The following is a 56,813-nucleotide window of genomic DNA, read 5'->3' as shown; positions in this document are numbered from 1 at the left end:
ATCCGCCGCCAGCGGGAAAGCGAGGCGCAGCGCGAGTTCCTGCAATTCAAGCTGGACGAACTGGAAAAAGCGGCGCTCAAGGAAAATGAAGAAGCGGTGCTTGAAACCGAACTCAAGCGCCTTGCCGGGGCGGAAAAGCTGCGCGAAAGCGGCGCGAAAGTTTTTAATGACCTTTACGACGGCGAATCGAATGCAAGCGGCACACTGGGCGAAGCGGCCAAAGAGATGGACAAGCTCAAGGCCATCGATCCCTTTTTTGAAAAATACGCCGCGCTGTTCAAAGACATCGCCGCGCAGGTTCAGGAAGCGGCGCTGGAGGTCAACTCTTTCTGCACCGGCATCGAGGACGATCCGGCCCGGATGGAAGAAGTGGAATCGCGCCTCGCGCTCATCGAAAAGCTCAAACGCAAGTACCGCACCGATCTGGCCGGCCTCGTGAAGATGGCCGCCGAAGCGCGGAAAGAACTCGACGGTATCGAGTTTGCCGAGGAAGACCGGAAAAAACTGGAAGCGGAACTCGCCGCCGCGCGGAAAAAGCTGCAAGAAAAAGCCGCCACGCTGCACAAAAAGCGCGTCAAGGGAATCGCCGCTTTCAAAAAAGAGGTGGCGAAGGAACTGGCCGACCTCAATATGGCCGGCGCGCGATTTGAGGTGGAAATCACGCTGGCCGAAGATGCCGATGGCCTTGATCTGGACGGCAAAAAGACAAAAGTTTTCGCGCACGGATTCGGCGAGTTCCAGTTTCTCATCAGCGCCAACGAAGGGCAGGAGCCGCGCCCGCTGATCAAAATCGCGTCGGGCGGCGAAGTATCGCGCGTGATGCTGGCCCTGAAAACCGCCATCGGCAAGGTGCAGCCGGTGCCGGTGCTGGTGTTCGACGAAATCGACACCGGCATCGGCGGCAAGACCGCCGACATGGTCGGCGAAAAGCTGAAGAAGCTGGCGAAGAGCTGTCAGATCATCTGCATCACCCACCTGCCCCAAATCGCGCGGCAGGCCGACCACCATTATGTGGTGGAAAAAAAGAGCGTGAAAGGCCAGACCACCGTGAACATCCGCAAGCTGGACGACGACGGCCGCGTGGAAGAGTTGGCGCGCATGGGCGCCGGCAAAACCATCACCGACGCCGCCCGCGAACACGCCAAAGAACTGATAAAAAAATAACCAAGCGACGTCCCAATATGGGATGGATGTTAATCTCTTATCAAAAGGAATCAATAATGGCTGAAGAAATCGCGATACTAGGGACGAGCAAGGGAACCATCAAACTGAAGTTTTACGAAGACGACGCGCCGGGTCATGTGGCGAACTTTAAGGAGCTGGCGCAAAAGGGATTCTATGACGGCACCACTTTTCACCGTGTCATCCCCGGCTTCATGATTCAGGGAGGCTGCCCGAATACGAAGGAAGATTACGAAACGCGCCACGCCCACGGCACCGGCGGACCCGGCTACCAAATCCCCGCCGAGTTCAACGACCGCCCCCACAACCGCGGCACCCTCTCGATGGCCCGCGCGCAGGACCCGGATAGCGCCGGATCGCAATTCTTCATCTGCGTTGCCCCGGCCCGCTTCCTCGACAAGCAGTATTCCGCCTTCGGCGAAGTGATCGAGGGGATGGAAGTGGTGGACGCCATCGTGAGCGCCCCGCGCGACGCGCGCGACAACCCGAAAGAAAAGATCGAGATGATCAAAGTCTCAATCGTCGAAGCCTGAAATTACCTGGATAGGGAACGGGAGATATTATCTGAATTTCTGTCATGCCGGACACCGATCCGGCACCTAGAAATATTATCGAAGCTTCCCTCATCGGCCCGAGGGGCCGAAATCTCTTGGCCCTTACGGGCCAATGGAAGGCACGATTGCCTCCCCTACCGGGGAAAATAGGGAGAGCTTTGATAATATGCTGGATCCCCGCCTGCGCGGGGATGACAGGGAAATGGCTAGAGCTTGCGTTCGTGGATGGTCTGGAGCTTGGTGATCATGTACTCCTTCGGCCCGGACGGGAGCACAACCTTGAATTCGTCATCCACCCTCTTCCCCATGATCGCCTTCCCGATGGGAGCGGCAATGGAGATCTTGCCGTTCGGCACATCGACGAGATCCGCCACCACCAGTTCATAGGTGACGGTCTGGCCGCTGTTGAGGTCTTCCAGCGTGACCACGCTGAACAGGCCGGCGACATCCCGCGAAATCTTTGTGAGATCAATGGAGCGCATCGCTTTTATCCGTTCGACGATCTGCGCGCCGCGCGACTCGAAGTTGCGTTTCTTCTCGCGGGCGGCGTGGTACTCGGCGTTTTCCTTGAAGTCGCCCAGTTGCGCGGCCTTGTTGATTTCGTTCGGAATATCCCGCGCAAGCGCCTTCTTGATTTCGGTCAGTTCCGCTTCGAGTTTCTTTATCGCTTCATCAAACATCGTTTGTGCCTCGTTCAGGTTGAAATCAGTGACTGCCCAAAAATTGTACCAAAAAACAGCGCCTATTCCAGTTTTTCTTTGAGGTGGTGCAGATAGTTGAGCGCGTCGAGCGGGGTCATGTTGTCGATGTCGGTTTCCCGCAGGCCTTCCACCACCGGGTGAATGGGAGCGGTGAAAAGCGGCACCTGAAGCCCCTCCCCCATGTCGGCCCCCTTCAGCGCGGGCCTGCCATCGGCATCGAGCTCCATTTTTTCCAATTGTTTCAAAACCGCCTTTGCCCTCTTGAGCACCTCTTTCGGCAAACCGGCCAACCGCGCCACCTGTATGCCGTAACTTTTGTCGGCCGGCCCCGGCTCCACCTTGCGCAAAAAGACCAAACGCTCCCGCTGCTCCTTTACCGTAACGTTGTAGTTCGCCACGCCCGGCTCGGTGAACGCCAGATCGGTCAGCTCGTGGTAATGCGTGGCAAAAATGGTGCGGGCCTTCAGCCGCGCCAAAAATTCCGCCACCGCCCAGGCGATGGAGATGCCGTCGAACGTGCTGGTGCCCCGTCCTATTTCGTCCAGAATGACCACCGAGCGGCCGGTCGCGTTGTTCAAGATGTTCGCGGTCTCCACCATCTCCACCATGAACGTGGAAAGCCCTTTTTGCAGGCGGTCCTGCGCGCCGACGCGGGTGAAGATGCGGTCGGCGATGCCGATACGCGCGCTCTTGGCCGCGACGTATCCCCCCATCTGCGCCATGAGGACGGCAAGCGCCACCTGCCGCAGATACGTGGACTTGCCTGCCATGTTGGGGCCGGTAATCACCATCAGGCGTTCGCGCTCCCCTTCCATCGCGATGTTGTTCGGCACGAAGTTCTCTTCCGTCATCAACCGCTCGATGACCGGGTGGCGGCTCTCCTCCAGCGCCAGTTCATCGGTATCCAGCATCTCCGGGGCGCAATAGCCGTAGAGCCGCGCCCCTTCGGCCAACGCCGATGCCACATCAAGCCGCGCGATGACGCCGGCGGCGCCCCGCACCCGCTTGATGTAACCGGCGGCGGCGGCGCGGAGTTCTTCCACCAGCTTCGCTTCAAGCTGCTTGGCGCGTTCGTCGGAGCTCAGCAGCTTTTCCTCTATCTCTTTCAGCTCCGGGCTGACAAACCGTTCGCAATTTACCAGCGACTGCTTGCGGATGTAGTTCGCGGGCGCTTTGTCGATATTCCGGTGGGTGATCTCGATGTAGTAGCCGTAGATCTTGTTGTAGCCGACCTTGAGGGTGCTGATACCGGTCGCCGCGCGTTCTTTTTCTTCCAGCTTGCGGATGGATTCTGTCGCGTTATCGCGGAAGCCGCGCAATTCGTCCAGTTCCTTGCTAAACCCCTCGCGCATGAATCCGACATCCTTGAACGTGGCGGGATGCGAGGGGGAAACCGCGCGGTCCAGAAGGTCGGCCAGTTCCGCCACATCATCCCACTCCGCTAAAATCGCGGCTATCGCATAACCCGGCAGTTTCGCCGCCTCTTCCCGCAATGCGGGGAGCGCCGCCAAAGACCGCTGGAGCGATGAAAAATCGCGCGGGTTAAAGCTCTTTCCCGCAATGCGGGTGATGGCGCGTTCGAAGTCGTCCACATTGGCAAGCCGCGCGCGGAAATTTTCGGCGGTGGACGGATCACTGAAAAAAGCGGTAACCGCCGCCTGACGTTGCAATATTGTTTCGCGGTCTTTGAGCGGCTTCACCATCCACTCGCGCAACAGCCGCCCCCCCATCGCCGTCCGGGTTTTATCCAGCACCGCCACCAGCGTGCCGTCCACGCTCCCCTCGCCGATGTTTTGCAATATCTCCAGGTTGCGCAGCGTGGCGGCGTCCAGCTCCATCTCGCCGCCGCTCTTCACCCAGCGGATGGTGTGAAGCGACGCCAGTACCTCGGCGGCATTCTTCTTTACATAGTGGACAATGCCGCCCGCCGCGCTCACGGCGAGGCCGCGCCCGTGCAGGCCGAACCCTTCAAGGGTGCTTACATCAAACTGTTCTTGCAGGCGGCGCGTGGATTCATCGGTGTCGAACGCGAGGAAATCGAGTTTCTCGACGCGATAGTCGCCGAGCATTTCAAGCAGGCCGCCCCCCGCGTCGTGCGGCACCAGCACCTCTTTCGGCATCAGGCGGGCCAACTCGTCCATCAACGCGTCGACGGCGCGGGGACCTTCAAACTCCCGCGCGGTAAAGTTGCCGGTGGAAAGGTCGGCGGCGGCAAATCCGATCCCCTTCTCCCCCGGCGCGACGGCGGCGAGGAAGTTTGAACTCTTTTCGTCCAGCAGCCAGTCCTCGGTGAGCGTGCCGGGCGTTACCACGCGGACAACCTCGCGTTTGACGATCCCTTTCGCCAACGCCGGGTCTTCCATCTGTTCGCAGATGGCGACTTTCTGGCCGTGCTTCACCATTTTGCCGAGGTACGCTTCCAGCGCGTGATACGGCACGCCGCACATCGGGGTTTTTTCTTTTCCGTCGGCCCCCTTATCGCGGCTGGTGAGCGCGATGTTCAGGATGCGGCTGGCCGCCACCGCGTCTTCAAAAAACATCTCATAAAAATCCCCCATGCGGAAAAAGAGCACGCAGTCCGGGTAGTTTTTCTTTATCGCCATATACTGGCGCATGAGGGGGGTGAGTTGACTCATTTTTTATAATTTACAACAAAACTGCGGGGATATCTGGGATAACTCATTTAAGTCCGAGATGTATGCCGCCGCATCCGGCGCACAGTTCGATGGCTGTAAATTCTTCGGAATTATCCACACTATTCCCCCTCCCCTTCCATCTCCGCCGGTTCCACCGTTCCATGTTTTTCAAATAGATTAGCCGGCATCGACCAGACGTTCAACGTCTTATGTCCATCCCATATCCGCTGCTTGTTGTCCCCGCCCAGCTTCCTCAACATCGGCGTCAAATCCCTCGACGACAAGCTCTTAAATCCATGCGAAGCGAGATAAGCCGCAAAATCCTTTAACTGGAATTGATACCCCACATCACGGGACAGGAACGCCCGGCCCAATGTGATTTCATTAACTTTGCGGGCCGGATTCTTGGTGAAAAACTGTTCCAGCAAATAACGAAATTTGTAGTTGTCGGTGATGTCATTCAAGTCGTCAACAAACTGTTCAGGCGGAACATCCTTTACCTGATTTAATTTGTCCACGATAAGATTTCTCCATGCATCCTTATTCATTTGGGCTGGCAGAAACCTTAACTGCTCCATGCAGATTGCGCTGAACTTTTTAAAATTCATGAGATCGTCAGCAGTCAGCCTAATTGCCTTTCCCTCATGTTTCACTAGCCATGGATACTGCACATCCGTTGTTGGCTTTAAAGTAGCGAGCATGCTTGAAAGAGTCTCATCAATATCAAGATTCTTAGACACCTCCACGCTATCAGGCTTTTTCTTTGGAACTGCTGTATGTCTGCAAATACCCAATTCGTAAAGAAATTTGGCTGTTAAAAGAAAGTCGCCGGAAACATGTTTTTCTTTGCCCAAAAGCAGTGAAAAAGAGGCCGCCACGGCATCATCGTCGGTGCGGGAGATATCCAGTGTAAGAAACCGGCGTTTTGCCCAATTCCCAGACATTAGCGGCAAATAAAACCACCATAATAAGCCGTTTGTTAGAATGGCAAGTTCAATACCCTCCTGGAAGGAATACTGCAAAATCTGTTCTTCATGTTCTGACAAATCAATTCCCGACTTTTTTACCTCGATAAAAACCTTTTTGCTCCCGTTTACAATTAGAGCGAAATCAACCCGCTTACTGCCAATTGTATGTTCAGGATGCACTTCATTAGGTTCATGAGTATTCCAGCCCAATTTGCTGAAAAAGGGAAGAATCACCGTCTGCTTGATCGCGGCCTCATTAAGACCTGTCAAATCTCGAGCTTTCAATCCAGAGATAAAACCTGAAAACTCCTGAATATTGCTTGCAGCATGTTCCATGTCGTAGGATTCCTTATCGAGCAGGTTGCCGCATAAGCAACGGGAGACAGTTCTTAAAATAGCCCGAACGATCTATCTCCTTATCATTAAAAAATTCCAGATACGGCTTAATACCCGGTACGGCAACAAAGGCAGTTTTATTTTGAAGAATATACCACCCCCTAAATAAGTGTATTAATGGAACATTTTCACCAGACAATTTTTCATATAATTCTCCCGCCTCCCAAACAATAAATTCGGTTTGTTTCGGACTAAAACCTAACACCGTGTTTGGGTCTCTATCCGCATGTTTGAAATAATTCTCGGCTTCTTTGAGCTTATCAAGAAACTCTTTTTGCATTTCAGGCACAATCAGTTTAGTTAATTCTTCCCTCCAAGAAAATTCATTACCCGGTTGCTTATTTATGTCTCTCATAACATTGCATGCCGCCGCCGCAAGTGTGTGGATTGAAACTTCATCGCCACGATGGAAATAAAGTTCTATCGCGGTTTCAAGCTGTCTTTTTGCAGCATCAATCTTGGATATTTCAAGTTTTGACATACGCCTAGTATTCCACAATGCCCACTAAGTGGCAAAGCCATCCACCAGCGCGGCATAGGTGGTGTCGAGGTGCTGCGGCATCACTTTTGTTTCGCCGATGACCGGCATGAAATTGCAGTCGCCGCTCCAGCGGGGAACGATGTGCATGTGCAGATGGTCGTCGATGCCCGCGCCCGCCACTTGGCCGAGGTTCATGCCAATGTTAAAACCGTTCGGCTTGAACGCAGCGCCCAGCACCGCCACGCATTTTTGGGTGAGCGTCATCATTTCGGCATTCTCTTCAGGCGTCTGCTCGTCCAGCAGGGATATGTGGCGGTACGGCACCACCATCATGTGACCGTTGTTGTAAGGATAAAGGTTGAGAATGACGAAACAGAGTTTGCCGCGATGCAGGATGAGGCGTTCCTTGTCGCCATCCGTTTTTGCATCAACGCAGAAAACGCAGCCCCCGGCTTTTTTATCGGGATCGAGGATATACTTCATCCGCCACGGCGCCCATAATGTGTCCATTGTGTTCTCCCCAAATCAAGTGCGAAGCGGTTGGCCCTCATGGGCCAATGTACATGCTAAGAGCATGTACCCACCAGAGAAAATAATAAGAGCTTGGATAATATTTCTGGGTGCCGGGTCAAGCCCGGCATGACAGGGATGGAGCAATCCGATCATTATCATTTCTTTCCCCGTTTGTAACCGATGTCCATAAGTTTGCGCTGCAAGGCGGCCATCGCGTGGGCCTCTTTCGCGCTCCGTTCGTGGTCGTGCCCCAACAGGTGCAGAATGCCGTGCAGCAACAGGAAAAAACATTCCTTCTCATACGACCATCCCGCCAGCCGCGCCTGCCGCCGCGCCACGGGAACCGACACCGCCACATCCCCCAGCATGGCCGGGCCGGGCGCATCGCCCGCCGGGAATGAAAGCACGTCGGTGGTTTTGTTTTTGCCGCGGTAGCGCCGGTTGAGCCGCTTCATTTCGGCGTCGCCGGTGAAGAGAACGGAAAGCTCCCCTTGCGGCTCAGCCAATGCGGCGAAGATTGGGGCCAGTCTTTTCCGGAGGCGGCTTAGGTTCGGACCCTTCACCCCCGGTCTTGCGGTCATCGTCAGCGTCGTCTTCATCCTTATCCCCCGGATATTCGATCCTGTAGTGGAATATACCGTGGAGGATGCGCACAAAGCTATCGCCAATTTTATTGAGATCGTGCAGCGTGAGGTGCGATTCGTCAAGCTGGCCGCTGACGAACTTGTCGTTGATGATTTTGGAAACAAGCGCCCGCAGGCGTGACGACGTGGGGTTTTTCAGCGTGCGCGACGAGGCCTCCACTGCGTCGGCCAGGGCCACGATGGCGCTCTCGCGGCTTTGCGGCTTGCGGCCGGGATAGCGGAAGTTCTGCTCGCTGATGGCCGCGCCCTCCTGCTCCTTCGCGCGGTGATAGAAATACTGAATCACCTGTGTACCGTGATGTTCGGCGATTATGTCCTGTATCTGCGGGATGAGCCGGTATTCGCGCGCCCACTCCAGCCCTTTGGTGACGTGGGAAGTGATGATGAGTACGCTCATGTAGGGGGTCAGGCTGTCGTGCCGGTTTACCCCTTCGCGCTGGTTTTCGATGAAATATTCCGGCTTGTGCATTTTGCCGATGTCGTGGAAATAGGAACCGACGCGGGCCAACAGCGGGTTCGCCCCTATGACCTCGGCGGCGTCTTCGGCCAGATTGCCCACCACGATGCTGTGGTGATACGTGCCGGGCGCCACCATGGCCATCCGCGCCAGCAAAGGGTGGTTGAGGTCCTGCAACTCCAGCAATCTGATGTCCGAGACCACCGGGAACCAGCTTTCGATGAGCGGCGGCAACGCCAGCGTGAGCGCCACCACGAACATCCCGCCCAGAATGGCGAAGAGCATGTTGTTGAGGCATTCGGCGGTGAAAAACGCGCCGTCGGCCATTTCCAGCACCGCGATGGCGGCGATGGCGGCGGCGATGAGCCGCACCCCGGCCTTCCAGACATCCGAACGGCGCTTGATGTGCCCCACATGGAACACCGCCACCAGCCCGGTGAAAAACGAAAAGAAGATGAAATCCGGCGCCGGATTGAAAATAATCCCCGCGGAAAGCGAGACGAGTATCACCAGTATCATCGCCACCTCGCGCGTGAAAAAGATGGCCCCCATCAGCGGCACGAAAGCGAACGGCGCGGCGTAGAGGTACGAATCGAGCGCGATATCGGGGTTGTGCGCGGAGAAGACCCCGGCCAGCGTGTGAAATATCCGGAGCAGCAACGCCTGCGTGATGAAAAAAAGCCCCAGCAACGCCACGTTGGAGCGCCGTGCGGCGAATTCCCCCATGTAATTTTTCATGTAAAACGCCGTGGCCGCGATAATCAGCATCAGGAAGGCGGCCGACGCGGCCCCCGCCTGCGCGCTCCCCCCCGCCGCGAGGCCGCGCTTGAGGCCCGCGACCTTGATGAGGTGATCGGGCGTGACGCGCTCCCCTTCGCGCAGGAGCAGTTCCCCCTTCTGAATGCGGTATTGCACCGGCGCCACCGCATCGACGGCGCTCTTGCGCATATCCATCGTCATCATCCGGTTATAGGCCATATTCGGCCCCAGAAAGCCCGCCGTCATCTCCTCCACGGCGCGTTGCAGCGAAAGCGGCTGCGCCATCATCATCTCGCCCAACCGCCGCCGCGCGAAAGCCTGCGCCCCTTTGAGATCCATCACGTCGCGGTAATCCACCTTGCCCAGCCGCGCACCGGTTTCGGCGTCCACCGTATCGATTCCCCCCTTGGCGGTGACGGGCATGATATCCTTCTGCGGCACGATCCCCCCCTGCATCGCCTCGGTCAGCACGGCGGCGAGCCACTCGGCTATCAGCGGACGGTAGTGGTTGGCGCGCAACATGGCGAGCGTTTCAGGGGAGAGCATCTCAAGCCCCAGCGTGTCGCGGAACTGCCGCTCCAGCGCCGCGAAACGGGGAGCCGCCTCGAACTGCCGCAGCGCCTCGTGGTTCGCCGCGCGGCGGGCGGCGGCTTCGCCGCCCAAGGGAGTGACATCCATCGCCTCCCGCTCGTCGATCTCTTTCATCACGGCCTTATAGGGCTGGGGAAGGTTTTTCAGGTAGCCCTGCTTCATCGCCCCGAATGCGTTCCGGATGCGGCCCGTGGCGGCCTTGAGCGGCGCGGTGTCGAGCATGTAAACGTCACGAACCTCTTCCTGGGCGCGTGTGCGCCGGGCTTCGGTGCCGGCGGCGTCGTCGATTACCTGGTCGCGCGGGGCATAGATGTTGCGCCGCGCGATTTCCCCTTCGCGGTACTCTTCGGTGGCCACCCGGTTCGGCTTTATGAATATTGCCAGTCCCGTGCAAAACACCGCCAGCAGCACCGCGGTGTGGAAGCGTTTATTGCCGGCGAAAAAATCGGCCAAGCCGTCCCGCAGGTTTTCCACCAGCCTGCCGCGCCCCTGAAAAACCTTCTTCAGTTCTTCGATCCCTTTACTGGGGGGAGGCGGGGTTTGGGGGGGATTTGACGCGCCGCTATTCTCCGGCATGATCCCCCTTCTCCCGCGCGTTTTGTTCCTCGTGTATCTCGTAAGCGCCGATGATTTTCTCCACCAGCGAATGGCGCACCACGTCCCTCTTGCTGAAATAAACGATATCGATCCCTTCGATGCCGGCAAGCACCTTTTCCGCCTGCACCAGGCCGCTGCCCCGGCCGCGCGGCAGGTCTATCTGCGTGACGTCGCCGGTGATGGCCGCCTTGCTGTTGGCGCCCAGCCGCGTGAGGAACATCTTCATCTGCTCCGTGGTGCAGTTTTGCGCCTCATCGAGGATGATAAAGGAATCGTTGAGCGTGCGTCCCCGCATATAGGCCAGCGGAGCCACTTCTATCTGGCCGTGCTCCATCATGGCGGCCAGCTTGTCCGGCCCCAGCAGCTCGTACATGGCGTCATAGAGCGGCCGCAGGTACGGGGTGATCTTTTCGTTAAGATCGCCGGGAAGGAAGCCGAGGCTCTCCCCCGCCTCCACCGCCGGGCGGGTGAGAACGATGCGGCTGACCTTCTTCTTCAACAGGTCGGAAACCGCCACGGCCATTGCCAGATAGGTCTTGCCGGTGCCGGCCGGCCCCACCCCGACCACCACATCGGTGTGCGTGAGTGAATAAATATAGCTCCGCTGCGCCAGGGTGCGCGGCACCACCGCCTTGCGGACGGTCTGAACGCGAACCTCGCCGGAGAAAATCTCCGCCACCGAAATGATGCCGCGGTTTTCGTGAAAATACCGGGAAATGAACCTCAGGTCGTCGTTGCCGACCTCCGTTCCCCGCTCGATCAGCTCGTTGAGCTGCCCCAGCAGATCGGCCGCCCGCAACGCTTCGGCCGGCGCGCCGGTGATGAAGATGGAATCGTTGCGCGCCACGATGCTCACCTGGAAAAGCCGTTCGATGGTTCTCAAGCGGTCGTCGTTGACCCCGCAGATTTCGCGAAAGTGCGAAAAATGGGCGATCTCGACGGTGCGGCGTTCGGCGGCCTCGCCGCCAACGGCTTGGTGGCCGGCGCTAATTATCGGCCTCCCGCGGTGGAATGGGGGATGCCGGACGCAGGAGGGGCCAAAAACGGGAAACTTGCGGCACTCAATTGCGTTCTCATCATCCGGTTATTTCAGCGGCAATTATACCATAGGACAAGAAATGGCAACGGAAACGGGATAAACTTCTTTGAAAGGACGCGGGCGGGCGGAGTAGAATGACGGCATGAATTACCTGATCATCGGCGGCGGCGTGGCCGGAACAACGGCGGCGAAGGCCATACGGAAGCTCGACCCGTACGGCGCGCTCACCATCGTCACCGGCGAGCCGTATCCCTTCTACAGCCGGATACGCCTGATCGATTTCCTCGCGGGAGACCTCAAGCCGGAACAGCTTTTCCTCAAAAAACCGGAGTGGTACGGCGAACAGGGGATCACCCTGCGCACGAACGCCCGCGCGGTGAAGATCAACCCCGCCCTCAAAACCGTAACCCTGGAAGGGGGCGAGGATCTCCCCTACGGCAAATTGCTGATCGCCACCGGCGCGACGCCGTTCATCCCGCCGATACCCGGCGTGCAGCGGCCGGGGGTCTTTTCGCTCCGCACGATGGCCGACGCGATACGGATCGTGGAATACGCCAAAACACACCGCGCGGTAACCATCATCGGCGGCGGCCTGCTGGGGCTGGAAGCGGGAAGCAACCTCATCAAAGCGGGCTGCACGGTGAACGTGGTGGAATTTTTCCCCCGCCTGCTGCCGCGCCAGATGGACGCGGCCGGCGCGGCGGTGCTGCAACGGCGGCTGGAATCGATGGGGTTCCGCTTCCACCTCGGCGCGAAAACAAAGGAAATAACCGGCGGCGACGGCGTATCCGGCGTGACGCTGGAAGACGGGACGAACATCCCCTGCGGCATGGCGCTGATCTCCGCCGGCATACGGCCGGACACGGCGCTGGCGATGACCTCCTCCGCCATCAGCGCCACCCCCTACCAGTCGGCGATACGGCATCCCGGCATCACCCTCAACAAGGGAATCGTGGTGAACGACCGGATGGAGACCGGCATCCCGAACATCTACGCGGCGGGTGACCCGATAGAGTTTTTCGGCGTTTCGTACGGCATCTGGCCCGCCGCCGAAAAGCAGGGGGAGATCGCCGGGAACAATATGGCCGGCGGCAAAGACCGCTATGCGGGAACCACCATAAGCAACACCCTCAAAGTCGCCGGGGTGAGCCTCACCGCCGCGGGGGATATCGACGCGGACGGCAAAGAGCAATCAATCGTGGCGGAAACCGGCTCCGCCTACCGGAAGCTGGTGCTGAAAAACAACCGGATCATCGGCGCGATTTTTTACGGCGACACGGCGGGCCAGCAAAAGGTGCTGGCGGCCATCAACGGCGGGAAGGATGTATCGGCGCTGTTGGACGCGTTGCGGGCGGGGAATTTTGACAAGCTTTGACCGGCGGTGAACCCTTTCCGCCGTTTGCATCTCTACTATTGATAAATGCCGCTGTGCGGTTTAGACTGGCTTTTATAAGAAGAATGACGAAAGCCTGAAGCAATCCAAGGAGGTTTTACATGGCTGGTTCCGTAGATCAATTCACCGACGCCAATTTTGGCGAAAAGGTCGAAAAATCGTCCACCCTCACCATCGTCGATTTCTGGGCCGAGTGGTGCGCCCCATGCCGGATGCTCGCCCCGATTGTCGAACAGCTCGCGGAGGAAAACAAAGGGAGCGTGAATGTGGGCAAGCTGAACGTTGACGAAAACCCCAAAACCGCCACCAAGTACGGCATCCGGGGCATCCCGACGCTGCTCTTCTTCAAGGACGGCAAAGTGCAGGAACAGGTTGTCGGCGTCCGGAGCAAAGGCGAAATACAGGGGCTGATCGACGCGAAGAAGTAACCGCGTTTTTATCGATCTTCCAGGGGGCCATTCAACCGGCCCCCTTTTTTTATCTCCGCTGCCGTGCCGGAGTTACGGTTTCGCGCTGGAGTTGCCGGAATTTATTCGGTAGATGAACGACAGCACTTCGGCGATCACGCGGTAGAGATGCGGCGGTATTTCCTCTTCAAGGTCGAGCTTTGAAAGCACTTCCACCAGGTCGGCGTCTTCGCGGATCGGGATGTTGTGCTCTTTGGCGATCTCCATGATCCGCTTCGCCACCTCGCCGCGCCCCTTGGCGGCGACCCGCGGTGCGCGATCCTTCTCCTTCTCGTATTTGAGGGCGACCGCTTTTTTCGGCTTTTCTTTTTTCACGGTCACGCCCGCAAATCCAACAGGCTCTTCGGGGGAAGCGTGTTATCCGGCTCTATCTGCCGGGTGATGAACTCCAGGCTCGCTTTTTCGGCGTTCATGTTGGCGATGAAACCGGCGGCGCCGAGGATTTCTTCCACCTCGTGCAGGTGCTTTTCCATCTCCATCACCGCTCCGTCGGTCTGCGCGTAAATGGTGCCCTCGATGCGCCCCTTGAACGCCAGCACCTCCACGCGCAAGTCCCCCAGGCGGCTCATCCGCAACAGCATCGTCAGACGCACCGTTTCCTCGTTCTTCGTCCGTTTGTTCCCCTGCTCGTCCCGCTCCACATACAGCCGCGCGGTATCAAGCTGTTCGCCGTTCCAATACGGGAACTGCCAGCTTTTCACCTCTTTGTTCTCCTGGCTGTTGATGAGTTGCCGCAGTTCGATGTTTCCCAGGGCGTCGTTCACCTTCTTGAGCGCCTCGCGGTACTGCGCCGGGTGTTTCTCCACCAGTTTCTCCAGGTTCTGCCGCGCCAGCATCAGCGCTTTTTTCAGGTTCTCCCCTTTTTGCCCGTGCGCCACTTCGCTTTCATGGAAAAGCCCCATAAGCTGGAAAACGTTTTTATCCGCCTCCGGTTTTTTGGCCGACTTGGCGATGGTATCAAGCATCTTTTCGAGGCCGGTGCCGCGCCACGCGGCGGGGGGCATATCCTTCACCAGCGCCAGCAGCTCGTCCAGCGTCGCGCCCGCCGGCGCGGCGGAAGAGAGATACATCCGCAGCAAGGCGGCGGTCTTTTCCTTGACGGGGGCATCGAACGGCAGGAGCGAAACAATGAACTGCGGCTTAAGCTGCTCCACCTTCACCATGATCCGCTGCCCCTCGGCCAGCGGCTTTGGGGTGTTGGCGGCCATCTCCAGCCCGCGCAGGCGGACAATGGCGGTGGTGGGCGAAAGATTTTTCACGACATGGCCCTGCAGCGTTTCGCCCTGCGTGAAGCGGGTCTCGAATCCCGGACTCCGCGGCTGGAACAACGCCTTGAAAAGAGCCGGGACATTTTCCAACTGATTTATCATTCGCCGCCTTCAAGCATCGCCATGATAAGCTCCACTTCGGCAAGCGGCAGCGCCAGCCGGCGGCTTATTTCGTCCGCCGCCAGCCCGTGCTTGCGCAACGCCGCCACCTTGCGCTTGTCTTCCGCCATCTTACTCTCGCTGGCGGCTGGATTAAACCCCTCCGGCGCGGCGGCTTCTTTTTGGCCGGGGACATCCCCCACCGGCATGGCGCGCCGCGCCTGTATCTGGCGATCCAATTCGCGGGCGGCCGCCTCGCCGCGTTCAACGGCGTTGTTGAATTCGGCTAAAAGTTGGCGCAATTCGTCCGGCGTGGATTGCTTCCGCCGCGCGACAAGCATGACGACGTAGATGATGAACGCGAAAAGAATAATATCGAAGATGAGCTGGAAGAGCATCCAGTTCATAGGCCCCACCGCGATGCGGGGATATTAGACCTTGATGTTGAGCAGACGCCCTTGGGGGACGGCGTCCACGGGCAACGGCTTGGCCGGAGCTGCTTGTTCGGCATGTTCCTCTTTCGTTACGGCCTTACCCTGCGCTTGGCGTTCCTGTTCCTGCCGCTGCCGGCGGCCGCGTTCATCGTCCGGACGAATCTCAACGATGGCCGATTGGCTGATCTCCTGCACCTCGGTCTTCTTCGCCTCGTTCTGCTTTTCGATGATATCCTTGAACTGCTCGGAAACAACCGCACCGTGGGTAAGGGCATTTTGGTGTACACGCTCCCCGACGTTGCTCATTTGCAAAACCGTCTGAAGGCCTACCGATTGCATCGCACAATCTCCTTAACATCCCTTAATAAATATAGTGTACGGTAATCGCCCGCCGGGGGTCAAGTTTTCCCCTCCGGCCCAAGGTTCAAAATAGGCTATACTTGGAACCCATGCATCTACGTATCGGATTATTATGGAGAAACATGAATGGTTGAGGATAACGAGCAGGTAAAAATACGGCGGGACAAACTGGCCGAAATGCGCAAAAACGGCCCCACCCCGTATGTGAACCGCTACAAGCCGCAGCACCGCATAGGTCAGGTGCGCACCGCCTGTGAAGCCAAAACGAAAGAAGAACTGGAGTCCGCCCCCTTCCGCACCTCGGTGGCGGGACGCCTGATGACCATACGCGACATGGGAAAAACCATCTTCGCCGACCTGCGCGACGGTACCGCGAAAATCCAGATCATGGCGGGCAAGAACGGCCTCGGCGAAGCGGGGCTGGAAGCCTTTAAAAAATTCGACATCGGCGACATCGCCGCCGTGGAAGGAACCGCCTTCTACACGCGCACCAACGAGCTGAGCGTCAAGGCGGAAAAGATCACCCTGCTGGCCAAGAGCCTGCAACCGCTGCCGGAAAAGTGGCACGGACTCACCAACGTGGAAACCCGTTACCGCCAGCGGTATGTCGACCTCATCTCCAACGAAGAGGTGAAGGACATATTCGTGAAACGGGCCAAGACCATCAGCGCCATCCGCCGCTACCTCGACGAGCGCGGCTTTCTGGAAGTGGAAACCCCGATGATGCAATCGATACCGGGCGGCGCGAACGCCCGCCCCTTCGAAACGCATCACAACGCGCTGGACATGAAGCTGTTCCTGCGCGTGGCGCCGGAACTATACCTCAAGCGGCTCATCGTCGGCGGCTACGACAGGGTGTACGAGATCAACCGGAACTTCCGCAACGAAGGCATCTCCACCATGCACAACCCCGAGTTCACCATGCTGGAGTTCTATATGGCCTACGCCGATTACCACGACCTGATGGACCTCACCGAGGACCTGCTGAACAAACTCGCGCTGGAAGTCCGCAGCGCCACATCGCTCAAGTGGATGGGGCACGACATCGAGCTTTCGGGCAAGTACGCGCGTTTCCCCTTCTACGAAGCGATAGGGAGAATCGGCGGCGTGCCGGCGGACGTCATCCATAATTGGGAAAAAGGGAAAGAGTGGCTCCGCCAAAAAGAAGTGCATACCGACAAGGCCGACAAGGGGGCGAAGGTGCTGGAAAAGCTTTTCGAGGTGGCGGTGGAGCCAAAGCTGGTGCAGCCGACTTTCATCTACGACTACCCGGTGGAGCTTTCCCCGCTGGCGAAAAAGAAGGAAGATAATCCGGCGCTGACCGAGCGCTTCGAGTTCTACATCGGGTGCAAGGAGATCGCCAACGCCTATACCGAGCTGAACGACGCGGAAGACCAGCACAACCGCTTCATGGGCCAAGTGGCTATGAAGGAAAGCGGCGACATGGAAGCGCAATCGATGGACGAAGACTATGTGACGGCGCTGGAATACGGAATGCCCCCCACCGCCGGCGAAGGGATAGGCATCGACCGGCTGACGATGCTGCTGACGGGCCAGGATTCCATCCGCGAAGTCATATTGTTCCCGCAGTTGAAAAACCTGCCGAAGTAGCTCCGGCCAGGCAGGGGCGAATTCATTCGCCCATTGGCGCGCCCGCGCCAAGCAGGTCGGCCCACGGGCCGATGTACACAATAAATTGTGTACCCACCGAAAAAGAGACCGGATGACGCACACTTAAGCGGACAGCGAAAATTGCCCGCCCCCCGGGCTTATCCCTTCTTCTTCACCGCCACGAGATGGAAACCGTGGCACTTGACGCAGGTGGTTCCCGTCCGCGCGTTGTGGCACTCCATGCACTTCGCCACCGAGGGGAGGTTCTCTTCGCTCAACTCGGGAATATTCAAAATATCCTTGTGGCACCGGAGGCAATCGAAACCGCCATGCCGGGCGTGCTTGAAAACCGCTTTGTTGACGTAATGAACCGGCACGGCGTTCTCGCCCAGCTCGGCGTTTCCGTAGTGGCACGGGCGGCAGTTGCCGGCGTTAAGCTGCGCCGCATTGTACCCAAGCGTCCCCTTCCCGTCCGTATCGATGTGGCAATCGCCGCATTTTTCCATCTTCATCGAGGGAGCCCGGTCCTTGTGGATGCTGTGGGGAAAGGCCCTGTTCGGCTCCGGCTTCTTCATGATGGGCCGCTTTTTTATTTCCGGGTGGACGGCATGATCGTGGCAAGAACCGCACATCACCGAGCCGGGGAAGGACACGCGGATGTCCGGCCCTTTGTGCTCGACATGGCAATCCATGCAGACCACCCCTTCCACGGCCTTCCGTTTATCCTCCTCCGCCGACGGCGCAAGGTGCGATCCCGCCCGGTCATGGCACTTCTTGCATTTATCATCGCTCACGTTGCGCCACGGCGTGTGGCACACCGTACAATCGGTGGCCAGCGCCTGGTGCTTGAGCGAGAGGCCGCCGCCCATAAACCGGCGGACGTCGCCGCTTTTCACCAACACCAGCCCCGCCAACGTCAGCAGCGCCAGGAACACGGACGCGACAAACCGGATAGTGTTGTTGCCCATCAGTAGTACGACACCATAAATACATGAAACAGGATCATCACGAAAACAACGAACGACACCGGCAGATGGAACCAGAGCCAGAAATCGAAAAGCTCAAGCTTTACCAGGCGCATGGTGAAGCGCTCTTTTTCCACCACCACAAGCTGCAACAGCCTGAGATGGTACTTTTCATCGTTGGAAACCCGGGGCATCAGCGATTCCAGCGCGCGCCGCCGCTGCCGGATCAGCGTTCGCTCCTCCTTCAAGAGGTAGCTCCAGGGTATCCGCCGCAATTCGAGGAACGGCCGTATCTCTTCCCGGTACAGTTTTTTAAACTGCTCCGACGCCGATTGCAAATCGCTATCGGCATCGTGAAGGCATTTGGCGATTTTCTCCCGCAGCATGTCCCGCGTCATCATCTCCCTGCCGTCCTTCATAAGGGAGATCGGCGTGAGCTTGAAAATAAGGGAACCGGCCGCGCCGCCCGCCACGGTGAACGCGAAGAGGGCGAACATGACGCCGCCGAAGCCGCCGGACAGGTGGAACCCCATATGCATGAACACCAATACCCCGGCGACCACCCCCAGATAGACATGGGCCGTGAGCCAGGAACTCGTGGGACCAAGGCGGACATGGTAAATGTGCTTGCGCACCTTGTACGCCATCAAAAACACAATGGTGAGAAACGCCAAAATGCCGAACGCCATGCCGGAGAACGTGCCGCCCCGCGGCAACGCGCGGCCGGCATATATCCAGTACCACGCCAGCAAAAGCGCGGCGGCCGCCGTGAAGACAAGGGGCCACCGCCCCCGGATGATCTGAAGATCGAGCTTATGCTTTAGGAGTTCAGTTTCCATAACACCCTCCCGCAATCACCGCCGGCCTCATGTGATCGCCTTGAAATCGAGGAAATATTCGGTCGGATTCACATGGCGCGCCGCGCCGGTGGGACAGTTATACACGCACCCCATGAATTCATAATCCTTGCAGAGATCGCATTTCACCGCTTGCCTCTTTACGCGCGGCACGCCGTCCGGGCCGGCCTCCCCGGCCGGCGCGGCACGCTTAAACCGCCCCAGCGGGCCGAGAAGATGGGTCCACGGGCTTCGCCGCGCATTCCCGTCCTGCCGGATCACCACGGCAATGTTCCCGTGCGGGCAGAGCCGCGCGCAGCCGCCGCAGCCGATGCAATAATCCTCGTGGTAAATCTCCCCCTGCAGGTTTCTCTTGATGGCGCCGGTGGGGCAACTCGACATGCAGACCGGGTCCGCGCAATTCCGGCACGACGTGGGAAGCAGGATATAATCGTTGAGCTTCATCCCTTTGCGTATCAGGCGGGAATCCCCCCCGTGCAGCGCGGCGCACGCCTTCACGCAGCTATCGCACTGAACGCATTTGGTGAGGTCCATAAGGAGGAGCGCCTTGGACTGGATCAACCCCCCTTCGGTCATGGCGGAAAGCTTGCGGGCCATGACGCCGCTGGCGCCGATCTGCTCGTTGCGCTCGCGCCGCTTCCGTATCACCATCTCGAAAGCCGCCCGCACCGGCTCGTTCATTTCGAGGATATGGTCGAAATCGGCCTTGGCTATCTTGATCACTTCGGCGCGGTTAAGGGCCGATATGGTGGCGGTTCTTTTTCCCTTTTCCATCAGCGCCATCTCGCCGAAGTAGCTGCCTTCATTCAGGTAGGCAAGCACCCGCTCCCCCATCCTGGCGTCGCGCCGCGATACTTTGACGAAGCCGTACCGGATCAGGTAGAAGGCGTCCACCTCGTCCCCCTCGCTGAAAATAACCTCGTTCTGCCGGAACGTTTGCAGCGTGGCCGCGCCGCGGATTTTCCCTATCATTTCTTCCGGGAGGGGGGCGAAAATCGGCACTTTGGAAAGATGGGTGCTGAGCGCGCGCTGGAGGTATATGGCATCCAACCGTTCCTTGACCGCCTGGAATTTGTCGATGACGCTGAAAATGTCATCGCGCGAAATGCGCAGCAGCTTCACGTCGGTCTCGGCCACAACGTCCGCCGTGCGCGGCGTGCCCGACATGGCGGCAATCTCCCCGAAGATTTCGCCGGCGTTGACGGGAATCCGTTTCGGCGCCCCCGCGCCCATATCGGGAAGAAGAACCGAGGCGGAGCCTTCAAGGATGATGCTGCACGCTTCCTCGTATTCACCCTGGCGGCAAATAAAACCGCCGGCCTTGTAATCCACGATTTTGACTTCATGGAGGGCGGCAAACACCTGATCGGGGTCAAGCCCGTCAAACAGGGGTATTCCGGCGATGCGGGGTATCAGATCGCGGGACATGGCCACGCCGATCGTCCGCGCGCAAGGCGGCGGCGGAAAAAAACGATTGCTCCGGGGCGTATTGCCGCGGCGGTTGTCCGCGTGACTTTTTCCACCAACGCATCCATCGTTAAACTATAGGTAAATTGCCCGGTTATCGCAAGCCATTACCGCCGCTTGCCGGTGGCCGCCGGGGCGGAGCCTTACTTCTTGCCGGGGGAGGCGTTCGGAACCTCTTCGCCGCTCCACGTTTCGTTGAGGAAACGCTCACGGCCGGAGCCGATGCGGTACCGCTTGTAGCGCTCGGCGCTTTTCTTGTAAAAATCCTGGTGATACTCTTCGGCGGGGTAGAACTCCGCCGCCTTCCGTATCTCCACCACTATCGGCTTTTTGAAGCGGCCCGATGCCTGCAACCGCTTTTTGGATTCCTCGGCAAGGCGCCTTTGCGCGTCGTTGTGGTGGAAAATGGCCGGCTTGTATTGCTCTCCGTGGTCGGCGAACTGGCCGATGGGATTGGTCGGATCGATGTTGCGCCAAAAGATTTCCAGCAGCGCTTCATACGTCACCTTCGCGGGGTCGTATGTCACCCGCACCGCTTCAAGGTGGCCGGTCGTGCCGGATGAAACCTCTTCATAGGTGGGATTCGCCTTGTGCCCGCCGGTGTATCCGCTGATAACTTCCGTCACGCCCGCCGTTTTCTCGAATGGCGGCTCCATGCACCAGAAACAGCCCCCCGCAAAAGTTGCCTGCTCCATGCGAGGTTCTCCTTTACCCGCCGCAAAACCCGCGCCGGCAAAAACCAGCACAAGGCACGCGGCGAAAACAGCCGTTACTTTCATTGCCGTCACTTACGCCCAAAGAGTTTCAGGTACGCTCCGTACCCTTCCTTTTCCATGTTGGCCGCCGGGATGAAGCGGAGCGCGGCGGAGTTCATGCAGTAGCGCTGGCCGGTCGGTGACGGGCCGTCTTCAAATACATGGCCGAGGTGGCTGTTGCCATGCTTGCTGCGTATCTCCGTGCGGGCGCCAAAAATGCCCTTATCGAGCCGTTCGACGATGTTTTCTTTTTCCAGCGGCCGGGAAAAGCTGGGCCAACCGGTGCCGGAATCGTACTTGTCGCGGCTGCTGAAGAGCGGCTCGCCGGAGACGATGTCCACATATATGCCATCCCCTTTGTTATCCCAGTAGGCGTTGGCGAAGGGGCGCTCGGTGCCGTTCTCCTGCGTTACATGGTACTGCTCCGCCGTGAGGATGGAGCGTAACCGCTCTTTCGATGGAGCCTTATAATCCGCCGCGTCAGCCATAATCGCCGTTACTCCAATCAATACGGATATAATTCCGGGATACCGCCGTTTCATGACATCATTATACGCCTGGAGGGCGGATGGCGGAACCGCGTGTTGAGGCCGGCGACGGCAATTTTCCCCATTCCCGTGAAAGCGGTGGTATAATCCCTCCATGCGCCCAATTAGTATCGGGGGACTTCCCGCCGGCGGGGACGCGCCGCCGCTGGTGATCGCCGAGATCGGCATAAACCACAACGGCGACCTGGAACACGCCAAGCGGATGATCGATTCGGCCCGCCGCGCCGGAGCCGCGCTGGTGAAGCTCCAGTCGTTCCAGCCCGAAAACTTCATGAAATCCGACCTCCCCTACCACGACAACATCCGCCGCCTTTCGTTCAGTTTCGAGCAACATGAAGAACTCTTCGCCTTCGCGCAAAAAACCGGCGCAAGGCTTTTCAGCGCCGCGTTCGACACCGCCACAGCCGATTTCCTCGACCAGATGGGGGCGCCCGCCTTCAAAATCGCGTCGATGGACTGCAACAACCTGCCGTTGCTGCGGCACGTCGCGAAAAAAGGAAAGCCGGTGATACTCGCCACCGGGATGGCCGACATGGAAGAGGTGGACGCGGCGGTGCGGGCCGTCCGCGGCGAAGGAAACGAACAGCTGATACTGCTGCACTGTGTGTCGGACTATCCGACGAACATCAGGCAGATGAACCTCAACGTCATGCGGACGCTGGCGGAGCGTTTTGACGCGCCGGTGGGATTGAGCGACCACAGCGAAGGGCTGCACGCCTCGTTCGCGGCGGCGGCGATGGGAGCCGCGGTGATCGAGCGGCATTTCACGATGGACCGGAAAATGGCGAAGATTTTCCCCTTTTCGGATCACGCCATCTCCATCGAACCGGACGAACTGGAAGAACTCGCGCTCTACTGCCGTTCCCTCCGCGCGATGCAGGGGAACGGCGAGAAAGTCCTTTCCAAAAACGAAGCCGAAAACCGCGCCAACTTCCGCCGCGGCCTTTTCGCCGGCCGCGCCCTGCGCGCGGGAGAAACCATAACCCCCGATATGCTGATAGCGCTGCGCCCCGTGCGCGGGATTTCCGTGGCTGAATGGGACGGCGTGATCGGCAAAAAACTCGCGCGCGACGTGAACGAACAAGACCCGATCACCCCCGCCGACCTCGCCTGACCTCCCCAGCAACCGGCGGCGGCATTACAAAAGTCATATGCGTAACGGCGGCGCGGCAATAAACTGCGGTGAACGGTACTGAACAAACACGCATAAAGGAAACCGCCATGCCGGCAATAACGGAAAACATGACCATAAACGAAGTAATCAAGCTCCACCCCGGAACGATGAAGGTGTTCAACAAGCACAAAGTGGATTCGTGCTGCGGCGGCGCGCAAAGCATCGCGGCCGCGGCCGCCGTCGCGGGGGCCGACGTGCGCCAACTGCTGGTGGAACTCAACACTGTGACTGAAAGCAAAAAGTAGGAAGCTATGCACACAAAATGGAAACAGGACTTTTACGCCGACGTCGCGCCCATCGCGATGCGCGATCCGCTGGCCGCCGTACTGGGGGCCGTGGCGGATGACGCCCCCATCTATTACCATTACACCGATTGCATAAAGGCGGCCGGCCATGCCTGCGCCTCCGTGTCGTCGGCCTTTCAAATGACCAAACTGGCGCTGAAAGCGCTGTACGGCGACGCGATTCCCGTGCGGGGAGAGATTGACGTCGTCTACTACGGCGAGCGCGACCAAGGGGCGAACGGACCGATTGGGCAGGTGATCCAGTTCCTCACCGGCGCCGCCACGGAGACCGGCTTTCACGGACTGGGCGGCAGATACGTCCGTGCCGACAGGTTTGTTTTCCTCGATGACGGCAGGGACCTTGAGGGAATAACCGTACGCTATAAGCGGACCGATACGGGCGCGGCGGTGGAAGCGGTGGCAAACCCCGGAGCCTTGCCCCTGACCGCCGCTGAAGAAGAAGGGGCGCAATACATGCCCAAGGTTGTGCGGGGAACCGCCACCGCACAGGAGCGGGAAAAATTTTATCTCTATTGGCAGGGAAAGAACCGGAAACTCCTGCTGGAGGAACACCCCGGCGTTTTCACCATAACGCGCGTCTGACCCCGGCAAGAACAACCACGAATGGCACGAAGAGCACAAAAAGAAAATACGGGAAGAATGATAAGCGGGTTTTGTCATTCTGAGCGTAGCGAAGAATCCCTTTCCGGAAAGAGTTCCTTCACTGCGTTCAGGATGACAGGAAACGCGGAGGATTACCGCTTGCGGTTGTTATCCACACGCGGGTTGCCATAGGCCAGCGGTAGCGCCTCTTCCGCCACGGCGCGGTGAAGCACAAAGCTCGTCGAAGCGGCGCGGCTGATGCTGACCGCATCGGTCTGCCCCTGCACCACGGGCTGGGCGGAGGCGTAGGTTTTCAGCCGTTCGCCGTAGACTTTCTGCGTATCGTACAGGCGGGTCGCCTGCCGCGCCGCATTGACCGGTCCCACGCCGCCGATCATCCCGCTCACCCCTTCCTGCTGACGAAGCGCCCTTGGCCGCCGTCCTTTTTATCGCCATATCCTTTCAGCGCGGCGGCTGACCGGTTCATCGCTTCCAACTGATCCACGATGCCCCCCTTGCGGTTTTGCAGCAGGCGGCCGCTCTCGGCGTCCAGCTCCAGAATTTCCCGCAACATTTCCTGTAACTCGGCGATGCGCGGCTCGCTCTCCGGCGTTATTCCCCCGGCCAGGGCGCGCAGGCGGTCATCCACCGCGGCGGATTGTTGCAGCAGCCGGCCACGGTCTGCCAGCAACGCGGCGAGCTGCTCCTCCGGTATCTCCGCGCGGATGGCATTGCACTGTTTGCGGGCCAGCGCCAGCAGCGCGGCGAAGAGCCGCCGCTGTTTTTCCAGAAGCGATTCCAGTTCCCTGTCCATACCCCGTCCCCTACCCCACGGCGCTAAAGCTGTTTTTTTGTCCGGCAAGCGATGTGAACAACAGGTTTTGCCGTTGAATTTTAAGCTCGGTGGCGGGTACCTGCGCGCTTTGGGCCATCAGGTTCTCCACCATCCGCTGGTTGCTTGCATAGTAGGCCATAACCTCCTGTTGCAGCCTGATTGTACCGTATTCGGGCTGCAAATGGCGGTCCAGCTTTTGTTGCAGGCGGCCGGCGCCCAGCGCCATGATCTCTTTCACGCCGCTGTTGTTGCGCGCCAGTTCTTTGCCCATCGCCGCGGCATCCAGCGTTATTTTGAAATCGTCCCGGCCGCTCACGTTCACATGCCGCGTTTCGGAAAGCATCGATTGCGGCCCCGTGCCGGGCAGGGAACCGCGGTCTTGCATGGCCGGCAATTGATCCAGCGCAAGCTGCGCGATCCGGGGCGGTTCGTTTTGCACCCCGACGCCCACATCGGCCACCGAGCCGAAGCCGCCCACCGGATCGGGGGGCGGCGTGAGAAAAGACCGGACCGTATCGGTATAAATATCCTGCAAGCGCGTGTTTTCGGCCAGAGCGCCGCCCGAGTAGATGGCCGTATTGAGCAGATCGAGCGCCTGATTAAAACTGTCGCTAAAGGCCGTGATGGGGGTGAGCGCGGCGGCGGGATCGGCGGTCACGTTCACGGTGGCGCTCCCCGTGCCGTTCAGGGTGAGCGTGAGTCCCCCCACGCCGTTGGTGACGACATTGGACGCGGCGGTGTTGGAGTGGCCGTTCACCGAAAACTCGGAGGTCCGCGGCGGCGCCGATTGCGCGTTGAGAAAATTCGGCGCGGTGGCGTTGTTTTCCGGGTTGCGGGCGATGATGCCGATGGCCTCCAGTATTCTGTTCGGGTCTTCCATCCGCAAATCGATATTGCCGCCGTTCATGCTTTCCAGCACCAACTGCCCCCCGGCCACGGTGGCAAACACGCCGGTCTGCGCCGGAACGCCGTCAAGCCGCCTGTTGCCGTTGGTGTCCTCATCGGGGGAAAGGCTCCCCTGCCCCACCAGATTTTCATCCAGATAAAACGAAGGGATGTATTGCCGCCCGTCCCACGTGCCGGGGGCGGTGAAGGTTTGCAGCGTGCCGTCGCCGTTTACGTCGGCCGGGTAATCCAGCTTTCCGTTGTGGTTGGCATCTTCACCGTGGTTGATCTTGTCGCGGATGCTGATAAGGCTGTCGGACGGGGCAACCGCGCTCTGCCAGCCGTTCAGCTTGAACGTGCCGGAAAGCCCCAACGCGGCGCCGGGATCGGTTGCCGGGGTGGAAGCAAGTTGCTCCCGCCGCGCCAGCCGGGTAACCGTCACGGCGTAGCCGCCGACGGGGGCGTTTTGCCCCGCCGCGGCGGATACAACGGCGCTATCCGGGCTTTGCGCTTTTTTGATGTTGTACGCGGCGGAGTTCTGGATGCCGCCGGCATTGGCGCGCAACGTAAGCAGTGTGGAATAAATGTTGCCCAACTGCCGCCCCTGCTCGGCGAGAAAGCGGCTGCCGAACTGAAGTTTGTAGTCAAACGCGGTGCCGTGCCGCCCCCCCTCCAGCGTGGCGGCTACGTCCTGCACGTTGAGCGCGTTGAGCGGACTGTTCAGCGTCATATCCACCCCCGGCACGTTGCGGCGGGCGGACCAAAACTGCTGCGTCACCGCTTTTTCGCCGCCGGTAAGGGTGAGGCTTCCCTGCACGGAGGCTTGGCCGGCCGAGGGGATAACCCCCTGCCGCGCCGGAGTGGCCGGAGCCAGACTGTAATAGCCCTGGCTTTGCGACGAGGTGATAACGCTCAGCCCCATAACAAAAACCTCAAGTTAAACTTTTCCCCACCGATAACGTAAATGCGGAGGTTCGGTACCGCTTCACCAACAACTCAAAGCTAAATCAGCCGGTTATCGTTCTTTTTGCGCTCAAGTTAAAGTGTTGCACTCCGATAACCTAATAGGGCGTACATAGGCACCCCGCCCGCAACGCTCCCAAAAAAGAGGCGGCGCCGATTTACGCCGCACCATCTCTATTTGTGGTATCGGAAGGAAAACTTAAATCTTTACAAAGAATCTTTTATTTTTTTAAAATGACGGCTAGCGCGCTGTATTAACGGCTGTTGCAGGCGCATTTTTTTTCGCGCCGCCTTTTACAAGCCCTGTTTGACGAGTGCTTCGAGGTATTTGCCGTAATCGGTATTTTTGTAGCGGGCCGCCTGCCGCAGCACGGCATCGGCGTCGATATACTTCTGCGTGTAGGCGATCTCCTCCAGGCAGGCGACCATCAGCCCCTGCCGCTGCTCAATAGCCTCGATGAAGTTGCTCGCCATCAGCAGCGATTCGTGCGTGCCGGTATCGAGCCATGCCACGCCGCGCCCCATCAGTTCCACCTTCAGCCGCCCCCGTTTGAGATAGGCGGCGTGCAAGTCGGTGATCTCCAGTTCGCCGCGCGGACTCGGCTTTATTTCGCGCGCGATGTCGGCCACATCCTTATCGTAGAAATAGAGGCCGACCACCGCGTAGTTGCTTTTCGGCTTCTCGGGCTTTTCCTCGATGGAGAGCACTTTGCCGCCATCGCCGAATTCCACCACGCCGTAGCGTTGCGGGTTCTTCACGTAATAGCCGAAAACGGTGGCGCCGCGGTTTTCCTCTTTCGCCTTTTTCACCTGTTCGCCAAAACCATGACCGTAGAAAACGTTGTCGCCCAAAATAAGCGCCGCCGGGCCGCCGGCCAAAAACCCCTCGCCGATGATGAACGCCTGCGCCAATCCCTCGGGACGGGGCTGCTCGGCGTATGAGATGGCGAGGCCGAACCGGGAGCCATCCCCCAGCAACGCGCGGTACTGCGGCAAGTCGGCGGGAGTGGAGATGACCAGCACTTCGCGTATCCCCGCCAGCATCAGCGTGGAGAGCGGATAGTAGATCATCGGCTTGTTGTAAATCGGCAGTAACTGCTTGCTGATGACCTGCGTGGCGGGATAAAGCCGCGACCCGGTTCCCCCCGCGAGAATGATACCCTTCATCGTCCGCCCCCCTTCATTCGCAATCATTCTACCAACCTGAATGTCACTATCAAATAACTATTGATACCTGCATGGTCAATGTCCGCACGAAACGAATTGTCATTCCCGCGAAGGCGGGAATCCAGGCTCTGGATGCCCGTCTGCACGGGCATGACATCTTTTGCAGGATTTCCTGATAGGACATTATTCATAAAGGCATCAATAAGTGTACGATCCATCCCTAATAATTTCTTTATTAATCTGGCCCATACATCTCCAATTTACCTCAGCGTTTCGAGCATCTCTTCGAGCGCCTCGTCCCACGGGCGCAACGGGCGGCCGGCCAGCGCCGCGTAAGCCGAGCAATCAAGCCGGCTGTTTTTCGGGCGGCGCGCGGGGCGGCCCAGCTCATCGCTGGTGATCGGCGCCACCGCCACGCCGGAAACCCCCTTGAGCGCCAAAATCTTTTTCGCGTATTCGTACCATGTGCATGCCCCGGCGTTTGCCACATGCAAAATGCCCGCGGCGTTTTTTTCGATGCAGAGCAGTATCGCGGCGGCGAGGTCTTTGCTGTACGTCGGCGCGCCAACCTGGTCGTTCACCATTTTTATTTCGGGCTGTTTGGCCGCCAGATCCAGCACGGTGCGGACGAAGCTTTTCCCCCCGCGCGAGAAGAGCCACGAAGAGCGCACCACCAATCCGCCGGGGGTATCGAGGGCGATCTTCTCCCCTTCCCGTTTGGTGACGCCGTAGACGTTGAGCGGATGCGGCGCGTCGTCCGGCGCATAGGGGCCGTTCTTCGCGCCGTCGAAAACATAATCGGTGGATACGTAAACAAGGCGCGCCCCCACGCCGCGCGCGGCATCCGCCACGGCGCGGGTTCCCTCCACGTTGATTTGCCACGCAAGGTCTTTGGCCGATTCGCACCGGTCGACGGCGGTCAGCGCGGCGCAATGCACCACCACGCCGGGCTTGAGGCGGCGGATGGCCTCTTTCACGGCGGCGGTGTCGGCCAGATCGGCCTCTTTGCGCGTAATGGGGAGCGCTTCGGTATTTTCGCGCCCGGAAAGCAGCGCCATCAACGAGACGCCCAGCCCCCCCGCCGCGCCGGTCACCGCGATCCGCACCGGTTTACGATTCCGCGAGGCGGCGGGTGTAATGCTTTTCGTAGTAGGCGCGGTACTCGCCGCTTTTGATCGCGCCCCACCATCCCCGGTTTTTGAGGTACCACGCGATGGTCTTTTCCATCGCCTCGTCGAAATGGAAGGCCGGCTTCCAGCCAAGCTCCGCCTCGATCTTCGCGCTGTCGATGGCGTAGCGCCGGTCGTGGCCGGGGCGGTCCTGCACATTCTTCTTGAGGCTCTGCGGCTTGCCCAGCTTTTGCAGAATGAGGTCGGTAATGGAGAGGTTGGTGCGGTCTTTCGTCCCGCCGATGTTGTAGACCTCCCCTTCCTTGCCCGCGAAGAGAACCTTCTCCACGGCGGCGCAATGGTCGTCCACATAAATCCAGTCGCGCACATAGAGGCCGTCGCCGTAGATCGGCAGCGGCTTATCCTCCAGCGCGTTGGTGATGAAGAGCGGTATCAGCTTTTCGGGGAACTGGTACGGCCCGAAATTATTGGAGCAGCGGGTGACAACGACCGGCAGGCCGAACGTGGCGTGATACGAAAGCGCCAAAAGATCGGACGATGCCTTGCTGGCGGCGTACGGCGAGTTGGGGTGCAGGTTGCTCGCCTCGGTAAAATACCCCTCCGCGATGGAGCCGTATACTTCATCGGTGGAAACGTGCACGAATTTGCTTATGTTGTGCCGCCGCGCCGCCTCCAGCAGAACGCCGGTGCCCAGCACGTTGGTCTGAAGAAAAACGCCGGCGTTTTCAATGCTCCGGTCGACGTGCGATTCGGCCGCAAAATGAACCACCGCGTCGGCCCCCGCCATCGCCATGTCAACCGCCGCCGGGTCGCAAATATCCCCCTTGATGAACGTGTGGCGGTGGTTTTTGAGGACGGGTTCCAGGTTGGCGAGGTTTCCGGCGTAGGTGAGCGCGTCCAGCGTCACCACGGCGCTTTCGTGCCGCCCCATGAAATAGCGGACGAAGTTCGACCCGATGAACCCGGCGCCGCCGGTGACCAGCAGTTTCACGTCAGCCGTCCTTGCGCGCCCATTCGTAGGGAATGGAGGGGTCGTGCGCGTCCAGCCGGAATTCGTCCGGCTCCGTGGCGTTGTACGGCTCGGTCGGGATGTTGAGCACCATCGCTTCGGTCTCGGAGATGCCCTTGAAGCCGTGCTGGATATGGGGCGGAATGCTCACCAGCAGGTTGTTGTGCTCACCGATGAAGAACTGGTTTATCTCGCCTTTGGTGGGGCTGCCGGGGCGGCCGTCGTACAGCACCAGCTTTATCATCCCCTTCAGGCAGGCGAAGTGGTCGGTCTGCACTTTGTGAAAATGCCACGCCTTGACCACGCCGGGATAGACGAAAGTAACGTAGGCCTGGCCGAATTTCTGGTAGAAAGGATCGTCGCACCGGAGGATTTCCATGAGCCGCCCCCGCTCGTCCGGCACCATCTTCAGCTGCTTGGTATTGACCTGATAAATCACCGTACCTCCCAATCCGTCAAGGGGCGCTCCCCTTGAACGCCCATAGCTGGAATCATACAACAATAGGGGGTTTGGCAGCGCGGCAAATGTGGCGGTTCATTAATCTTGTCATCCCCGCGAAGGCGGGGACCCAGCAATACCATCAAAGCTCTCTTTTCTTCTTACTCTTTGCCTCGGCAGGGTAGGCAATCAGGGAGCCGCGGAACGATTTTACTCCGCGGCGGAAAAAAGCGGACAGTCCGCAGGACTGTTCCGTCTTTTTCACACAAGCGCCTCGGCGCGCAGTGTAAATGGCCTGTAGGCTACTGCCGCCGATTGCCGCAACACGGCAACCATCGGCCCGCCGGGCCGATTGTGAGGAAAATATTGGGCGCCCAGACGTTCCAATGTTCGGATAATATATAGCTTGTGGGAAGGGTGCTTTTCAGCAGGGGGTATTTTATGAAAAAAGCGTTGCTCGCGGTTGTCATGGCGGTATTTCTTGCGGCGTGCGGCCTAAAAGCCGATAGCTTAACGCCCGTTGGCGGCACAGCCGCCCAAAACTCCGCCGCCGGCGTATCCACCGTAACCACCAGCACCGGCACCACCACCACATTCCTGAACATTTCCACGATGTCGGCGGCGGGATCGGGCGTGGCGGCGCCAAAATTCAAGTCGACCTCCATTCCCAGCGGCGACAAGGGGCTGGATATGACCGTGGCGCTTACCGGCAAAATGGGCAACTCCCCGATGATGAAAGGCGCTATTGAAAAAGCCCGCATGTCGGCAAAAGCCGGCGCCAAGGCCGTCGCCCCCCTGACAGCATGCACCGACGGCGGCAACTACATTGGCGCCGCCGTTTCAACCACCAGCTTTACCGTAACCTTCACCAACTGCAAAGAAAACGGCAACATGTACGATGGCGTCGTAACCGTGTCAACATCGGCAACCTCCGCCAATATCACCATGACGTTCGGGGGCAATTCAACCTCCACATTCACCATCAAAGCATTCTCGGGCAACTACAACGTTGAAGTGTTGAAGATGGATATGAGCCTGACGCTTACCGATACCTTGAGTTCCAGCGGCGCCGCCCCCGTGACCTACACCTACGTGATGCAAGGCACCGGCGCCATCAACCTCATCGACTATATGAACATAAACACCTACAGCATGACCTTCACCAACTTCACAAGCACCACTGTCTGGAGCAATACCTCGGCGCTATCCTCCACCCTCAATGGCAAATTCGCCGAAACGTGGACCGACGCGGCCGTTCCGCATTCCATCACCGTATACTTCAAGGACTTCAAGGTGGACAGCGCCGACGACGGGACTAATACGACGCTCTCCCCCAGCGGCACGGTGTCCGTCGTATACGCCCCCGCCACCGCGTGCAAAGCAATGACGGTGGCCGTTGCCACCACGACGCCTATTACATTCGTGAACGCCACCAGCAAAACAACTGCCGGGAATATCACGGTCAACACCACAACCAGCGTCACGTTTAACAGCGACGGCACTGTGACGGTAAGCGATGGCACGGCCAGCGCGGCCTACGCCAGCCCATACGATATGGGCAATCAGTGCCCCTTCGCCGATCCGAACACCGATATAGCGGCACCGCCAATAAACTCCGGCGCCAGCACCACCGGGATTGTCGCCTCCACGATGACCGTGACCTCGATGTCGAAGGAGGGCGCGACAAAGGGATCGCTGGCCACCTGCTACACCGATCTGCATGTGAACTTCTATAACACCGTCGCGCCGACGGCCGCCAGCGCGGGAGCATGGGTTGTCGACTGGCATTCGAGCGGATGCACAAGCCCCACCAACTTCGCCTTTGAACAGGCGGTGGATGCAGATGCCGATGGCATCTGCGACGTGGGGCTGGACATCAACGGCGGGTGGACCGACGATAAATCCGGCGGGCTGGAACACTTCATCGCATTAAAACTGCCCGTGGGCTACTACGTCATCTCAATGAACAATTACAATTGCCCGGCCGATACCACCAACGCGGTCTCCTTGCAGTTGGCAAGCAACGCGTACGGGCCGTATGCCGCCTCTTACACAGCCGCATCCGGGGATAGCACTGCCTTGGGCGGTTGGTTCCGCGTGCGCGATATGCGGGTGAACGCCGACAAAACGGTGGACATATTGGCGCCCGACACAAATCTCAACCCGTGGCATAGCGGCACATTCGGCTTCGCGCCAAAACACGCCGGGAAACGCTGATCTTTCGCAACGCCGGGGGCCTTTGCAACAAGGCCCCCGTTCTTTTTCCCATGATGATGCCGGAAAATACCCTATCGCTCTTTAGTTCAGGCGGGTGTCGAGCGAATCGCGCAACGCTTCGCCCAGCAGGTTATATCCCAGCACCGTCACCAGTATGGCAAGGCCGGGGAATACCGACAGCCACCAGGCAAACTCTATATAGTTTTTCCCTTCGGTGAGGATGCTCCCCCAGCTCGGCGTGGGGGGCTGTACGCCTATCCCCAGGAACGAAAGCATCGATTCGGTCAAAATGGCCCCCGCCACTCCCAAGGTGGCCGAGACCAGAACCGGAGCCATCGCGTTTGGCAGAATATGGCGGAAGATGATGCGGGCATCGCGCTGGCCGATGGAGCGCGCGGCCACCACGAAATCCTGCTCCTTGAGGGAAAGGAACTCCGCCCGCACCAGCCGGGCCACGCTCATCCAGCCGGTGACGCCGATAACGATCATTACGTTGACAATATCGGGTTCAAGAAAGGCGATCACGGCGAGGATTAGAAAAAAGGTCGGGATGGTGAGCATCACATCGACGAAACGCATCACCGCCTCGTCCACCGCGCCGCCGTAATAACCGGCGACCGCCCCCAGCACCACGCCGATCACCGTGGCGATGCCGATGGCGATGAAACCGACCATCAACGAAATCCGCGCGCCATGTATCATGCGGGATAACACATCGCGCCCCAACTCGTCGGTGCCAAGCCAGTGCATGGCATCGGGGGCCGCGAGGATATTGGTGGTATCCAGGTGCGAAGGATCGTGCGGAGCCAGCAAAGGCGCGGCCAGCGCCACCGTGAAAAGGAACAACACGATGACCAGCCCCGCCATGCCAAAGGCGTTTTTAAGCAGCCGCCGGAAGACGACGCTCCAATACCCCCCTTTTTTTTGTTCACTCATAGCGTATCCTCGGATCGACCAGCGCATAGCAGAAATCCGCCAGCATGTTGCCCGCCAGCGTGAGTCCCGCGCCGATAATCAGGATACCCATCACCAGCGGATAGTCGCGCATCATCACCGATTCATAAAAAAGCTGCCCCATGCCGGGAATGGCGAAAATGGTCTCGAATATCACCGAACCGCCGATCAGCCCCGGCAGGCTCAGGCCGAGAATGGTGACTATCGGCAACAGCGCGTTGCGTAGCGCGTGGCGGTAAATGACGCTGTTTTCATCGCATCCCTTGGCCTTGGCGGTGGTGATGTAGTCCATCCGCACCACCTCCAGCATGCTCTGGCGGACAAACCGCGATAGATAGGCAAGCGACGTAAGCGAGGAAATGAGCACCGGCAGAGCCAAGTGGCGCGCGTAATCCCACGCCCGCCCCAGCGCGGAAAACGTCTGGTAATCAAGCGAGCGGATGCCCGAAACCGGCAGCCACCCAAGCTGAATGCCGAACAACATCATCAGCAACAGCGCCAGCCAGAAGGCCGGCATGGAAAACGTGAAGAAAACGAAAAAGGAACTCCACCGGTCGAACGAACTTCCCCGGCGGGCGGCGCTCATCACCCCCAGTGGTATGGCGATGATGAAAATGACCGCCATTGAAGCGGCGTTAATCAAAATGGTTATCGGCAGGCGTTCCTTTATTTTATCCAGCACGGGGCGGCTGTCGGCGGAAAAGGAATTGCCGAAATCGAGCACGGCGAACCGCTTGAACCAGAGCCAGTACTGCACGTGCAACGGCTTGTCGAGATGGTACATTTCGCGCAGTTTCTGTTTGGACTGCGCGGAAATCTTCGGGTTAAGCTCGATCATCCGGTCGGTCGGCTCGCCCGGCGCCAGATGGATGACCAGAAAGGTGATGAGCGTGATCCCCAGCAAGGTGGGAACCAGCGTAACCAGTTTACGGGCAAAATAGGAGGTCATTGGGCTGCGGGCGCGTCCTTCCCCTGGTGCGGTTGGCGGTCAGTTTAAGATATTGTTCCAGATAAACCAGCCGACCGCGCCAAAAGCGAGAATGGCCATGAGGATAAACGGGCCGGGCTGGGAGATAACCGAGTTTTTCAGCACAATGCCCCCGACGCCGTAGATCAGCCCCACCGCCCCATAGCCGGCAAGCATGGTGCCGAACTCGCGGGTTTTCGGAATGGCGATAAGCAACAGCAGCACCCCCCCCACCCCCAACACGACCGGATTTTGCAATACCTGCATATATTGACCGGCCTGGAAAAACCGCATCAGGGCGGCAAAATCGAACGTATTGAGAAACGAACTGAAATCAAAGCCTTCCATATCCAACAATTCTCCTATAAACCGGATTTATCCTAACATGTCCGGTTTTAAAAGTGTATAATTCCCCACTTAGGAAAACCTGAAAACCATGTCGGAATATAAAGTAAAACTGGAAGTCTTCGAGGGTCCCTTGGACCTCCTGCTCCACCTCATTAAAGAGGAAGAGCTGAACATATACGATATCCCCATTTTCCGCATCACCCAGCAGTACTTCGAATACATGGAGATGATGAAACAGCTTAATATGGATATCGCCGGGGAATTCCTCGTGATGGCCGCCACGCTTATCTACATCAAATCGCGCATGCTGCTCCCCTCGCCCCCCGCCCTGGAAAATCCGGACGACGAATCGGGCGTGGACCCCCGCGAGGAACTGGTGCGCAAACTGGTGGAATACAAAAAATACAAGGAAGTGGCCGCTTCGCTGCGCGAACGTGAAGTGAATCAATCGAGCAGCTTCGCCCGCGGCACCGTGATGGAACTGAATCTTGAAGACCCCGACTATCTGCGGGAAGTATCGGTATTCCAGCTTTTGGGCGCCTTCCGCAAAATCCTGAAGAACGTCGCCATGCCCCATCTGTACGAGGTGACGCTGGAAGACATCTCCGTCACCGAGCGGATGACCGAGATCATGGAACTGCTGGAGGGGAAACCGCGCCTCATGTTTGAAGAGGTCTTTGCGAACGCCCGGTCGCGCATGGAGATCGTCGGCACGTTCCTCTCCGTGCTGGAGCTGATGAAGCAGCAGCTCATCCGCGCCATCCAGGACGGGCCGCTGGGACAGATATGGCTCCACCGCATCGAGGAGAACGAAGAGGCGGACATCGAAGAAACGCCGGCGGAGGAATCATGGGATTCCGAAACGCTCCCCAAGCCGTCCGCATACGCATTTAAGGAAGAAGACCTCCCCGCCGCCGAAGACGGGGAAGACGCGGATGGCGCCGCCCCGGCAACCGCCGCGGATAATGACACCGACGCGGCGCTCAACGCCGTTGAAACGGCTTTGGCCGCCGAACTGGAAGAAACCGAATCCGGCGCGCCAGGCGCCGAGGGCGAAAAACAGACCCACACCGACGCCGAACCGGATACCCCGGCGGACGGAAGAAAGGAGTAGGATTTGGAACGGGAAGCCGCTTTTAAAGCGCTGGAGGCGATTCTCTTTGTCGCCGATGCGCCGGTGACGCTGGAGGATTTCCATAAAGTCCTCGAACATTTCAGCGTGGATGAAATCCGGGAACTGCTGAAAGAACTCGACGCCCGCTACGGGGGACGCGGCATACAGGTGGTGGAAATCGCCGAGGGGTTCCAGTTCCGCACGCGGCCGGAACTGGGCGAGGTGGTGAAGCGTTTTCACAAGCTTAACCACAGCACCAAGCTTTCGCAGGCGGCGCTGGAAACCCTCTCCATCATCGCCTACCGCCAGCCGATCACCCGGCAGGAGATAGAGGATATACGGGGCGTCGATTGTTCCGGCGTCATCAAAACGCTGCTGGACCGCAACCTGCTCAAGGCGTTTGGCCGCAAGAAGGTGGCCGGCAGGCCGGTCACGTTCGGCACCACCAAAAAGTTCCTGGAATATTTCGGGCTGGTGAAACTCACCGACCTCCCCACGCTTAGAGACCTCCCCGGCGACGAAGCGGCCGTGCTGCAGGAAGCGCTGCAATTCAACCCGCCCCAGGGCGCAATCGCCGATGAAGAGTTTGAGGGGGAACCGGAGCCGGCGGAAGAGGATTACGACGCGATTATCGACGGCGAAGACGCCGAAGCCGATGAAATGAAAACCGAAAAAGCGGAGAAAACCGTTTCCGATGAGGACGACTCCGATGGAAAAAATTAGACTTCAAAAAATCCTGGCCAATGCCGGGCTTTTCTCCCGGCGCAAAGCCGAAGAGGCCATGACCGAAGGCCGCGTCACCGTGAACGGCGAGGTGGTAACCGAGCTTGGCTCCAGGGCCGACCCGGACAAGGACGTCATCGTCTGCGACGGCGCACGCATCGAGCCGCAGGGCAAATTCTACCTGATAATGAACAAGCCGGCCGGGGTCATCTGTTCCTGCGCCGACGACCGCGGACGCAAAACGGTCATCGATCTGGTGGCGGAAGAAATGGCGAAGCGGGTATTCCCCATCGGCCGCCTCGATTACAACACCACCGGCCTGCTGTTGCTCACCAACGACGGCGATTTCTCGCAAAAGCTCTCGCACCCGTCGCACGGCGTGGTGAAAACATACATGGCCAAAGTGCGCGGCGTGGTGGCTCCCGAAACGATAAAAAAAATGATCGGCGGAATCACCATCGAAGGGGAAAAATACCGTTTCCACAACGTGCGCGTTGACCATGTCACCGGAAAAAACAGCGTTCTGATGGTGGAACTGACCGAGGGAAAAAACCTCATTATTAAAATACTCTGCCAGGCGTTGGGACATCCGGTGGCGAAACTGGCGCGTGTGGCCTACGGCCCGCTAAAGCTGGGAAACCTGGGATTGGGCGACTACCGCCATCTGGACAGGGATGAAGTGAAAGCGCTGCTGGCCGCCGCGAAGGCCAAACCGAAACCGAAATTCATTCCGCTTGAGCAACACAAAGCGGCGCCGGAACGAAAAACACCCCCCCGAAAGGATTTTGCGGGCCGTAATAGACCATTCGCGCCGCCCCGCAGGGATGCCGCAGAGCGGGATAGACCGTTTGCGCCGCCCCGTAGGGGCGGGTTTGAAACCCGCCCTTACAGCCCCCCAGAGCGGGATAGGCCGTTCGCGCCGCCCCGCAGGGATTCGGCAGAGCGCGGCAGACCGTTCGCGCCGCCCCGGAGAGATGCCGCTGAGCGCGGCAGACCGTTCGCGCCTCCCCGCAGGGATGACGCAAGCCGTGATAGGCCGTTCGCGCCGCCCCGTAGGGAATCCGCAGAGCGCGGCAGACCGTTCGCACCGCCCCGCAGGGATGACGCAAGCCGTGATAGGCCGTTCGCGCCGCCCCGCAGGGATGCCGCTGAGCGCGGCAGACCGTTCGCGCCGCCCCGCAGGGAATCCGCAGGGCGTGACAGGCCATCTGAGGGACGCGGGCCGGGGCCTAACCGGAAACCGGCTAGACCTTTTTCGCCGAGATCTTCCGGCGCAAAGCGGCGGTGACGTAACCGATCTCTTCCAGCTTCAGCAACGCGGCGGCCCCCAAATACACCGCCACCGCCAGCAACAGCATGGCGGTCAAACCGCCAACCGTGTAACCGCCGCCGAAAAGAACGCCCCACGCCAGCCAAACCGCCGCCCCCATCGCCAGCGATGCCGCGCCTATACGTCCGAACGAGTTCCAGATGCGCGGGCCGTCCAGCCCTCCCAGCCGCTTGCGCAGCAGCCAGACCAGCGTGAGCATATTGATGGTGGAACTCAATGACGTCGCGAGGGCCAACCCCCCCGCCTGCAGCGGCTTCATCAGGATGAGGTTGAAAACGATATTGAGAAGCATCGTCGCGGCCGCTATTTTTACCGGGGTTTTGGTATCCCCCATGGCGTAAAACGCGGAAACGAAAATCTTCACGCCGGAAAAACCCAAAAGCCCCACGCAGAAGAAGGCGAGCGTAAAGGCGGTCTGCTGTGTGGAAATATGGGTGAACTCGCCACGCTCGTAGATAAGCTGCACGATCGGCTCACGCAGCACGAAAAGCCCCACCATCGACGGAACGATGAGGAACATCGTGGCGCGGTACGATTTCGAGATGGTTTCGATCATCTGGCCGATTTGGTGCTTGCCGCTCTGCACCGACAGCGCGGGGAGCAGCGCGGTGCTCATCGCCACGCCAAAGACCCCCATCGGGAACTGCACCAGCCGCTGGGCGTAATAGAGGTACGAAACCGACCCCTCGCTCAGCAGCGAAGCGAGCATCGTATCGACAAAGAGGTTGATCTCCGCCACCGCGATGCCGAACGTGGCGGGAATGGTGAGCAGGACGATCCGCTTGATCAACTCGTGTCCGGGATCGAACACCCATTTAAAAACCCATCCCTCTTTGATGGCAAACGGAATCTGGATGGCAAGCTGCAAGAATCCCCCAACCAGCACCCCCACCACCAGCGAATACACCGGCAGGGAAAACGCATCGCGCAAAAACACGGCCGCGAGGATGATGGCGATGTTGAGCATCACCGGCGACGCGGCGGGCGAGGAAAAATGGTGCATGGTATTGAGCATCCCCATGAACACCGCCGCCAGGGAGATTAAAATGAGATAGGGGAACAGCAGCCGGGTGAGATGCACCGTGAGCTGGAATTTTTCCGGCTCGTCCGTGAACCCCACGGCGATGCCTTTGAGCAGCAGCGGCGTGAAAATAATGGCGGCCACGGTAATGGCGGTGAGAAAGATGCTCAACGTCACCAGCAGGTTGTTGGCGAAACGGAACGCCTTTTCCCGGTCATCAACGGCGGTCTTGGCGAACAGCGGCACGAAGGCGGCCGAAAGCGCCCCTTCGGCGGTGAGCTGGCGCAGCATATTGGGAATGCGGAACGCGATGAAAAAGGCGTCCGCCATCGACTTCGTGCCGAAGTAATTCGCCACCACCATGTCACGCACGAAGCCGAAAACGCGGCTCAGGAGCGTGAACAGCGCAACGGTGGAAGCGGCGCGGAATATCGAGATTTTCGGCTTGTGCTCCATCACGGCCCCGCCTTGAAACCCGCGCGGCGGGTTCAATCCTCCACGGTCAATTCGGAGAACATCCCTTCCGCCAGCAACGGCGAGATGTGGGTGATAAGGTACTTCTTGATGTCGCGCACATTATGGAGCTGCAGTATCTTCTGCACATGCCTGCGCGCGTCGTACACCGAGATGCCGCGGATGAACTTCTTCACCTTCGGGATGGAGTGGGCTTCCATGGAGAGGGCCTCCACGTCCCCCATGCCGAGCAGAAGATAGGCATAAAACGGGTCGGCGCTCATTTTGCCGCAGACGCTCACGGCGATATTATTCTGGTTGGCGGCCTTGATGACCATATGCAGGAGGCGGATCACCGCCGGATTCAACGGCTGGTACAGGTGGGCCACCTTCTGGTTGCCCCGGTCGATGGCCAGCAGGTATTGGATCAGGTCATTCGTGCCGATGGAGAAGAAATCGACGTAGTGCGCGAACTCCTCCGCCATGAGCGCCGCCGAAGGGGTTTCGATCATCATTCCCACTTCGATATCGCGGTTGAAATCGATGTTTTCCTTTTCCAATTCGCGCATCACGCCGGCCAGCAGGTTCTGCGCCTTGCGTATCTCCTCGATGCTGCTGACCATCGGATACATTATTTTCAGGCTGCCGTGGGCCGATGCGCGCAGGATGGCGCGCAGTTGAGCGCGGAAAATGGCCGGATTGCGCTGGCAATACCGGATGGCCCGCAATCCCAGCGCCGGGTTGTCTTCCGGCTCCTCGTGAAAATCCGAAGGAACCTTGTCCCCCCCCAGGTCGAGAGTCCGGATAATGGCGGCATGCGGCGCGATGCTTTCGGCCACTTTGCGGTAATCCTCGAACTGTTCGTCCTCATCCGGCAGCCGGTTATCGCGCACGAACAGGAACTCGGTGCGGTACAGCCCGATCCCTTCGGCGCCGTGCTCCCCCGCGGCATGGATGTCCTGCGACGATTCGATATTCGCCATCAACCGCACGGCCTTGCCGTCCAGCGTGACGGCGGGCAGTTTCGCTTCCTTCTCCAGTTCCTGGTCGTGGTAGAAGAACTGCTGGCGCTTGCGGTTGTATATTTGAAACTGGTGATCGGTGGGCGCAACCAGCACCATGCTGGCAAGCGCGTCGACGATGACGGAATCGCCGGTTTCCACCGCCTTGGTGATCTTCGGAATGCCGACCACCGCCGGTATCCGCATCGACGAGGCGATGATGCCGGTATGCGAGGTCTTCCCCCCCGTTTCGGTCACAAGGCCGAGCACGTATTTGCCGGACATCTGCGCCGTGTCGAAAGGCGTCAGGTCGTGGGCGAACACCACCACCGGCTCGTTGAGATTGCCGAGGTTTTCCTCTTCGCGCCCCATCAATTCGTGCATCAGCTTGTTCACCACCGTTTCGATGTCATGCACCCGCTCCTTGAAATACGGATCGCGGATTTTCTCAAAACGCTGCGCCAGCTTTTCGTAGGTGGTTTTCAGCGCCCATTCGGCGTTCATCAGTTCCCGCTCTATCGCGTCCCTGGTCTGGTCGATGAGCGTGGGATCGTTCAGCAGCTGCAGGTGCGGGTGCAGAATGTCGCGCAGGTTGTTGGTGAGGTTCTTGACGCCGGCGCCGATGGAATGGATCATCTTGCCGCGCGTGGATTCCACCGCCGCCATGAAGCGTGCGGTCTCGCTTTTGACGTCCGCCCGCCCTATGTTGTGCCCCACCACGGAGAGATGGAACCGGTTGAGGACGTAGGCCTTGCCAATGGCGATGCCGGGAGAGGCGAGAATGCCTTTGTATATCTTCACGGCATGAGTTTAACCCGCTTTATTCACGGAATAAAGCGGTTAAAGCAGTTTGGCGTCGTTGAGCAAAAAACGGGTTAACGCATCGTAGGCGGCGTCTTCGTCCTCGCCTTCGGTTTCCAGCCGCAATTCGTCCCCCGGCATGGCCGCCAGCATCAAGAGGGACATGATCTCCTTGCCGTCGGCGGCGCACCTTCCGCTGAGGCGGACCGCGCACCGGAACCGGGCGGCTTCAGCCGCGAAGTGGGAGGCCAAGCGGGCATGCATCCCCCACGGGTTGGCCAGCGTGACGGCGCCGCTACGCATCCTTGGCGCGAAGAAAATCCGAAGCGAGATAGATGTTTTCCTTGCCGTAGTCGCGCAGCTTCTTCGCCATCGTCCCCATATCGTGCGTCTTTTGCAGGCTGACGGCTTTTACCAGTTGCGGCAGGTTCACGCCCGCTATAATCTCCATCCGCAGGTCCCCCTGCAACGATATGCATATATTCGAAGGGGTTCCCCCGTACATGTCGGTAAACACCAATACGCCATTGCCGTCGTCGGCGGCGCGAATGGCCTCTTTCACCATAGTGCGCGCCTCGCCGGGCGCGACGTTATGATCCACCGCCACGGCATTCAGGATGCCGTTCTGGCCGGTGATGAAATTGGCGGCGTTCATGAATTCGTGCGCCAAATTGCCGTGGGCGCAAATAACGATGCCGACCATTCATACCCCCTTAAGAATCCCGCGGAAAGCGGCTTAAAGCTCTCCTTCAAGATGCTTAATTATACCCATTATCGCGGCGGTGTCATGGGTTTCTTTTAGCCGGGCGGCCAGCCGTTCGTCCAACGCCAGACGCGATATCCGCGCCATAATTTTAAGGTGCTCCCCCGCGCGCGCGGGGGGCGCCGCCAGCAGGAAAAAGATATGTACCGGCTTGCCGTCCAGCGCGCCGAACTCGATCCCCGCCGGGGAGAGCGCCAGTCCCGCCGTAAAAGGCCCATCCCACTTGATATGGGGAACGGCAACCCCATCGCCGATGGCGGTGGAAGCCTGCCGCTCGCGGGCGGTAAAAAGACCGTGTATCAATTCGGGGCCGCCGCCGATGGCGGCCAGCGCCCGCGCCGCTTCGCGCAACGCCCCGTCCTTTGTCGCGGCATTAAGCGACGGGATAACCGCGCGGGCATCCAGAATATCCGAAAACAAATACCGATCCATCGGCACCCCAAACAAAACCGGCGGCGGTTGCGTCAACCGCCGCCGGTTTGTGCGGAATTAAAGAATATTACTCTTCCACCGCGCCCATATCGGGGGCGATTTCCGTGCCGCGCACATGCGGATGGGCCTTGAGTTTTTCCTTGTATTTTTTGGCTTGCGCGGCGATTTTGTCCATCACCTTGTCGATAGAGGCATACATGTCCTCGGACTCCTCGACGCCGCGAAACTCCACGCCGCCGCCGGTCACCGTCACTTCAGCCCTCTGGCGGAATTTGTCCACCGAAAGGGTGATGTTGGCGCGGATGTTGAAGTCGATGAACTTGTTAAGAACGCCGGCCTTTTCCATCGCGTAGTCTTTCAGGGCGGGAGTAACCTCCACATGCTTGCCATGAATATGTATTTGCATCTCAAATCCCTCACTTTCCTTTGTTAGTTAATATATCTTTTTACGTTTGGATGCCGGAGGCACTTTAAGTTCCTTCCGGTATTTGGTCACCGTGCGGCGGGCAATTTTAACGTCCTGCATTTCCAGCATCTTCACGATTTGATCGTCCGTCGCCGGCTTCTTCGAATCCTCTTCCATCACGATTTTTTTGATCATCTCCTTCACGCGGACGGAAGAGACCATATTGCCCAAATAGCTGTCCACGCCGCTGTGGAAAAAATACTTCAGCTCAAAAATTCCCTGTGGCGTGTGAATGTACTTGTTGCGCGTAACGCGGCTGATGGTGGACTCGTGCATGCCGATATCCTCCGCGACATCCTTGAGCACCAACGGCTTAAGATGCGACATGCCGTGGTCCAAAAACCCGCGCTGGAATTTCACGATGCTCCGCCCCACTTTCAGCATGGTCTGGCGGCGCTGCTCGATGCTCTTGATAAGCCACTCCGCGGCGCGGAATTTGCTCTCCACAAACTCCTTGGCCGATTCCTGCACCTGCTCTTTCCCTTTCAGGATGGTGCGGTAGTAGGGGCTTATCTTCAGGCGCGGAACGCCGTCGTCGTTGAGCAGCACATGGTAGTCGTCGTTCATCTTGACGAGGTAGAGGTCCGGCTCCACATAGTGGGCCTTTTCGGGATTGATGGTGCGGCCCGGCGCCGGGTCGAGACAGCGGATGAACTCGATTGACTCCATCACGCGCTCCACGTCAACCCCCAGATCGCGGGCGATCTTGGCGTAGTTGCGTTCGGTCAGGTTGCCCAGATGCCCCGCGATGATTTCGCGGATGATCGGATCGTCCGGCTCCAGCGCTTCGGCCTGGAGCTGGAGGCATTCCTTCACGTCGGCGGCGCCCACGCCCGTCGGATCGAACCGCTTGATGATGGCCAGCACCTCCGCCACCTCTTCCAGCGTGGCGCCCGATTCCTCGGCGATCTCGGCCAATGGCGTCTTGAAAAAGCCGTCGTCGTCGATGTCGGCGACGATAAGCTGGCCGATTTCGTTTTGTTTCGGCTGGAGCACCGTGACGTTAAGCTGCCAGAGCAGGTGGTCGTAGAGCGATTCGCTCCCTTTGAGCGTGTTTTCCAGCGATGGCCGTTCCTGATACCCTTCGCCGGTTCCCCCATCATAGGCTTCTTCCTGAAGATAGGAATCCCAATCTATTTCATCGGTCCGGCTTTTCTCCGGGACGGCTTCCTTCATGACGGCGTCTTCCTGAAATTCGGTGCGGACCGGCTCCTCCGGGACTTCGCTCGCTTCGCGCGCCGCTTCGGCTTCCACCTCCTGGGTGTCGTCCTCGGCCGCCGCCTCTTCCAGAAACGGGTTTTCCTCCATCTCCTGCCGTATGGCGCTGATGAGCTCCATGCGCGTCATGGGAAGCATCTTGATCGCCTGCTGCAGCGCCGGCGTCATGATAAGGCGCTGCGAGAGCTTCATCTGCAGCTTCATATCCATGCCCATCAAGCCATTACCTCATTGAAAAATTTTTGCCCAGATAGAAGGTGCGCGCTTTTTCCGACGCGACGATCCAGTCCGGCGCACCGCTTTCGATAATGCGCCCCTCGTTGATGATATAGGCGCGGTCGACAATCTCCAGCGTTTCACGCACGTTATGGTCGGTGATCAGTATCCCGATCCCCTTTTCCCTCAGCTCTTTTATTATTCCCTGTATCTCAATCACCGCCAGCGGATCGATCCCCGCAAACGGTTCGTCCAGCAAAAAAAACGACGGCTTTATCGCCATTGTGCGGCTGATTTCCAACCGCCGCCGCTCGCCGCCGGAAAGGGCCGAGGCGGAACTTTCGGCCAAATGCCCGATTTTCAAGTCATCCAGCAGGCTTATGGCCCGCCGCTCCCGCTCATCCCGGGAAAGCGGCATCATCTCCAGCACCGCCATTATATTTTCCTTTACCGTCAATTTGCGGAAAATCGACGGCTCCTGCGCAAGATAGCCGATCCCCAGCCGCGACCGGCGGTACATCGGCATCAGCGTAATATCCGTGTCATCCACGCGAACCGTACCCCCTTCAGAGCGGGTGAGTCCGACGATCATGTAAAAAGTGGTTGTCTTGCCGGCGCCGTTCGGCCCCAGCAAACCGACCACTTCGCCCTCGCGGATTTCAACATCAACGCTGTCAACAACCCTGCGGCCCCGGTAGGTCTTTACCAAACCCGCAGCCTTTAAAATCCGCAAAGCTCCAACCTCCGGGCAGTGACAAAACTATAATGTAGCTTCAAGACATCGCACCATAACTATCTATTTTTTAGCGGCTTGGTATTGGAAAGCTCCACCGAGGCTTTCTGTCCACTACCTCCCTCGATCATTATACCCCCATTGTCATAGGAATATACGATCCTTTCCCCGCTGATTTTGTTTTCCTTTTCAAAGACAACCGGATTATCGGTAACAACCACTTTTTTATCTTCGTATGTCAGCTCCGCGCGTCCCCCTTCCAGGCGATGATCCCCTTTGGTCACCCGCACATTGCCGATGGCGATGATTTTGGTGAAACTCTCTTTTTTCTCATCGCCGTACACTTCCAGATGTTCCGCCTTGAGCACCATATTGCCGTGCTTGGCTTCCACGTTCCCCTCGAAAAGGATGCGGTTTGTTCCGCTTTCGGTGGTCATCCGGTCGGCGGTGATGATGGTTTTTAAATCCAGCGGTTCAGCGCCGCAAACCGCCGGCAGCAGGAGGAAGCAGAAAAACAGGACTTGGGAAACGGCTTTCATGCTTTATCCCTCCGTCCTAAAATGTCGCCTGAACCGCATCGAGAACCGCGAAGGTTTGCCGTTCCATATCGACCACCAGCCCCCGGCCGGTGATGACGGCCGTCCGGCTTTCCAGCCGCACCGCGTCGCCGGTGAATATCTGGCGCTTTTTCTGGCTCCAGTTGAGCGTTTGGGCATGCAGGGTGGCCGGCGGCGCCCCATTTGTTTTTACCGACACCCCGCCGCTGAATACGATGTCGCTGGTGGCGTTTTGCACCACGGCGGCGGGCGATGAAAGATCCAGCCCCATCAGCCCCCGTTTCGCGGCGGGGAGATAGCGCATATGCACCTCCGTCATTTCCCTTACATCATCCTTCATGCTGACCACGTCGGCCGTGATGTTCCACCGGTCTTCGCCGGCGGTTTTTTCGGACATCTTGAACGCCTTGATCCTGCCGCGCACGCCTTCGCCGCCAAGCCCATCGGACGCAATCCACGCATTGCCCGCGTTGACGGCGCCCGGATGGGACATGATGTGATACCCCCCCGCCACGATCACCCCGGCAATGGCGGTCAACAAGGCAAAACGGAGCGCGAACCGCAACCTGTCAAGCGCATGGTAAAACGTTCTGGTTATCATGCGGCGCGCTTACCTCGATGGTACGTTCGTTTTGTCCGGTTATTCCCATGGTCACATTAATTATTCTGCCGGGAAGAGAATAACAGAATGACTTGGGCCATTCAACGACGCTGATCCCCTTCCCCCAATAATCATCAAGCCCCAGGGCGGTGATGTCGCCGGCGTTTTCCACGCGGTAGAAATCAAAATGGTGGATCGGCGGAACCCCTTCGTATATGTTCAAAATGGTGTAGGTGGGGCTTTTCACCGGCGCGCCGCCCCCCGCCCCCCGCAGGCCGTCCACCAGCCCGCGGACAAAAGCGGTCTTGCCGGCCCCCAGTTCGCCGGAAAGGCAGAGCACGTCCCCCGCGCGGAGTCCGGCGGCCAGTTCCCGCGCGAAAGCCACGGTCTCTTCTTCGGATCGGGTGATCCGCCGCGCGGGAAACGGCGCCGGCGTCCCCGGTATTTCATGTGCCATGCCTGAATTATGCGGCAAAAGGCCTGAAACACACAACGCCCCCCCCGCCCCATATAAAATGCCTGTTGTGCCGCCATGCGGTTCTGGTAAATTCGTGGTCATGAAGATACTGGTGTTGGGGGCGGGCGCGGTGGGCGGCTATTTCGGCGGCAGACTGGCGCTGGCCGGGCACGAGGTTTTTTTCACCGCGCGCGGGGAGCATCTGAAAGCGCTGCGGGAACACGGCCTTTCGGTGCGGAGCTGCCAGGGCGATTTTACCGTTCATCCCGAATCGGCCGAACGTTTTGGGCCGATTGCCGGCCTCGGCCTCATCCTCCTCTGCGTAAAACACAAAGATACCGCCGCCCTCTTGCCGCAACTGAAGGAACAGGCGGGCGAAACCACCACCGTCATCAGCCTCCAGAACGGCGCCGGCAGCGAGCGGTTTTTCATCGATGCCGTGGGAGCCGAAAAGGTGGCCGGCGGCATCGCCCACATCGGCGCGGCGCTGGAGGGGCCGGGAAAGATCAGCCACACCGCGCGCGGCGTCATCACCATCGGCGAACTGGACGGCGCGCCAAGCGAACGGACCGCGGCGTTTAAAAAGCTGTTTGAAGAGGCCGGTATCACATGCAACCTCTCCGCCAACATCAAAAAAGACAAATGGGAAAAGCTGATGTGGAACGCCGGGTTCAACGGCCTCAGCGCCCTCACCCGCCTGCCGGTGCATCCGCTTCTCAACCACCCCCCCACGAGAGTCATCATTAAAAAGCTGATGGAGGAACTGGTGGCGGTCGCCCACGCCGCCGGAGTGCCGGTGAATGCGGCGCTGCCGGACAGGTATATCGAGAACACCCTCAAAGGGGGGGAAGTTTACCCCTCCACGCTGCAGGACGTGAAACAGGGAAAGAGCACCGAGATAGACATCATGAACGGAACGGTGGTGGAAGAAGGAAAGAAACACGGCGTCGCCACGCCGTATAATGAAGCGGTCTGGGCCGCCGTATCGGCAATCGACGCGGCGGGGGGAGGAGACCGGCGTTAGCGCTTTGCTTTTACCGGCTTCTTGCTTGGGGCTGCCTTGCGCACGCTTTTTCCAGCCGCCTTTTTCGTTTCTTTCTTGTCCTTATCCGCGTTTTGCCCCGGCTTTATCAGGCAGTTATCACACAAGTGATCCGCTTCGCGCCCGCACATAAGGCAGGAGAGAATATCGCCGTTCATGGTCAGTTTGCCGCCGCAGTGATTGCAGATCGTCACAACCTTGTTGTTTTCCATCATCACTTAATGTCCTTCCCGCTAAACAATCTGAAAAATAAACGCGCTTGACAAGCAGCACTCTTCCGGCCACGAGCCAAAACGTGGAGAAGGTTACCGTGGCATGCCCCAAAAGTCAATTCCATAATTGGATTATTACATCGTGGCTGGCAACCCGATGTTTTATTACATATCCCGCCCCTTGTTTGCAGCCCACGGAGAGTGAAAAACGGGCAATTTGAAGTTGACAAACATGACAGGCCACATTACCATTACCCCTTCATCCGGCTGGGGTTGTAGTACAGTTGGTTAGTACGTCTGCCTGTCACGCAGAAGGTCGCGGGTTCGAGTCCCGTCAACCCCGCCATTTTTATTCCCGCCATTCCCCCGCATTTGGTAGAGTGCCGATAATGGAAAAAATGCGTGAAAACCTGGCCAACCGGCTGGAAGAACGGTGGCAGCCGCCCCCCTGCACATCGCTCAGCGGGCTGCGGCGCTTTTTCGATCTGCAGGCCGGCACCGTGTGGAGCGACCTCGCCCCGTTTTTGACAAAAGCGGAAGGAACGCTGCTGGATGCCGGGTGCGGCGCGCAGCCCTACCGCCCGTTGCTGCCGCCGGATGTGCGTTACATCGGCATTGACCAGCGGGCGGCGGAGGCCGATTTCGGCTACAAGACGCCCGGCACCATCTACTACACCGGAGACCGCTGGCCGGTGGAGAGCGGCGTTGCCGATATCGTGCTCGCCACCGAAACGCTGGAACACCTGCGCGATCCGCGGCTCTTTCTGGCCGAAGCGTTCCGCTGCCTTAAAGGGGGCGGACGCCTCCTCCTCACGGTTCCCTTTGCGGCGCGGTGGCATTACATCCCGCATGATTATTTCCGCTACACGCCGTCCGGCCTGAAGATGCTGCTGGCGGAAAGCGGTTTCACCGGCGTGGAAATCTACGCGCGCGGCAACCCCGTTACCGTGGCAAGCTATAAATGCATGGCGCTGGCCCTGCCATTCCTCATTCCGCAGGGGGTTGGCCTGTTCAAGCGGCTCCTTTTGGCGTTGATAGGGGCGCTGATGCTGCCGTGGTTCCTCTTCTTCGCCATCCTCGGCAATATTTCGCTGGCATTCGGCGGCGGCGACGATTGCCTCGGCTACACGGCGCTGGCCCGCAAGCCGAAACCGTAACCTCCCCGCCCCCCCTTCCCGCCGACGTTGACAGGCGCGGCCCTGTCAAAATACAATTCTGCGTGGTGATATAACTTTTGAGGGAAAGACATACGCCACAATGATTGAACGGCTAAAGGTACTGGTGCTGAACAACACGTTCGAGCCGCTGCACTTTACCCCGGCGCGCCGCGCCGTGAGCATGCTGCTGGCCGAACGCGCCGAGCAGATCGAAAGCGACGGCGTCGTGCTCCGCTCCTTCAGCGGCCAAATGGCCTGCCCCACCGTCATCCGCCTCAAGCGCCATGTCCGCATCCCCAACTGGGGAATGGTCGCGTTCAGCAAAAAAAACATCCTCCGGCGCGACCGGCGCACCTGCCAGTACTGCGGCCAGACCGAAGAGGATATGACCATGGATCACATCGTCCCCCGCTCGCTCGGCGGCGGCATCAGTTGGCTGAACGTGGTGGCTGCCTGCAAAAAGTGCAACCTGAAAAAAGGAAACCGCCTGATCGGCGACACCGGCATGCGGCTTATCCGGAAACCGTATGTGCCAAAGTTCATCACGTTTTCGAACCATCCCCCCACCGTGCCTGAAAGCTTCATCAAAAGCTGGCAGAAATATCTCGCCGCCTACGTTAAAGACGCCATCTAAAAAAAACGCCGCCCAACCACCCTCCCCTGAGGTGGCTGCTCAAACCATCCTTCGGCTATCAACCGAGGCCATACGAACCTTATTTTACGGTTCAAGACGAAAGCCGGAGCAGGCCACAAATTAATGGTGGATCTGGGGGGGATGGCCACTGTTCGCGGCAACATCACGTTGCCGCTCCATCGGCCCCGATTCGCTTACTTTCCGTGCCTCCATGCACGGAAACGCTCCCTTGCCGGTCGCGTAAGCAAGCTCACTTTCGATCCCCCCCCATTGATTGGGGGTAAAGCGAAGTCGTTGGATTTAGCATGAACAATGGTAAAAATATGGTGGAGCTGGGGGGAATCGAACCCCCGGCCTCTTGAATGCCATTCAAGCGCGCTCCCAACTGCGCTACAGCCCCAACCAGCGATTTTCGCTTCTCACGAAACGAAGCTACAGAGTAACGATACACGTTTGTCTTGTCAAACATTTTTCTTCGTCCATGCCGGAGAAGTTTTGCGGAAGAACCCTTGGGTGGTGCGGCGCGTGGCGAAAAACTTGCTTTGTCTGCGGAAAAAATTGGAACGAACGGCCAATCGCCCCTGAATTTTCACAATGCCTGAATTGGTCGGGATGGCCGGATTCGAACCGGCGACCCCCTGCTCCCAAAGCAGGTGCGCTAGCCAGCTGCGCTACATCCCGTATCCGTGGCAGGCATTACAATAACGCATAACGGCGGTTACGGCAAAATTCTAATTACGTTTGAGCCGCCGCACTTCCTTTATCAGTCCGTAGAAAAGGTTTTGTTCGCGCGCGTCGAGATTGGCCCGGTCGAAGATGTCCTTCAGCTTTTCCGGCACGGACGGCGCGCCCATGCCCAGTTCGGCAAAGAGGGCGAACAGTTCCTGGTAAAATCTGTCCCGTTCCGCGATGGGGAGGTTGATTATTGGAGCGGCGGTTTCGCGGCCCGGCTGGCCGTCCATGCAAAGGCGCACTTCAAGGCAGACCATCGCCACCGCCTGCGCGAGGTTGATGGAGGGGAAGCCGGGATTGGACGGTATGGCGAGCACTTTGCCGCACCGGTCAAGGTCTTCGCGCGTGAGCCCGAATTTTTCCGATCCGAAAACCACCGCCACCCGGTTGCCGCGCGCGAGGGCGGCGATTTCCCGCGCGGCGGCGGCAATGTCGAGCGACTCCCCCCGCTTCATCCGGTGGCTGGCGGCGAAGGCGATATGATAACCGCCGACCGCTTCGGGGAAAGCGGGGCTGATTGCGGCGTTTTCCAGAATATCCTCCGCTCCCCGGATCATCCGTATGGCGGCGAGGTGACCGTATTCGGTCGGGTTCACCAAATGCAGGTTGGAAAAGCCGAGATTTTTCATCACGCGGCAGACCGCGCCGATGTTGGCCGCGTGGCGGGTGCGGTCCAGGACGATTCCCACGTTGGCGAGCGCGGCGGGAAGTGTTACTTCGAGCCTTTGCTGTCCCACAGGCCCTTCATTTTGCTGACCAGGGAGGCGGTGGGAGAGGTGGAGGTGAACATTTCCGGAACCGGCTTGTCGAGAACATTCAGCAGCACAAGCCGGTACGAGCAGATGGTGACCAGCGTTTTTTCGTGCAGAATGACCGGTTCCGCTTTCGGAATGATTTGGCCGTCCACCAGCGTGCCGTTGTTGGATCCCATATCCTCGATGAATACCTGGCCGTTCTCCTCCCATATCTTGGCGTGGCGGCGGCTTACGAGGTTGTCGCTCAGGCGTATCTGGGCCTCTTCGTGGCGGCCGATAACCTTTTCTTCGCCGGAAACCTGGAATTCATGGAACTCCTTGTCCGGCCCGAGGGCCACGAGCTTGAATTTTTTTGTCATCGCTCCCATGACCATCGTTGCGGCGGCCTCGTCTCCGTCCGGCGAAACCGCTCCCTTATGGCCGCCGGTGGGCGCCACAAAGGTGATGCGGATTTCCCCCAGCGAGATTTCATCGCCGAAGGCCAGTTCCTTTTTCGTCACTTGCCCGCCGTTGATGGTGGTGCCGATGCGGCTGCCGAGGTCTTCGATAAAATACTTTCCGTTTTCCAGCGTTATTTTGGCATGGTGGCGGGAAATATAGCTTTCGTCCAGCACCACATCGCTGTCCGGCGCGCGGCCAATAACCGTTTCGGGCTGGTTGAGGTGAACGATCCGTTTGCCGCGGTCGGCCTCTTCGATCACGATGCTCGGTCCGATGGCGCCGGTTTCCGCAGCCACCTCTTTCGAGCTTTTTTGGAATTTGAACATCTGGCTCTGGGTGAGTATGGAACTGGTGGACGCCGCTTTTTTCTTCTCTTCCACAGTGAACGCTTTAGGGGCTTTTTTGTCTTCCGCGATCTCTTCCGGAATCCAGAACGCCTTAAAAATCCTGAACGGCTCCTTTTTACCCTTGAGCGAAGTAAGTTTCTGGAAAGAGCAGTAAATCTCGTCTTTGTCCGCCAGCGCGTTGTAGGTATCCTCCGAAAGGTACACTTCGCCGGGGTTGCCCTGCGTTTCTATGCGGGAAGCCACATTCACCACATCGCCGTAAATATCCTTTTTTTCCACAAGCCCCTGCCCGATGTGTATCCCGATGCGCACCTGGATCGGCACTTTGGGGTTTTTGGCTTTGTTAAACTCGGCGACGCTTTTTTGGATTTGAATGCCGCAGCGGACGGCGTCCTGCGGCGCGTCGAACCAGGAGAGTGTGCCGTCCCCCATTGTTTTCACCAGATGGCCGTGTTGCTGCTCGATTATCGGGAAGACGATTTTGTTATGCTGTTCGATCAAGAAACGCGCCGCGAAGTTGCCCTCGGTTTCCGCGAGGGCGGTGGAACCCTTCATGTCGGTGAACATCACCGTTATGTTCTTCGTGTATTTGTTGCGTAAAAGCTCGTCCAGCCGTTCGCGCTCTTCCAGAAGACGGCCAAGATCGCCGGACATCGACGCGGTGGGGTCGGTCTCCATATCCCCGTCGCCGGGTTTCTTAGGTTCTTCGCTCATGCCATTCCATATACATTAGCCATCAACCAAGAATTATATAAATAAACAGGCGTTATCTGTGAGTGTTTTTTTGGGGGGACTCCGCTTTATCCCGGATTCCAATTTTACTTCGGCAGGGTAGGCAATTTTGCCTGCCATTGCCACAATGTGCCAAACATGCCGGCCCAGTGCCGCGGCACGGGGTGACCCGGGAATGGCGGAATAAATATGCGGCGGCAAAGCCTGCGGAAGGAGGAACGGAGATACCCCGCAAGGGTACGGCACCCAGACATACTAACGAGTTCCTTGGTAAGTGTTGGCATCAAATAGCTTTTCTGGGGCGAAAAAATCGGGGTAGAATATTGAAATAATGAGCGACACTGGCAACCTGCCGCAATTCGTTCCCGTAACGATTGATAAAAGCCACATCACAACCATAGGGGAAAGGCTGTACGCGGAAAGTATCGAATTTGTCCGTGAACTGGCCAACAACGCCTATGATGCCGATGCGACTTTGGTCAACGTAATTACCGGCGATGATTCCATTGAGGTAAGGGACAACGGAAGCGGAATGGACATGAACGGTCTAACGCAGTATTTCAACATTGGTTCGCAGAACAAATTAAATTCCCCAAAATCTCCCATACACGGGAGGGACAGGATAGGAATGTTCGGAATCGGAAAGTTCGCAAGCCTTTCCGTCTGCAAACGTTTCGAGGTTCTCACTAAAAAGGACGATTTTGTCGCTAGGGTCGTATTTGACAAGGAAATTTGGGAAAGCGGCAAAAACGAGTGGAAACTCCCCCTTGAGATACTTCCCCCGGATTTCAGAAAGGAAAACGGCACCACCGTAATCCTGTCCGGAATGGAAAAAAGGTTCGACCCGAAAGACATAGAGGGGAAAATTGTCGAGGGAACTCCGATTAAAGCCCCGCATTTCCGTGTCAAAATAAACAATAACACCGTGACGCCCAAGAGCTTGTCGGGACATAAAATTCCCGTCCTCGAAGGAACCTCCTTTGGAATCATTACCGGAGAAATAATAATAGTCGCGGAAACGGCGATCCTTTCGACCGAACCTGGAATAGAGGTCAAGGTCAAGCAGGTTACGGTCAAGAGAGAGCTTTTCGGGATGGAAACGTGGGGAAAGGTTTTTGTCAGGGTCAGGGGCGAAGTCAACGCCGATTTCCTTCCCATTACGAGCGATAGAACGGGTTTTTTAAAAGACTCCGACGAATACAAAGAATTCAACCGCGCCATGCTTGTGGTCATGGAGGGGATAAAAACCTATATACACAAGTTGACCACAAAAACCGAGGGTCGAAAGATCAGCAGGGTGCTGAAGGATGCCTTACAAAGGATTTACAAGGCTCTTGCGGCAAACCCGGACCTGTCGCCATTTGGCGCGTTCCCCGTCGGGGAGCGGACGAAAGGATCCGGCACCCCGGCCATAACCCCCGAAACGAACGGGGGCGTTTCCACACAAGACGTAACTCCCGCGGAACAACAAAAGGAACCCCCCAAGAAAAGAAAAAAGAAACCAAAGGTGAAAAGCCTTACCCCAAACGCCATCATAAAAAAAATAAAGTTTGGGGATACCGGCGTTTCTTGCGTTGTTGACAGCTTCGGGGAGAACGGCCCCGAAGTTTTTACCGAGGACACGACAATTTATTTGAACCGCGACCATCCACTTTACAAGAGAGAGTCCTCAAGGGCGGATACCCATACGTTGAACCTTGCCCGGCTAATCACTCAAGAGATCGCCCTTATGAAAGATCCCAAGAACCCCAGGCAGGCATTTGACAGGCAGAGTAAACTGCTCCGCGATGCGTTTATCGAGGGTGTTTAAAAAACGACGGCCGCAAGACCGTTGCACATTAACTGGCTGGTTTTCAGGTGATCATTGGTGGCTGGTTTTGGGGTGATCGGTGAAAATATTAACCAGATGCTGGAAAAGGCGTCCTTATACATCCACATCCCGTTTTGCCGCTCCAAGTGCGTTTATTGCGATTTTGCTTCGTTTGCCGGAATTGAGCGCCTGATGGAGCCGTATACGGCTGCTTTGGAGCGGGAAATGGACGCCGCCCCGCGGTTGGCGGCGCCGACGGTCTATATAGGGGGCGGAACGCCATCCTACCTTTCCGCGCAGCTTATGGAAAGGGTACTGAGGGGGATAGCGGGACACTTTAGCATTGAGGAGGGGGCCGAATTTACCGTTGAGGCAAATCCCGGGGCGGCTTCGGAAGGACTTTTTGAACTGTGGCGCCGGAACGGGGTAAACCGATTGAGCATTGGCGTGCAAAGCTTCAGCGGCCACCTGCTAAAAATCATTGGACGAAGCCATACCTCCGCCGCCGCGCGGGAGACCTTTGCCACGGCGCGGGCCGCGGGGTTTGATAACGTCTCGCTCGACCTCATGTACGGCCTTCCGGGGCAGACAATGGCCGGCTTGAAAGATGATTTGCGGACGTTGCTTGATCTGCGGCCGGAACATATTTCCGCCTACCAACTGATTTTGGAGGAGGGAACCCCGCTGGAAAAAATGGTGTGCGATGGAACGGCGGGATTGCCGGATGATGACGAAACATACGAAATGAGTGAAGCCATAACCGCCGCGCTGGAAGAGGCCGGGTACCGTCACTATGAGATATCAAACTACGCCCTGCCCGGACGCGAATGCCGCCACAATACCGCTTACTGGCTGGGAAAACCGTTTTTGGGATTGGGGAGCGGGGCGCATTCTTTCATCAACGGCAAACGGCTGGCAAACCCGGACGAGGTGGAAGAATATATGCATCTTATCGAAAGCAAAGGATATGCTTTTAAGGAGATATTTACAGATGAAAAGGCGCGCATAATCGATTACTTGCTTATGCGTTTGCGATTAATAAACAATGATGTAACATTTAAAGAGTTAAGTAACGCATTAAATATGAATTTCAAGGAGCGCTTTGAAAAGCCTCTCGCCAAGCTTCGAGAAGAAAAGTATATAACAGTTACCGATTCATCGTTAAAGCTAAGTAAAAAAGGGATACACTATTTGGATAACGTCCTCCTTGAATTCTCAAAGGTGTGATAATATGCACACAAATGGAGGAAAAATAAGCTCATGGCTGACAATCGTATAAAAATATTCAAGGATATATCCGAGATTGTTACGGCAACGATCGATTTGGATAATCTGTTGGACGTTATTATCGTTACAGCCACAAAAATAATGAACGCAAAGGCGAGTTCATTGCTCCTGAAGGATGATAAGAGCGGCAAGCTTTTTTTCCATATCGTCACGGGCGATAAAAAGGAAGAAGTAAAGCTGTACGAACTGGACAAGGGGGAAGGGATCGCCGGTTGGGTGGCGGAGAACGGCAAGCCGTTGCTGGTGACCGATGTGAAGGAGGACCCCCGCTGGAATAACAAGATATCTTCCGCCATCGGATTCGATACCAACTCCATCGCGTGCGCTCCGCTGAAGGTGGGAGAGAAGATTTTAGGGGTGATCGAGATCATCGACCGCGCCAACGGCGAGGTGTTGGGCCAGGAAGACCTGGAAATGCTGATTGCGTTCAGCGAAGTGGCCGCGGCGGCCATCCTGAAAGCGCAGGTGTATACCAACGTCAATCAGGAGAATAAGAGGCTCAAGGAAGAGCTAGGTGAAAAATTCACCATTATCGGGGAAAGCCTGGCGTTGAAAAAGGTGGTCGGCGATGCCAGCAAAGTGGCGCACTCATCCGCCACGGTGCTGATCACCGGCGAAAGCGGCACCGGCAAAGAGCTGATCGCCCGTTTCATCCATAACACCAGCCCCCGCAAAAGTTCCCCTTACGTCGCCGTTAACTGCGGCGCGTTGACCGAGACGCTGCTGGAATCGGAGCTTTTCGGGTACGAAAAAGGCTCCTTCACCGGCGCGGACAGCCAAAAAGCCGGCCTGTTCGAGGCGGCGCACGGCGGCACCATCTTCCTTGATGAAATCGGCGAGACAACGCCGGGCATGCAGGTGAAGCTTCTGCGGGTGTTGCAGGAAGGGGCGTTCAACCGCGTCGGCGGCATTCATCCGATAAAGGTGGATGTGCGCGTGGTGGCGGCCACCAACAAGGATTTGGAAAAACTGGTCGAGGAAAAAAAGTTCCGCGAAGACCTTTTTTACCGCCTCAACGTGGTGCGGATAAAGATGCCATCGCTGGCCGAACGCAAGGAGGA

Annotated in this window: 60 protein-coding genes and 3 tRNA genes (1 of these 63 running past the window's edge); 20 read left to right on the top strand and 43 right to left on the bottom strand. The window is 58.2% G+C overall.

All coding sequences use genetic code 11. From position 1 onward, the window contains the following. Positions 1-1,164: the 3' portion of a DNA repair protein RecN gene (gene recN / locus HZA03_06930; protein MBI5637683.1), read on the top strand. The gene continues 531 nt to the left of window position 1, outside the view; 1,164 of the gene's 1,695 nt are visible here — the last part of the coding sequence; its start codon lies beyond the left edge, outside the window; its stop codon occupies positions 1,162-1,164. A 56-nt stretch (positions 1,165-1,220) separates the two neighbouring features. Next, a complete protein-coding gene (locus tag HZA03_06925) occupies positions 1,221-1,715 on the top strand; it encodes a peptidylprolyl isomerase (protein ID MBI5637682.1) in 495 nt (164 codons plus the stop codon). Between the two features lie 227 nt (positions 1,716-1,942). Here HZA03_06925 and HZA03_06920 read toward each other — a convergent pair whose 3' ends face one another. From HZA03_06920 to HZA03_06885, 8 genes are all read right to left on the bottom strand, one after another. After that, complete coding sequence (locus HZA03_06920; protein MBI5637681.1) at positions 1,943-2,416, bottom strand: GreA/GreB family elongation factor; 474 nt, start codon at positions 2,414-2,416, stop codon at positions 1,943-1,945. Between the two features lie 62 nt (positions 2,417-2,478). After that, a complete protein-coding gene (gene mutS / locus HZA03_06915; GenBank protein ID MBI5637680.1) occupies positions 2,479-5,073 on the bottom strand; it encodes a DNA mismatch repair protein MutS in 2,595 nt (864 codons plus the stop codon). Positions 5,074-5,192: 119 nt separating this feature from the next. Beyond that, positions 5,193-6,377: a hypothetical protein gene (locus tag HZA03_06910; GenBank protein ID MBI5637679.1), complete on the bottom strand. Its 1,185-nt coding sequence runs from the start codon at positions 6,375-6,377 to the stop codon at positions 5,193-5,195. 13 nt (positions 6,378-6,390) lie between these two features. Beyond that, positions 6,391-6,918 (bottom strand): hypothetical protein, encoded by a 528-nt coding sequence (locus HZA03_06905; protein ID MBI5637678.1) that lies wholly within the window; start codon positions 6,916-6,918, stop codon positions 6,391-6,393. Between the two features lie 24 nt (positions 6,919-6,942). Next, on the bottom strand, positions 6,943-7,428 hold the full coding sequence (locus HZA03_06900) for an HIT domain-containing protein (protein MBI5637677.1): 486 nt from the start codon (positions 7,426-7,428) through the stop codon (positions 6,943-6,945). Positions 7,429-7,586: 158 nt separating this feature from the next. Continuing rightward, positions 7,587-7,937 carry an rRNA maturation RNase YbeY gene (ybeY, locus tag HZA03_06895; protein ID MBI5637676.1) on the bottom strand — a complete coding sequence of 117 codons (351 nt, stop codon included), beginning with the start codon at positions 7,935-7,937 and terminating at the stop codon, positions 7,587-7,589. Then, positions 7,930-10,458, bottom strand: coding sequence for an HDIG domain-containing protein (locus HZA03_06890; protein MBI5637675.1), 2,529 nt, complete (start codon positions 10,456-10,458; stop codon positions 7,930-7,932). Before HZA03_06890 ends, ybeY begins: the two co-directional genes overlap by 8 nt. Beyond that, the gene (locus tag HZA03_06885) at positions 10,445-11,413 is read right to left on the bottom strand and encodes a PhoH family protein (GenBank protein MBI5637674.1); all 969 of its coding nucleotides are present in this window, start codon (positions 11,411-11,413) and stop codon (positions 10,445-10,447) included. The genes HZA03_06890 and HZA03_06885 overlap by 14 nt, the downstream gene beginning before the upstream one ends. Here HZA03_06885 and HZA03_06880 point away from each other — a divergent pair. The 3 genes from HZA03_06880 (at position 11,405) to trxA (ending at position 13,339) form a co-directional block, all read left to right on the top strand. Continuing rightward, positions 11,405-11,656 carry a hypothetical protein gene (locus HZA03_06880; GenBank protein ID MBI5637673.1) on the top strand — a complete coding sequence of 84 codons (252 nt, stop codon included), beginning with the start codon at positions 11,405-11,407 and terminating at the stop codon, positions 11,654-11,656. The two genes, HZA03_06885 and HZA03_06880, sit on opposite strands and share 9 nt — an antisense overlap. Positions 11,657-11,660: 4 nt before the next feature. Next, a complete protein-coding gene (locus tag HZA03_06875; protein MBI5637672.1) occupies positions 11,661-12,893 on the top strand; it encodes an NAD(P)/FAD-dependent oxidoreductase in 1,233 nt (410 codons plus the stop codon). A 119-nt stretch (positions 12,894-13,012) separates the two neighbouring features. Then, positions 13,013-13,339 (top strand): thioredoxin, encoded by a 327-nt coding sequence (gene trxA, locus HZA03_06870; protein ID MBI5637671.1) that lies wholly within the window; start codon positions 13,013-13,015, stop codon positions 13,337-13,339. 72 nt (positions 13,340-13,411) lie between these two features. On the opposite strand, the gene HZA03_06865 is transcribed toward trxA, so the two are convergent. From HZA03_06865 to HZA03_06850, 4 genes are read right to left on the bottom strand one after another with little or no spacing between them, the layout of a single operon-like run. Then, a complete protein-coding gene (locus HZA03_06865) occupies positions 13,412-13,699 on the bottom strand; it encodes an EscU/YscU/HrcU family type III secretion system export apparatus switch protein (protein MBI5637670.1) in 288 nt (95 codons plus the stop codon). Further along, positions 13,696-14,748, bottom strand: a complete 1,053-nt coding sequence (locus HZA03_06860; GenBank protein ID MBI5637669.1) for a hypothetical protein — start codon at positions 14,746-14,748, stop codon at positions 13,696-13,698. The genes HZA03_06865 and HZA03_06860 overlap by 4 nt, the downstream gene beginning before the upstream one ends. Further along, a complete protein-coding gene (locus HZA03_06855) occupies positions 14,745-15,152 on the bottom strand; it encodes a hypothetical protein (GenBank protein MBI5637668.1) in 408 nt (135 codons plus the stop codon). Before HZA03_06855 ends, HZA03_06860 begins: the two co-directional genes overlap by 4 nt. Before the next feature lie 24 nt (positions 15,153-15,176). After that, positions 15,177-15,518 (bottom strand): hypothetical protein, encoded by a 342-nt coding sequence (locus tag HZA03_06850; protein MBI5637667.1) that lies wholly within the window; start codon positions 15,516-15,518, stop codon positions 15,177-15,179. Positions 15,519-15,665: 147 nt separating this feature from the next. Between HZA03_06850 and lysS the strand changes: the two genes are divergently transcribed. Further along, positions 15,666-17,150: a lysine--tRNA ligase gene (gene lysS / locus HZA03_06845; protein ID MBI5637666.1), complete on the top strand. Its 1,485-nt coding sequence runs from the start codon at positions 15,666-15,668 to the stop codon at positions 17,148-17,150. A 158-nt stretch (positions 17,151-17,308) separates the two neighbouring features. On the opposite strand, the gene HZA03_06840 is transcribed toward lysS, so the two are convergent. The 5 genes from HZA03_06840 to msrB form a co-directional block, all read right to left on the bottom strand. Next, entirely contained in the window at positions 17,309-18,118 is an 810-nt protein-coding gene (locus HZA03_06840; protein ID MBI5637665.1) for a cytochrome c3 family protein, read from the bottom strand. Then, positions 18,118-18,954 (bottom strand): hypothetical protein, encoded by an 837-nt coding sequence (locus HZA03_06835; GenBank protein MBI5637664.1) that lies wholly within the window; start codon positions 18,952-18,954, stop codon positions 18,118-18,120. The genes HZA03_06840 and HZA03_06835 overlap by 1 nt, the downstream gene beginning before the upstream one ends. A 27-nt stretch (positions 18,955-18,981) precedes the next feature. Continuing rightward, on the bottom strand, positions 18,982-20,400 hold the full coding sequence (locus HZA03_06830) for a cyclic nucleotide-binding domain-containing protein (protein MBI5637663.1): 1,419 nt from the start codon (positions 20,398-20,400) through the stop codon (positions 18,982-18,984). Positions 20,401-20,582: 182 nt separating this feature from the next. Then, the gene (msrA, locus tag HZA03_06825) at positions 20,583-21,218 is read right to left on the bottom strand and encodes a peptide-methionine (S)-S-oxide reductase MsrA (GenBank protein ID MBI5637662.1); all 636 of its coding nucleotides are present in this window, start codon (positions 21,216-21,218) and stop codon (positions 20,583-20,585) included. Positions 21,219-21,223: 5 nt separating this feature from the next. After that, positions 21,224-22,015, bottom strand: coding sequence for a peptide-methionine (R)-S-oxide reductase MsrB (gene msrB / locus HZA03_06820; GenBank protein ID MBI5637661.1), 792 nt, complete (start codon positions 22,013-22,015; stop codon positions 21,224-21,226). Here msrB and HZA03_06815 point away from each other — a divergent pair. The 3 genes from HZA03_06815 (at position 21,981) to HZA03_06805 (ending at position 23,803) form a co-directional block, all read left to right on the top strand. Further along, a complete protein-coding gene (locus HZA03_06815; protein ID MBI5637660.1) occupies positions 21,981-22,856 on the top strand; it encodes an N-acetylneuraminate synthase family protein in 876 nt (291 codons plus the stop codon). The genes msrB and HZA03_06815 overlap by 35 nt on opposite strands. Positions 22,857-22,963: 107 nt before the next feature. Beyond that, on the top strand, positions 22,964-23,161 hold the full coding sequence (locus HZA03_06810; GenBank protein ID MBI5637659.1) for a DUF542 domain-containing protein: 198 nt from the start codon (positions 22,964-22,966) through the stop codon (positions 23,159-23,161). Between the two features lie 6 nt (positions 23,162-23,167). Beyond that, positions 23,168-23,803 (top strand): hypothetical protein, encoded by a 636-nt coding sequence (locus HZA03_06805; GenBank protein MBI5637658.1) that lies wholly within the window; start codon positions 23,168-23,170, stop codon positions 23,801-23,803. A 152-nt stretch (positions 23,804-23,955) separates the two neighbouring features. Here HZA03_06805 and HZA03_06800 read toward each other — a convergent pair whose 3' ends face one another. From HZA03_06800 to HZA03_06770, 7 genes are all read right to left on the bottom strand, one after another. Beyond that, positions 23,956-24,210 carry a hypothetical protein gene (locus HZA03_06800; protein ID MBI5637657.1) on the bottom strand — a complete coding sequence of 85 codons (255 nt, stop codon included), beginning with the start codon at positions 24,208-24,210 and terminating at the stop codon, positions 23,956-23,958. Next, on the bottom strand, positions 24,207-24,617 hold the full coding sequence (locus HZA03_06795; protein ID MBI5637656.1) for a hypothetical protein: 411 nt from the start codon (positions 24,615-24,617) through the stop codon (positions 24,207-24,209). The genes HZA03_06800 and HZA03_06795 overlap by 4 nt, the downstream gene beginning before the upstream one ends. Before the next feature lie 10 nt (positions 24,618-24,627). Further along, positions 24,628-26,445 carry a flagellar filament capping protein FliD gene (gene fliD / locus HZA03_06790; GenBank protein ID MBI5637655.1) on the bottom strand — a complete coding sequence of 606 codons (1,818 nt, stop codon included), beginning with the start codon at positions 26,443-26,445 and terminating at the stop codon, positions 24,628-24,630. A gap of 335 nt (positions 26,446-26,780) precedes the next feature. Continuing rightward, positions 26,781-27,653: a glucose-1-phosphate thymidylyltransferase RfbA gene (rfbA, locus tag HZA03_06785; protein MBI5637654.1), complete on the bottom strand. Its 873-nt coding sequence runs from the start codon at positions 27,651-27,653 to the stop codon at positions 26,781-26,783. Positions 27,654-27,913: 260 nt separating this feature from the next. Continuing rightward, the gene (rfbD, locus tag HZA03_06780) at positions 27,914-28,759 is read right to left on the bottom strand and encodes a dTDP-4-dehydrorhamnose reductase (protein MBI5637653.1); all 846 of its coding nucleotides are present in this window, start codon (positions 28,757-28,759) and stop codon (positions 27,914-27,916) included. Positions 28,760-28,763: 4 nt separating this feature from the next. Further along, positions 28,764-29,774, bottom strand: coding sequence for a dTDP-glucose 4,6-dehydratase (gene rfbB, locus HZA03_06775; protein MBI5637652.1), 1,011 nt, complete (start codon positions 29,772-29,774; stop codon positions 28,764-28,766). 1 nt (position 29,775) lies between these two features. Beyond that, a complete protein-coding gene (locus HZA03_06770; GenBank protein MBI5637651.1) occupies positions 29,776-30,231 on the bottom strand; it encodes a dTDP-4-dehydrorhamnose 3,5-epimerase family protein in 456 nt (151 codons plus the stop codon). Positions 30,232-30,672: 441 nt separating this feature from the next. On the opposite strand from HZA03_06770, the gene HZA03_06765 reads away from it, so the two are divergent. Beyond that, positions 30,673-32,448, top strand: coding sequence for a hypothetical protein (locus HZA03_06765; protein MBI5637650.1), 1,776 nt, complete (start codon positions 30,673-30,675; stop codon positions 32,446-32,448). Between the two features lie 81 nt (positions 32,449-32,529). On the opposite strand, the gene HZA03_06760 is transcribed toward HZA03_06765, so the two are convergent. The 3 genes from HZA03_06760 to HZA03_06750 are packed head-to-tail and all read right to left on the bottom strand — an operon-like array spanning position 32,530 to position 34,717. Further along, complete coding sequence (locus tag HZA03_06760; protein MBI5637649.1) at positions 32,530-33,384, bottom strand: ABC transporter permease; 855 nt, start codon at positions 33,382-33,384, stop codon at positions 32,530-32,532. Further along, positions 33,377-34,351, bottom strand: coding sequence for an ABC transporter permease (locus tag HZA03_06755; protein ID MBI5637648.1), 975 nt, complete (start codon positions 34,349-34,351; stop codon positions 33,377-33,379). Before HZA03_06755 ends, HZA03_06760 begins: the two co-directional genes overlap by 8 nt. Positions 34,352-34,390: 39 nt before the next feature. Next, positions 34,391-34,717 carry a hypothetical protein gene (locus HZA03_06750; protein ID MBI5637647.1) on the bottom strand — a complete coding sequence of 109 codons (327 nt, stop codon included), beginning with the start codon at positions 34,715-34,717 and terminating at the stop codon, positions 34,391-34,393. A gap of 88 nt (positions 34,718-34,805) precedes the next feature. Between HZA03_06750 and HZA03_06745 the strand changes: the two genes are divergently transcribed. Genes HZA03_06745 through HZA03_06735 form a run of 3 tightly spaced genes read left to right on the top strand, consistent with a single transcriptional unit; the run spans position 34,806 to position 37,842 of the window. Next, positions 34,806-35,831, top strand: coding sequence for a segregation/condensation protein A (locus HZA03_06745; protein ID MBI5637646.1), 1,026 nt, complete (start codon positions 34,806-34,808; stop codon positions 35,829-35,831). A gap of 3 nt (positions 35,832-35,834) precedes the next feature. Next, on the top strand, positions 35,835-36,554 hold the full coding sequence (scpB, locus tag HZA03_06740) for an SMC-Scp complex subunit ScpB (GenBank protein ID MBI5637645.1): 720 nt from the start codon (positions 35,835-35,837) through the stop codon (positions 36,552-36,554). Continuing rightward, on the top strand, positions 36,541-37,842 hold the full coding sequence (locus HZA03_06735; GenBank protein MBI5637644.1) for a pseudouridine synthase: 1,302 nt from the start codon (positions 36,541-36,543) through the stop codon (positions 37,840-37,842). Before scpB ends, HZA03_06735 begins: the two co-directional genes overlap by 14 nt. Here HZA03_06735 and murJ read toward each other — a convergent pair. From murJ to tsaE, 11 genes are all read right to left on the bottom strand, one after another. After that, positions 37,799-39,364 (bottom strand): murein biosynthesis integral membrane protein MurJ, encoded by a 1,566-nt coding sequence (gene murJ, locus HZA03_06730; GenBank protein ID MBI5637643.1) that lies wholly within the window; start codon positions 39,362-39,364, stop codon positions 37,799-37,801. The two genes, HZA03_06735 and murJ, sit on opposite strands and share 44 nt — an antisense overlap. Before the next feature lie 29 nt (positions 39,365-39,393). After that, entirely contained in the window at positions 39,394-41,160 is a 1,767-nt protein-coding gene (gene ptsP, locus HZA03_06725) for a phosphoenolpyruvate--protein phosphotransferase (GenBank protein MBI5637642.1), read from the bottom strand. A 39-nt stretch (positions 41,161-41,199) separates the two neighbouring features. Further along, entirely contained in the window at positions 41,200-41,463 is a 264-nt protein-coding gene (locus tag HZA03_06720; protein ID MBI5637641.1) for an HPr family phosphocarrier protein, read from the bottom strand. Continuing rightward, positions 41,456-41,863, bottom strand: a complete 408-nt coding sequence (locus tag HZA03_06715) for a PTS sugar transporter subunit IIA (GenBank protein ID MBI5637640.1) — start codon at positions 41,861-41,863, stop codon at positions 41,456-41,458. The genes HZA03_06720 and HZA03_06715 overlap by 8 nt, the downstream gene beginning before the upstream one ends. A gap of 33 nt (positions 41,864-41,896) precedes the next feature. Beyond that, positions 41,897-42,355 (bottom strand): PTS sugar transporter subunit IIA, encoded by a 459-nt coding sequence (locus HZA03_06710; GenBank protein ID MBI5637639.1) that lies wholly within the window; start codon positions 42,353-42,355, stop codon positions 41,897-41,899. Between the two features lie 67 nt (positions 42,356-42,422). Then, complete coding sequence (gene raiA, locus HZA03_06705; protein ID MBI5637638.1) at positions 42,423-42,761, bottom strand: ribosome-associated translation inhibitor RaiA; 339 nt, start codon at positions 42,759-42,761, stop codon at positions 42,423-42,425. Positions 42,762-42,788: 27 nt separating this feature from the next. Continuing rightward, on the bottom strand, positions 42,789-44,255 hold the full coding sequence (rpoN, locus tag HZA03_06700; protein ID MBI5637637.1) for an RNA polymerase factor sigma-54: 1,467 nt from the start codon (positions 44,253-44,255) through the stop codon (positions 42,789-42,791). A 7-nt stretch (positions 44,256-44,262) separates the two neighbouring features. Then, the gene (gene lptB, locus HZA03_06695; GenBank protein ID MBI5637636.1) at positions 44,263-44,988 is read right to left on the bottom strand and encodes an LPS export ABC transporter ATP-binding protein; all 726 of its coding nucleotides are present in this window, start codon (positions 44,986-44,988) and stop codon (positions 44,263-44,265) included. A gap of 59 nt (positions 44,989-45,047) precedes the next feature. Next, positions 45,048-45,527, bottom strand: a complete 480-nt coding sequence (locus tag HZA03_06690; GenBank protein MBI5637635.1) for a hypothetical protein — start codon at positions 45,525-45,527, stop codon at positions 45,048-45,050. 16 nt (positions 45,528-45,543) lie between these two features. Further along, the gene (gene lptC, locus HZA03_06685; protein ID MBI5637634.1) at positions 45,544-46,146 is read right to left on the bottom strand and encodes an LPS export ABC transporter periplasmic protein LptC; all 603 of its coding nucleotides are present in this window, start codon (positions 46,144-46,146) and stop codon (positions 45,544-45,546) included. Continuing rightward, on the bottom strand, positions 46,115-46,603 hold the full coding sequence (gene tsaE / locus HZA03_06680) for a tRNA (adenosine(37)-N6)-threonylcarbamoyltransferase complex ATPase subunit type 1 TsaE (GenBank protein MBI5637633.1): 489 nt from the start codon (positions 46,601-46,603) through the stop codon (positions 46,115-46,117). The genes lptC and tsaE overlap by 32 nt, the downstream gene beginning before the upstream one ends. Positions 46,604-46,703: 100 nt before the next feature. Here tsaE and HZA03_06675 point away from each other — a divergent pair, with 100 nt between their 5' ends. Further along, positions 46,704-47,627, top strand: coding sequence for a 2-dehydropantoate 2-reductase (locus tag HZA03_06675; protein ID MBI5637632.1), 924 nt, complete (start codon positions 46,704-46,706; stop codon positions 47,625-47,627). Here HZA03_06675 and HZA03_06670 read toward each other — a convergent pair. Further along, positions 47,624-47,863 (bottom strand): hypothetical protein, encoded by a 240-nt coding sequence (locus HZA03_06670; protein ID MBI5637631.1) that lies wholly within the window; start codon positions 47,861-47,863, stop codon positions 47,624-47,626. The genes HZA03_06675 and HZA03_06670 overlap by 4 nt on opposite strands. A 263-nt stretch (positions 47,864-48,126) precedes the next feature. On the opposite strand from HZA03_06670, the gene HZA03_06665 reads away from it, so the two are divergent. From HZA03_06665 to HZA03_06655, 3 genes are all read left to right on the top strand, one after another. Next, positions 48,127-48,203: transfer RNA gene (locus HZA03_06665), tRNA-Asp, on the top strand. Positions 48,204-48,255: 52 nt separating this feature from the next. Then, positions 48,256-49,014 (top strand): class I SAM-dependent methyltransferase, encoded by a 759-nt coding sequence (locus tag HZA03_06660; protein ID MBI5637630.1) that lies wholly within the window; start codon positions 48,256-48,258, stop codon positions 49,012-49,014. A gap of 100 nt (positions 49,015-49,114) precedes the next feature. Next, on the top strand, positions 49,115-49,648 hold the full coding sequence (locus HZA03_06655) for an HNH endonuclease (protein ID MBI5637629.1): 534 nt from the start codon (positions 49,115-49,117) through the stop codon (positions 49,646-49,648). Between the two features lie 324 nt (positions 49,649-49,972). Here HZA03_06655 and HZA03_06650 read toward each other — a convergent pair. From HZA03_06650 to HZA03_06635, 4 genes are all read right to left on the bottom strand, one after another. Further along, positions 49,973-50,048 (bottom strand) — tRNA-Ala (locus tag HZA03_06650). Between the two features lie 204 nt (positions 50,049-50,252). Beyond that, a tRNA-Pro gene (locus HZA03_06645) sits at positions 50,253-50,329 on the bottom strand. A gap of 50 nt (positions 50,330-50,379) precedes the next feature. Next, positions 50,380-51,117: a hypothetical protein gene (locus HZA03_06640; protein ID MBI5637628.1), complete on the bottom strand. Its 738-nt coding sequence runs from the start codon at positions 51,115-51,117 to the stop codon at positions 50,380-50,382. Further along, positions 51,093-52,637 (bottom strand): FHA domain-containing protein, encoded by a 1,545-nt coding sequence (locus HZA03_06635; GenBank protein MBI5637627.1) that lies wholly within the window; start codon positions 52,635-52,637, stop codon positions 51,093-51,095. Before HZA03_06635 ends, HZA03_06640 begins: the two co-directional genes overlap by 25 nt. 349 nt (positions 52,638-52,986) lie before the next feature. Between HZA03_06635 and HZA03_06630 the strand changes: the two genes are divergently transcribed. The 3 genes from HZA03_06630 to HZA03_06620 form a co-directional block, all read left to right on the top strand. Further along, complete coding sequence (locus HZA03_06630; protein ID MBI5637626.1) at positions 52,987-54,465, top strand: ATP-binding protein; 1,479 nt, start codon at positions 52,987-52,989, stop codon at positions 54,463-54,465. Positions 54,466-54,522: 57 nt separating this feature from the next. Then, entirely contained in the window at positions 54,523-55,692 is a 1,170-nt protein-coding gene (gene hemW, locus HZA03_06625; protein ID MBI5637625.1) for a radical SAM family heme chaperone HemW, read from the top strand. A gap of 33 nt (positions 55,693-55,725) precedes the next feature. Continuing rightward, on the top strand, positions 55,726-56,813 hold a 1,088-nt coding region (locus HZA03_06620; protein MBI5637624.1), incomplete at its 3' end, for a sigma 54-interacting transcriptional regulator.

It is taken from the genome of Nitrospinota bacterium, assembly GCA_016217735.1.
In the GTDB taxonomy this organism is placed as follows: domain Bacteria; phylum Nitrospinota_A; class UBA7883; order JACRGQ01; family JACRGQ01; genus JACRGQ01.
Note: the sequence above shows the minus strand (reverse complement) of the source record. Positions and strands in the feature narration are given on the sequence as shown.

Coding starts and splice junctions, on each gene's coding strand:
- HZA03_06925 (MBI5637682.1), top strand. CDS start 1,221: ATGGCTGAAGAAATCGCGATACTAGGGACGAGCAAGGGAACCATCAAA.
- HZA03_06920 (MBI5637681.1), bottom strand. CDS start 2,416: ATGTTTGATGAAGCGATAAAGAAACTCGAAGCGGAACTGACCGAAATC.
- mutS (MBI5637680.1), bottom strand. CDS start 5,073: ATGAGTCAACTCACCCCCCTCATGCGCCAGTATATGGCGATAAAGAAA.
- HZA03_06910 (MBI5637679.1), bottom strand. CDS start 6,377: ATGGAACATGCTGCAAGCAATATTCAGGAGTTTTCAGGTTTTATCTCT.
- HZA03_06905 (MBI5637678.1), bottom strand. CDS start 6,918: ATGTCAAAACTTGAAATATCCAAGATTGATGCTGCAAAAAGACAGCTT.
- HZA03_06900 (MBI5637677.1), bottom strand. CDS start 7,428: ATGGACACATTATGGGCGCCGTGGCGGATGAAGTATATCCTCGATCCC.
- HZA03_06890 (MBI5637675.1), bottom strand. CDS start 10,458: ATGCCGGAGAATAGCGGCGCGTCAAATCCCCCCCAAACCCCGCCTCCC.
- HZA03_06880 (MBI5637673.1), top strand. CDS start 11,405: ATGGGCGATCTCGACGGTGCGGCGTTCGGCGGCCTCGCCGCCAACGGC.
- HZA03_06875 (MBI5637672.1), top strand. CDS start 11,661: ATGAATTACCTGATCATCGGCGGCGGCGTGGCCGGAACAACGGCGGCG.
- trxA (MBI5637671.1), top strand. CDS start 13,013: ATGGCTGGTTCCGTAGATCAATTCACCGACGCCAATTTTGGCGAAAAG.
- HZA03_06860 (MBI5637669.1), bottom strand. CDS start 14,748: ATGATAAATCAGTTGGAAAATGTCCCGGCTCTTTTCAAGGCGTTGTTC.
- HZA03_06855 (MBI5637668.1), bottom strand. CDS start 15,152: ATGAACTGGATGCTCTTCCAGCTCATCTTCGATATTATTCTTTTCGCG.
- HZA03_06850 (MBI5637667.1), bottom strand. CDS start 15,518: ATGCAATCGGTAGGCCTTCAGACGGTTTTGCAAATGAGCAACGTCGGG.
- lysS (MBI5637666.1), top strand. CDS start 15,666: ATGGTTGAGGATAACGAGCAGGTAAAAATACGGCGGGACAAACTGGCC.
- HZA03_06840 (MBI5637665.1), bottom strand. CDS start 18,118: ATGGGCAACAACACTATCCGGTTTGTCGCGTCCGTGTTCCTGGCGCTG.
- HZA03_06835 (MBI5637664.1), bottom strand. CDS start 18,954: ATGGAAACTGAACTCCTAAAGCATAAGCTCGATCTTCAGATCATCCGG.
- HZA03_06830 (MBI5637663.1), bottom strand. CDS start 20,400: ATGTCCCGCGATCTGATACCCCGCATCGCCGGAATACCCCTGTTTGAC.
- msrA (MBI5637662.1), bottom strand. CDS start 21,218: ATGAAAGTAACGGCTGTTTTCGCCGCGTGCCTTGTGCTGGTTTTTGCC.
- msrB (MBI5637661.1), bottom strand. CDS start 22,015: ATGAAGTTTTCGGGCTGGAACGACTGGAGCTTCACCAGCGCGGCTCCG.
- HZA03_06810 (MBI5637659.1), top strand. CDS start 22,964: ATGCCGGCAATAACGGAAAACATGACCATAAACGAAGTAATCAAGCTC.
- HZA03_06805 (MBI5637658.1), top strand. CDS start 23,168: ATGCACACAAAATGGAAACAGGACTTTTACGCCGACGTCGCGCCCATC.
- HZA03_06795 (MBI5637656.1), bottom strand. CDS start 24,617: ATGGACAGGGAACTGGAATCGCTTCTGGAAAAACAGCGGCGGCTCTTC.
- fliD (MBI5637655.1), bottom strand. CDS start 26,445: ATGGGGCTGAGCGTTATCACCTCGTCGCAAAGCCAGGGCTATTACAGT.
- rfbA (MBI5637654.1), bottom strand. CDS start 27,653: ATGAAGGGTATCATTCTCGCGGGGGGAACCGGGTCGCGGCTTTATCCC.
- HZA03_06765 (MBI5637650.1), top strand. CDS start 30,673: ATGAAAAAAGCGTTGCTCGCGGTTGTCATGGCGGTATTTCTTGCGGCG.
- HZA03_06760 (MBI5637649.1), bottom strand. CDS start 33,384: ATGAGTGAACAAAAAAAAGGGGGGTATTGGAGCGTCGTCTTCCGGCGG.
- HZA03_06755 (MBI5637648.1), bottom strand. CDS start 34,351: ATGACCTCCTATTTTGCCCGTAAACTGGTTACGCTGGTTCCCACCTTG.
- HZA03_06750 (MBI5637647.1), bottom strand. CDS start 34,717: ATGGAAGGCTTTGATTTCAGTTCGTTTCTCAATACGTTCGATTTTGCC.
- HZA03_06745 (MBI5637646.1), top strand. CDS start 34,806: ATGTCGGAATATAAAGTAAAACTGGAAGTCTTCGAGGGTCCCTTGGAC.
- HZA03_06735 (MBI5637644.1), top strand. CDS start 36,541: ATGGAAAAAATTAGACTTCAAAAAATCCTGGCCAATGCCGGGCTTTTC.
- HZA03_06720 (MBI5637641.1), bottom strand. CDS start 41,463: ATGCGTAGCGGCGCCGTCACGCTGGCCAACCCGTGGGGGATGCATGCC.
- HZA03_06715 (MBI5637640.1), bottom strand. CDS start 41,863: ATGGTCGGCATCGTTATTTGCGCCCACGGCAATTTGGCGCACGAATTC.
- HZA03_06710 (MBI5637639.1), bottom strand. CDS start 42,355: ATGGATCGGTATTTGTTTTCGGATATTCTGGATGCCCGCGCGGTTATC.
- raiA (MBI5637638.1), bottom strand. CDS start 42,761: ATGCAAATACATATTCATGGCAAGCATGTGGAGGTTACTCCCGCCCTG.
- rpoN (MBI5637637.1), bottom strand. CDS start 44,255: ATGGGCATGGATATGAAGCTGCAGATGAAGCTCTCGCAGCGCCTTATC.
- HZA03_06690 (MBI5637635.1), bottom strand. CDS start 45,527: ATGAAAGCCGTTTCCCAAGTCCTGTTTTTCTGCTTCCTCCTGCTGCCG.
- lptC (MBI5637634.1), bottom strand. CDS start 46,146: ATGATAACCAGAACGTTTTACCATGCGCTTGACAGGTTGCGGTTCGCG.
- tsaE (MBI5637633.1), bottom strand. CDS start 46,603: ATGGCACATGAAATACCGGGGACGCCGGCGCCGTTTCCCGCGCGGCGG.
- HZA03_06675 (MBI5637632.1), top strand. CDS start 46,704: ATGAAGATACTGGTGTTGGGGGCGGGCGCGGTGGGCGGCTATTTCGGC.
- HZA03_06660 (MBI5637630.1), top strand. CDS start 48,256: ATGCGTGAAAACCTGGCCAACCGGCTGGAAGAACGGTGGCAGCCGCCC.
- HZA03_06655 (MBI5637629.1), top strand. CDS start 49,115: ATGATTGAACGGCTAAAGGTACTGGTGCTGAACAACACGTTCGAGCCG.
- HZA03_06635 (MBI5637627.1), bottom strand. CDS start 52,637: ATGAGCGAAGAACCTAAGAAACCCGGCGACGGGGATATGGAGACCGAC.
- HZA03_06630 (MBI5637626.1), top strand. CDS start 52,987: ATGAGCGACACTGGCAACCTGCCGCAATTCGTTCCCGTAACGATTGAT.